The 57,671-nt window shown below is 59.9% G+C and carries 47 protein-coding genes and 2 pseudogenes (1 of these 49 running past the window's edge); 30 read left to right on the top strand and 19 right to left on the bottom strand.

The genetic code is table 11. The features are described from left to right. Window positions 1-2,253, top strand: the 3' portion of a protein-coding gene (locus ACN6NG_RS11025) for a TonB-dependent siderophore receptor (RefSeq protein WP_063426856.1). The gene continues 231 nt to the left of window position 1, outside the view; only the last 2,253 of its 2,484 coding nucleotides appear in the window; its start codon lies beyond the left edge, outside the window; the stop codon is at window positions 2,251-2,253. Between the two features lie 169 nt (window positions 2,254-2,422). Here the strand turns inward: ACN6NG_RS11025 and ACN6NG_RS11020 are convergent, their stop codons facing one another. Next, window positions 2,423-3,598: an MFS transporter gene (locus tag ACN6NG_RS11020; RefSeq protein WP_049276467.1), complete on the bottom strand. Its 1,176-nt coding sequence runs from the start codon at window positions 3,596-3,598 to the stop codon at window positions 2,423-2,425. Window positions 3,599-3,692: 94 nt separating this feature from the next. Here ACN6NG_RS11020 and ACN6NG_RS11015 point away from each other — a divergent pair, with 94 nt between their 5' ends. The 3 genes from ACN6NG_RS11015 to ACN6NG_RS11005 all read left to right on the top strand — a co-directional run bounded on the left by ACN6NG_RS11015 (window position 3,693) and on the right by ACN6NG_RS11005 (window position 6,349). Next, on the top strand, window positions 3,693-4,604 hold the full coding sequence (locus tag ACN6NG_RS11015) for a LysR family transcriptional regulator (RefSeq protein ID WP_049276468.1): 912 nt from the start codon (window positions 3,693-3,695) through the stop codon (window positions 4,602-4,604). 214 nt (window positions 4,605-4,818) lie between these two features. Then, entirely contained in the window at window positions 4,819-5,310 is a 492-nt protein-coding gene (locus ACN6NG_RS11010; RefSeq protein ID WP_063426858.1) for a DUF1543 domain-containing protein, read from the top strand. A 61-nt stretch (window positions 5,311-5,371) separates the two neighbouring features. Then, window positions 5,372-6,349, top strand: a complete 978-nt coding sequence (locus ACN6NG_RS11005; protein WP_474313976.1) for a D-2-hydroxyacid dehydrogenase family protein — start codon at window positions 5,372-5,374, stop codon at window positions 6,347-6,349. Window positions 6,350-6,523: 174 nt separating this feature from the next. On the opposite strand, the gene ACN6NG_RS11000 is transcribed toward ACN6NG_RS11005, so the two are convergent. After that, window positions 6,524-6,910 carry a hypothetical protein gene (locus tag ACN6NG_RS11000; protein ID WP_115283627.1) on the bottom strand — a complete coding sequence of 129 codons (387 nt, stop codon included), beginning with the start codon at window positions 6,908-6,910 and terminating at the stop codon, window positions 6,524-6,526. Window positions 6,911-7,415: 505 nt separating this feature from the next. On the opposite strand from ACN6NG_RS11000, the gene ACN6NG_RS10995 reads away from it, so the two are divergent. The 8 genes and pseudogenes from ACN6NG_RS10995 (at window position 7,416) to ACN6NG_RS10960 (ending at window position 17,594) form a co-directional block, all read left to right on the top strand. Then, window positions 7,416-7,661 carry a hypothetical protein gene (locus ACN6NG_RS10995; protein WP_063426862.1) on the top strand — a complete coding sequence of 82 codons (246 nt, stop codon included), beginning with the start codon at window positions 7,416-7,418 and terminating at the stop codon, window positions 7,659-7,661. 59 nt (window positions 7,662-7,720) lie between these two features. Next, window positions 7,721-8,719: a 5'-nucleotidase gene (locus ACN6NG_RS10990; protein ID WP_474313974.1), complete on the top strand. Its 999-nt coding sequence runs from the start codon at window positions 7,721-7,723 to the stop codon at window positions 8,717-8,719. Beyond that, window positions 8,700-8,978: pseudogene (locus ACN6NG_RS10985) on the top strand (MarR family winged helix-turn-helix transcriptional regulator); the annotation flags it as partial. The gene ACN6NG_RS10990 and the pseudogene ACN6NG_RS10985, both read left to right, overlap by 20 nt. Before the next feature lie 422 nt (window positions 8,979-9,400). Further along, window positions 9,401-11,560 carry a TonB-dependent receptor gene (locus ACN6NG_RS10980; RefSeq protein ID WP_474313972.1) on the top strand — a complete coding sequence of 720 codons (2,160 nt, stop codon included), beginning with the start codon at window positions 9,401-9,403 and terminating at the stop codon, window positions 11,558-11,560. Between the two features lie 46 nt (window positions 11,561-11,606). Next, complete coding sequence (locus tag ACN6NG_RS10975) at window positions 11,607-13,187, top strand: flavin monoamine oxidase family protein (protein ID WP_474313971.1); 1,581 nt, start codon at window positions 11,607-11,609, stop codon at window positions 13,185-13,187. 16 nt (window positions 13,188-13,203) lie between these two features. Next, the gene (locus ACN6NG_RS10970; RefSeq protein ID WP_063426870.1) at window positions 13,204-13,701 is read left to right on the top strand and encodes a RidA family protein; all 498 of its coding nucleotides are present in this window, start codon (window positions 13,204-13,206) and stop codon (window positions 13,699-13,701) included. Between the two features lie 98 nt (window positions 13,702-13,799). After that, window positions 13,800-16,244 (top strand): TonB-dependent receptor plug domain-containing protein, encoded by a 2,445-nt coding sequence (locus ACN6NG_RS10965; RefSeq protein ID WP_474313969.1) that lies wholly within the window; start codon window positions 13,800-13,802, stop codon window positions 16,242-16,244. Between the two features lie 579 nt (window positions 16,245-16,823). Next, window positions 16,824-17,594, top strand: a complete 771-nt coding sequence (locus tag ACN6NG_RS10960) for an SDR family NAD(P)-dependent oxidoreductase (RefSeq protein ID WP_474313968.1) — start codon at window positions 16,824-16,826, stop codon at window positions 17,592-17,594. A gap of 43 nt (window positions 17,595-17,637) precedes the next feature. Here the strand turns inward: ACN6NG_RS10960 and ACN6NG_RS10955 are convergent, their stop codons facing one another. The 3 genes from ACN6NG_RS10955 to ACN6NG_RS10945 form a co-directional block, all read right to left on the bottom strand. After that, on the bottom strand, window positions 17,638-18,591 hold the full coding sequence (locus ACN6NG_RS10955; RefSeq protein ID WP_474313966.1) for a hypothetical protein: 954 nt from the start codon (window positions 18,589-18,591) through the stop codon (window positions 17,638-17,640). Between the two features lie 317 nt (window positions 18,592-18,908). Continuing rightward, window positions 18,909-19,070: a hypothetical protein gene (locus tag ACN6NG_RS10950; protein ID WP_474313965.1), complete on the bottom strand. Its 162-nt coding sequence runs from the start codon at window positions 19,068-19,070 to the stop codon at window positions 18,909-18,911. 169 nt (window positions 19,071-19,239) lie between these two features. Further along, complete coding sequence (locus tag ACN6NG_RS10945; protein WP_232251926.1) at window positions 19,240-20,058, bottom strand: hypothetical protein; 819 nt, start codon at window positions 20,056-20,058, stop codon at window positions 19,240-19,242. 209 nt (window positions 20,059-20,267) lie between these two features. On the opposite strand from ACN6NG_RS10945, the gene ACN6NG_RS10940 reads away from it, so the two are divergent. The 3 genes from ACN6NG_RS10940 to ACN6NG_RS10930 all read left to right on the top strand — a co-directional run bounded on the left by ACN6NG_RS10940 (window position 20,268) and on the right by ACN6NG_RS10930 (window position 23,038). Next, entirely contained in the window at window positions 20,268-21,545 is a 1,278-nt protein-coding gene (locus ACN6NG_RS10940; RefSeq protein WP_474313963.1) for a bifunctional O-acetylhomoserine aminocarboxypropyltransferase/cysteine synthase, read from the top strand. Between the two features lie 64 nt (window positions 21,546-21,609). Continuing rightward, entirely contained in the window at window positions 21,610-22,374 is a 765-nt protein-coding gene (locus tag ACN6NG_RS10935; RefSeq protein ID WP_063426876.1) for a hypothetical protein, read from the top strand. Window positions 22,375-22,579: 205 nt separating this feature from the next. After that, entirely contained in the window at window positions 22,580-23,038 is a 459-nt protein-coding gene (locus tag ACN6NG_RS10930) for a GNAT family N-acetyltransferase (protein ID WP_474313962.1), read from the top strand. Window positions 23,039-23,095: 57 nt separating this feature from the next. Here ACN6NG_RS10930 and ACN6NG_RS10925 read toward each other — a convergent pair whose 3' ends face one another. The 3 genes from ACN6NG_RS10925 to ACN6NG_RS10915 form a co-directional block, all read right to left on the bottom strand. Further along, window positions 23,096-23,458, bottom strand: a complete 363-nt coding sequence (locus tag ACN6NG_RS10925; RefSeq protein WP_063426880.1) for a hypothetical protein — start codon at window positions 23,456-23,458, stop codon at window positions 23,096-23,098. Between the two features lie 151 nt (window positions 23,459-23,609). After that, a complete protein-coding gene (locus tag ACN6NG_RS10920) occupies window positions 23,610-23,834 on the bottom strand; it encodes a hypothetical protein (RefSeq protein WP_132841491.1) in 225 nt (74 codons plus the stop codon). Between the two features lie 126 nt (window positions 23,835-23,960). Further along, complete coding sequence (locus ACN6NG_RS10915; RefSeq protein ID WP_474313960.1) at window positions 23,961-24,428, bottom strand: anti-virulence regulator CigR family protein; 468 nt, start codon at window positions 24,426-24,428, stop codon at window positions 23,961-23,963. A gap of 173 nt (window positions 24,429-24,601) precedes the next feature. Between ACN6NG_RS10915 and ACN6NG_RS10910 the strand changes: the two genes are divergently transcribed. From ACN6NG_RS10910 to ACN6NG_RS10890, 5 genes are all read left to right on the top strand, one after another. After that, window positions 24,602-26,302 (top strand): FAD-dependent monooxygenase, encoded by a 1,701-nt coding sequence (locus ACN6NG_RS10910; protein WP_063426885.1) that lies wholly within the window; start codon window positions 24,602-24,604, stop codon window positions 26,300-26,302. Window positions 26,303-26,313: 11 nt separating this feature from the next. After that, window positions 26,314-26,496: a hypothetical protein gene (locus tag ACN6NG_RS10905; protein WP_063426887.1), complete on the top strand. Its 183-nt coding sequence runs from the start codon at window positions 26,314-26,316 to the stop codon at window positions 26,494-26,496. A 63-nt stretch (window positions 26,497-26,559) separates the two neighbouring features. Further along, window positions 26,560-27,912, top strand: coding sequence for an MFS transporter (locus tag ACN6NG_RS10900; RefSeq protein WP_474313959.1), 1,353 nt, complete (start codon window positions 26,560-26,562; stop codon window positions 27,910-27,912). Between the two features lie 533 nt (window positions 27,913-28,445). Continuing rightward, complete coding sequence (locus ACN6NG_RS10895) at window positions 28,446-31,658, top strand: T6SS effector BTH_I2691 family protein (RefSeq protein ID WP_474313958.1); 3,213 nt, start codon at window positions 28,446-28,448, stop codon at window positions 31,656-31,658. Continuing rightward, entirely contained in the window at window positions 31,655-32,470 is an 816-nt protein-coding gene (locus ACN6NG_RS10890; RefSeq protein ID WP_474313957.1) for a DUF6708 domain-containing protein, read from the top strand. The genes ACN6NG_RS10895 and ACN6NG_RS10890 overlap by 4 nt, the downstream gene beginning before the upstream one ends. Before the next feature lie 259 nt (window positions 32,471-32,729). Here the strand turns inward: ACN6NG_RS10890 and ACN6NG_RS10885 are convergent, their stop codons facing one another. Further along, window positions 32,730-34,121 carry an amino acid permease gene (locus ACN6NG_RS10885; protein WP_049277737.1) on the bottom strand — a complete coding sequence of 464 codons (1,392 nt, stop codon included), beginning with the start codon at window positions 34,119-34,121 and terminating at the stop codon, window positions 32,730-32,732. Window positions 34,122-34,201: 80 nt separating this feature from the next. Beyond that, window positions 34,202-35,026: a phytanoyl-CoA dioxygenase family protein gene (locus ACN6NG_RS10880; RefSeq protein WP_474313955.1), complete on the bottom strand. Its 825-nt coding sequence runs from the start codon at window positions 35,024-35,026 to the stop codon at window positions 34,202-34,204. A gap of 138 nt (window positions 35,027-35,164) precedes the next feature. On the opposite strand from ACN6NG_RS10880, the gene ACN6NG_RS10875 reads away from it, so the two are divergent. Then, window positions 35,165-36,088 (top strand): LysR substrate-binding domain-containing protein, encoded by a 924-nt coding sequence (locus tag ACN6NG_RS10875; RefSeq protein ID WP_474313954.1) that lies wholly within the window; start codon window positions 35,165-35,167, stop codon window positions 36,086-36,088. Here the strand turns inward: ACN6NG_RS10875 and glsB are convergent, their stop codons facing one another. Then, window positions 36,089-36,997, bottom strand: coding sequence for a glutaminase B (glsB, locus tag ACN6NG_RS10870; RefSeq protein ID WP_016499031.1), 909 nt, complete (start codon window positions 36,995-36,997; stop codon window positions 36,089-36,091). It abuts the gene before it with no gap. A gap of 283 nt (window positions 36,998-37,280) precedes the next feature. Between glsB and ACN6NG_RS10865 the strand changes: the two genes are divergently transcribed. Continuing rightward, the gene (locus ACN6NG_RS10865; RefSeq protein WP_474313953.1) at window positions 37,281-40,340 is read left to right on the top strand and encodes an autotransporter domain-containing protein; all 3,060 of its coding nucleotides are present in this window, start codon (window positions 37,281-37,283) and stop codon (window positions 40,338-40,340) included. A gap of 305 nt (window positions 40,341-40,645) precedes the next feature. On the opposite strand, the gene ACN6NG_RS10860 is transcribed toward ACN6NG_RS10865, so the two are convergent. Then, window positions 40,646-41,515, bottom strand: a complete 870-nt coding sequence (locus ACN6NG_RS10860) for a DMT family transporter (RefSeq protein WP_132841513.1) — start codon at window positions 41,513-41,515, stop codon at window positions 40,646-40,648. 121 nt (window positions 41,516-41,636) lie between these two features. Between ACN6NG_RS10860 and ACN6NG_RS10855 the strand changes: the two genes are divergently transcribed. Next, window positions 41,637-43,019, top strand: a complete 1,383-nt coding sequence (locus ACN6NG_RS10855) for an aminotransferase-like domain-containing protein (RefSeq protein WP_474313951.1) — start codon at window positions 41,637-41,639, stop codon at window positions 43,017-43,019. Here ACN6NG_RS10855 and ACN6NG_RS10850 read toward each other — a convergent pair. After that, complete coding sequence (locus ACN6NG_RS10850; protein WP_063426897.1) at window positions 43,016-43,216, bottom strand: DUF1737 domain-containing protein; 201 nt, start codon at window positions 43,214-43,216, stop codon at window positions 43,016-43,018. The two genes, ACN6NG_RS10855 and ACN6NG_RS10850, sit on opposite strands and share 4 nt — an antisense overlap. 429 nt (window positions 43,217-43,645) lie before the next feature. Here ACN6NG_RS10850 and ACN6NG_RS10845 point away from each other — a divergent pair, with 429 nt between their 5' ends. Both ACN6NG_RS10845 and ACN6NG_RS10840 read left to right on the top strand, forming a co-directional pair. Beyond that, complete coding sequence (locus ACN6NG_RS10845; protein ID WP_474313949.1) at window positions 43,646-44,473, top strand: helix-turn-helix transcriptional regulator; 828 nt, start codon at window positions 43,646-43,648, stop codon at window positions 44,471-44,473. A gap of 107 nt (window positions 44,474-44,580) precedes the next feature. Beyond that, window positions 44,581-45,744, top strand: coding sequence for an AAA family ATPase (locus ACN6NG_RS10840; protein WP_138736239.1), 1,164 nt, complete (start codon window positions 44,581-44,583; stop codon window positions 45,742-45,744). A 151-nt stretch (window positions 45,745-45,895) separates the two neighbouring features. On the opposite strand, the gene ACN6NG_RS10835 is transcribed toward ACN6NG_RS10840, so the two are convergent. Further along, window positions 45,896-46,612, bottom strand: a complete 717-nt coding sequence (locus ACN6NG_RS10835; protein ID WP_063426903.1) for a hypothetical protein — start codon at window positions 46,610-46,612, stop codon at window positions 45,896-45,898. A 215-nt stretch (window positions 46,613-46,827) separates the two neighbouring features. Here ACN6NG_RS10835 and ACN6NG_RS10830 point away from each other — a divergent pair, with 215 nt between their 5' ends. The 3 genes from ACN6NG_RS10830 to ACN6NG_RS10820 all read left to right on the top strand — a co-directional run bounded on the left by ACN6NG_RS10830 (window position 46,828) and on the right by ACN6NG_RS10820 (window position 48,157). Further along, window positions 46,828-47,007, top strand: coding sequence for a hypothetical protein (locus ACN6NG_RS10830; RefSeq protein ID WP_019471428.1), 180 nt, complete (start codon window positions 46,828-46,830; stop codon window positions 47,005-47,007). 481 nt (window positions 47,008-47,488) lie between these two features. Beyond that, window positions 47,489-47,731 carry a hypothetical protein gene (locus ACN6NG_RS10825; protein WP_474313948.1) on the top strand — a complete coding sequence of 81 codons (243 nt, stop codon included), beginning with the start codon at window positions 47,489-47,491 and terminating at the stop codon, window positions 47,729-47,731. A 162-nt stretch (window positions 47,732-47,893) separates the two neighbouring features. Further along, window positions 47,894-48,157, top strand: coding sequence for a DUF3077 domain-containing protein (locus ACN6NG_RS10820; RefSeq protein ID WP_003250694.1), 264 nt, complete (start codon window positions 47,894-47,896; stop codon window positions 48,155-48,157). A 340-nt stretch (window positions 48,158-48,497) separates the two neighbouring features. Here the strand turns inward: ACN6NG_RS10820 and ACN6NG_RS10815 are convergent. Next, a pseudogene (locus ACN6NG_RS10815) lies at window positions 48,498-49,480 on the bottom strand (IS5 family transposase). Window positions 49,481-49,755: 275 nt separating this feature from the next. Between ACN6NG_RS10815 and ACN6NG_RS10810 the strand changes: the two are divergent. Further along, on the top strand, window positions 49,756-50,655 hold the full coding sequence (locus ACN6NG_RS10810) for an HNH endonuclease (protein WP_063426908.1): 900 nt from the start codon (window positions 49,756-49,758) through the stop codon (window positions 50,653-50,655). A 428-nt stretch (window positions 50,656-51,083) separates the two neighbouring features. After that, window positions 51,084-52,490: a tyrosine-type recombinase/integrase gene (locus tag ACN6NG_RS10805; RefSeq protein WP_474313946.1), complete on the top strand. Its 1,407-nt coding sequence runs from the start codon at window positions 51,084-51,086 to the stop codon at window positions 52,488-52,490. Between the two features lie 416 nt (window positions 52,491-52,906). Here the strand turns inward: ACN6NG_RS10805 and gspD are convergent, their stop codons facing one another. Genes gspD through ACN6NG_RS10785 form a run of 4 tightly spaced genes read right to left on the bottom strand, consistent with a single transcriptional unit; the run spans window position 52,907 to window position 57,237 of the window. After that, a complete protein-coding gene (gspD, locus tag ACN6NG_RS10800; protein WP_474313945.1) occupies window positions 52,907-55,204 on the bottom strand; it encodes a type II secretion system secretin GspD in 2,298 nt (765 codons plus the stop codon). Then, on the bottom strand, window positions 55,201-55,713 hold the full coding sequence (locus tag ACN6NG_RS10795) for a type II secretion system protein N (protein WP_474313944.1): 513 nt from the start codon (window positions 55,711-55,713) through the stop codon (window positions 55,201-55,203). Before ACN6NG_RS10795 ends, gspD begins: the two co-directional genes overlap by 4 nt. Next, window positions 55,710-56,306 (bottom strand): type II secretion system protein GspM, encoded by a 597-nt coding sequence (gspM, locus tag ACN6NG_RS10790; protein ID WP_474313942.1) that lies wholly within the window; start codon window positions 56,304-56,306, stop codon window positions 55,710-55,712. The genes ACN6NG_RS10795 and gspM overlap by 4 nt, the downstream gene beginning before the upstream one ends. Further along, window positions 56,293-57,237, bottom strand: coding sequence for a PilN domain-containing protein (locus tag ACN6NG_RS10785; RefSeq protein WP_474313940.1), 945 nt, complete (start codon window positions 57,235-57,237; stop codon window positions 56,293-56,295). Before ACN6NG_RS10785 ends, gspM begins: the two co-directional genes overlap by 14 nt. Between the last annotated feature and the right edge of the window lie 434 nt (window positions 57,238-57,671).

The following is a 57,671-nucleotide window of genomic DNA, read 5'->3' as shown; positions in this document are numbered from 1 at the left end:
GGGCTGCGGGGCAGCTTCAGCAGCCAGCAAGCCCTGCACCAGCTACTGGTCGGCAGCGGCCTGCAAGCGATGCCGCAGGACGGTGGTTACCGCCTGATCCCCGCCAGCGAACCGCTGCCATTGGGTGCTGTGGCACTGGACCCGACCAACGTGACCGGCACTGCCAACCTCGGCGAGCAGACCGAGAACACCGGTTCCTACACCACAGGTGCGATCACCACCGGCGGCAAGACACCTCGCAGCCTGCGCGAAACCCCGCAGTCGGTGAGTGTTATGACCCGCCAGCGCATGGATGACCAGCACCTCACCAGCCTGACCCAGGTGCTGGACCAGACCACCGGCATCACCGTGGTCGGCGGCAACGACACGAAAAACCAGATCTACTCGCGTGGCTTCGTCATCCGCAGTATCCAGACCGACGGCGGCGCACCGATGCTGCGCAACGAAGCCTTCGACACCCTGCCCGACATGACCGCGTACGACCACGTCGAGGTTTTACGTGGCTCCGACGGTTTGTTCGGCGGCACTGGCGACCCGGGCGGCAGCATCAACCTGGTGCGCAAGCGCGCCTTGCCTTTCAACCAGCTGAGCATCAGCCAGTCGGCCGGCAGCTGGGACAACTACCGCTCCGAAGTCGACCTGACTGGCCCGCTGGGGTTCGACGGTGCACTTCGCGGCCGCGTGGCGATGTCGTTCGAGGACAAAAAATACTTCTACGACAATGCAGACAGCGAAAAGCACGTGATCTTCGGCACCCTGGAGGCAGACCTGAGCCCGGCCACCCTGGTGAGCATCGGCGGCACCTATGAATGGCGAGACATGGACGGTTACTGGGACCGGGGGCTGGTGCGCTACAAGGACGGCACCGAGATCGGCACCTCGCGCAGCCGCTCGCTGGCCGCCGACTGGTCCGCGAACAACTACAAGCGCACCGAGTACTTCGCCAAGGTCGAGCACGCGCTGGACGACAGTTGGAAGCTAAAGGCCAGCTACACCAAAAGCAAGTTCGATTCGACCCAGGACATTGGCGAAGTGAGCGCCGCCGTCGACCCGAACACCAACCAGACCACTTTCAAGCGTTTCATCCGCGGTTACAACAACCAGCAGGACTTGTTCGATGCCAACCTGTCCGGCACCTTTGAAGCCTTTGGCCTGACCCACGAACTGCTGGTCGGCGCCGACTATGAAGAAGTGATGCGCAGCTACTCCGACGACAGCGACCTGTCGCAAGTAAGCGACATCAACGTGCCCTTCGACATCACCACAGGTGACGCCGGCGCCATGCCCAAGCCGCGCACACCCCCCAGCTACTACTACAACCCCGACTGGAACCAGCGCAAATCCGGTGCATATGCCACCTTCAAGGCGCAGCTTGCCGAGCCACTGCACCTGACCTTGGGCGCACGCTACTCCGACTACCGTGACAACACCCGCACCGTGGTCCCGGTGTTCAACAATGCCGACACCCGGGTCAAGGAAAGCAACCGCGGCGTCATCACCCCGTTTGGCGCGCTGGTGCTCGACCTGAACCGGCAGTGGTCGCTGTACACCAGCTATGCCGAGATCTTCCAGCCGCAAACCGCCTTCAAGTCCCCCAGCAGCCAGCCACTGGACCCGATCGAGGGCGAAACCTACGAGTTCGGTACCAAAGGCGAGTTGCTCGATGGGCGCCTCAACCTGTCCAGCGCGCTTTACTACACCAAGCGTCTGAACGAAGCGGTGAGCACTGGCCAAGGCTTCTACAGCGCCTCTGGCGAGGTGATCAGCAAGGGTATCGACAGCGAAATTTCCGGTGAGCTGGCCCCCGGTTGGCAAGCCATGGCCGGCTACACCTTCAACATCAACAGGCAACGTGTTGCCGGCAATGCTGCCAACAACGGCACGCCGATGAGCACGCAAACACCCAAGCACCTGTTCAAGTTCTTTACCACCTACCAACTGCCCGGCGAGTTCGAGCGGTGGAAGGTCGGCCTGGGGGCCACCATCCAGAGCGACAGCTACAAGAGTGGCTTCATCCAGCGCCGCCTGCCCGACGGTGGGCTCAGCCAGCAAGACCCGTATGCGTTCCGCCAGGCCGGTTATGCGGTGTGGAACGGCTTGATCGAGTACCGCATCGATGAACACTGGACGGCCACGCTCAATGGCAACAACCTGTTCGACAAGACGTACTACCAGACCGTGGATGCCAGCGACACCGGCAACTGGTACGGCGCGCCACGCAACTACATGCTGACCTTGCGCGGCAAGTTCTGAGGTGTGTTGAGGGGGCCCACCTGCAATATCCTGGGGCTGCTTTACAGCCTTATCGCGACACAAGGCCGCTCCCACAAAGACCGCGCAGCACCTGAGGCGTGCGCTGTACTTGTGGGAGCGGCCTTGTGCCGCGATAGGGGCGCACAGCGCCCCCGGCGATCTCAGCTAATTACACCGCAACCTGCCGCCCCGCTGCCACCACCCGCCCACGCCAGGCAAACAGCAACACCATCACCAACCCCAGCGCCGCCATCGCCGCGCCCGCCAGGGAAATCGCCGGGTAGCCCAAACCTGCGTTGATCACTGCGCCACCCAGCGCCGCGCCAATCGCATTGCCCAGGTTGAATGCACCAATGTTCACCGCCGATGCCAGGTTGGGCGCATCCTTGGCTGCCTCCATCACCCGCATCTGCAGTGGCGGCACCAGTGCAAAGCTGGCCGCGCCCCACACCAGGATCGCCAAGGCCGTCGGCAGCGGCCAGTCCAGCACCAGCGGGAACACCAGCAGCACGCCAATCAACAACGCCAACGACACGATCAGCGTGCGGTCGATCGAGCGGTCTGCCGCCTTGCCGCCCCACACGTTGCCCAAGGTCAGGCCCACACCGAACAACACCAGCATGGCTGTCACGAAGGTGGTGGACGCCGCCGCCTCGCTCTGCAGGATCGGCGCAATGTAGGTGAACACCGTGAACATCGCACTGGAACCCACCACCGTCAGCAGCAAAGCCGCCAGTACCGGGCCGCGGCCCAGCACCCGGATTTCGGCCATGGCCCCGTCACCTTTGGGCGACGGCACATTGGGCAGCGCGTACCAGAGCGTGGTCATCGCCACCAGGCCAAGCCCGGCAATACCCCAGAATGCTGTGCGCCAACCCAGCATTTCACCAAACCAGGTCGCCAGCGGCACGCCGCCGATGGTGGCCAGGGTCAAGCCCATGAACATTGCCGCCACCGCCCCGGCGCGCTTCTCGGGCGGTACCACGCTGGCCGCGACAATCGAGCCGATGCCAAAGAAGGCACCGTGGTTGAGCGAGGTGACCACACGGGCCACCAGCAGGCTGGTGTAATCGCTGGCCAGGGCCGACATCAGGTTACCCAGTGTGAAAATGGCCATCAGCCCGATCAGCAAGTAACGCCGCGGGATCTTCACCGTGGCCAGGGTCATCAGCGGTGCGCCGATGAGCACGCCAATGGCATAGGCGCTGACCAGCAGCCCGGCGGCAGGGATGGAAACGCCAAGGTCAGTGGCGATGCTGGGCAACATGCCCATGGGTGCGAACTCGGTGACACCGATGCCAAAGGCCCCGATGGCGAGTGCGACAAGAGGTGGATTGATACGCATGGCAAGCTCCTTATCTATGCCGCAAATGCTACGATCCATTTCAAAATCGCACTAGACTGCTTTTTTGCTAACCACCTTTGCGTACGAGGCACAAATGGACTTCAGTGGAAGATCCGGCGAGATGGAGATATTTGCCAGGGTGGCGCAGGAAGGCAGCCTGTCGGCCGCCGCACGGGCACTGAACCTGACGCCTTCTGCGGTCAGCCGCATCATCGCCCGTACCGAACAGCGCCTGGGCACCCGCCTGCTGCTGCGCACCACCCGGGCGATCACCCTCACCCCCGAGGGTGAGGCGTACCTGCGCGGTGCACGGCGGGTGCTGGCCGACATGCTCGAAGTGGAGGAAGCCATCACCGACCAGGGCGTGCCGCGCGGGCGCTTGCGGGTAAGCGCTGCGCTGGGCCATGCCCGGCTGACCGTGGTACCACTGCTGGCGGCCTTCAGCGCACGTTACCCGCAAGTGCTGGTTGACCTTACCCTCAGTGACGAAGTGGCCGACATTCTCGGTGGCCAGGCCGACGTGGCATTGCGTTTCGGGCACCTGCCGGACAGTTCATTGAGCGCCCGCGCCATTGGTGAAACCGGCCAGGTGGTGGTTGCCTCGCCCGAGTACCTGCAACGCTGCGGCACCCCGCTTGAGCCTGAAGACCTGGCCCGGCATAACTGCCTGCGCTTCAACTTCCGCCGTGCCGCGCCCGACTGGCCGTTTCGCCGCGACGGGCAGGTATTCTCGTTGAAGGTGACGGGCAATATCGAATGCAGCAGCGGCGAAGCCTTGGCGCAACTGGCCAGGATCGGTGCCGGCGTGGCACGCATCGGTACCTTCACGGTGGTCGACGACCTGGCCAGCGGGCGGCTGGTGCCATTGCTGGAGGCGTACAACCCTGACGACCGCGAGCCGATCCATGCGGTGTTCGTCGGTGGCCAGGCGATGCCGGCGCGGGTGCGGGTGTTCGTGGATTTTCTGGTAGAGCACCTGTCTGGCGGCCTGCGCAATCCCTTGTAATCGGTGGACTCGTCCCCGGCGCGGCATCACAGTGCCACGGTGGCATTCGAGGAAGCCAACGGCAGCGCGGGCGAGACGGGCGAAGCCCTTGCCATCCACCGCACGGCCTGCTTCGCGGGCATGCCCGCTCCAACAATGCTCAGGCATCGCTTCATCGAACTGGCTGTGGCTGGGTACAATGCACTTTCACTCAATGCCACGCAAAGGACCGCCCATGCTTTACGTCGTCATGCTCGGAGGCCGCCACCCCGGCGCCAAGATCGAAGTCCACGACGTGGTATTCGCCCAGGCCGACACCTTCGAACAGGCTTACCCGCAGCTGCGCCAGGCCTGGTTCGGTAGCGCGAAAGGCTTGCACATCGATTCGTGGCTGGAAGTGCACGGCGTGGACGGCCAACGGATCGAACTGCGCCCGGACGCCCCTGCCCGCGGCGCACTGCACCTGTACTTCATCAACCTCGGCGGTTACGAGCGCGATGTGTTCGGCGAGGCGCACCGCTACCTGCTGGTTGCCGCCCACAACAAGACCGAAGCCAAGGCCCTGGGCAAGCAGCGCATGCAGGCACACTGGCTGAAGCCGCACACCGACGCCTTGCTCGATGTCGACGACTGCCTGGCAATCGACCAGGTGGGCGGGCAGTTCGTGCACCTGGTCGAAGGGGCGCATGAGCCGGTGGTGGTGCGCAGCGACTACATCCTGATCTGACGTTGATGCGCGCAGTTGGGTTATCTTCGACGCTTCACTGTACCGCCAAGGCCAGACCACCATGCGCATTGTCATTCCCGACGACTACCAGGATGTGATCCGCACGCTCGATTGCTTCGGCAAGCTGAGCGGGTACGCTGTCAGTGTGCTTCATGAGCGCCAGCCGGCCACGCTGGAGCAACTTGCAGCACGCTTTGCCGATGCCGACGCACTGGTACTCACCCGCGAACGTACCCGCATCGACGCCGCCTTGCTCGACCGCCTGCCCAACCTCAAGCTGATCAGCCAGACCGGCAAGGTGTCCAGCCACCTGGATCTGGCTGCCTGCACCGCACGCGGCATTGCGGTGACCGAGGGGCGCGGCTCGCCGGTGGCGCCTGCAGAACTTGCCTGGGCGCTGATCCTCAATGCCCGCCGGCAACTGGTGCCGGCCATCGATGCTTTCCGCCAAGGCCAATGGCAGGTCAATCTGGGCCAGGCGCTGGCCGGCCAGCTGCTGGGGATTTGGGGCTACGGCAAGATCGGCCAGCGTCTGGCGCGTTATGCTCAGGCGTTCGACATGCCTGTGCTGGTGTGGGGCAGCGACAGCAGCCGCGCCGCAGCCCAAGCCGATGGCCATCGCGCTGCTGCCTCGCGTGAGGCATTCTTTGCCGAAGCGGATATTGTCAGCCTGAACCTGCGCCTGTCCGACCAGACACGCCACGGGGTGACCTTCGACGACCTGTCCAACATGAAGCCCGACGCCTTGCTGGTGAACGTCAGCCGCGCAGAACTGATTGCCCCGGGGGCATTGCTACAGGCACTGGATGCTGGGCGACCGGGTTTCGCGGCGGTGGATGTGTACGAGGAGGAGCCGCTGCTCGACCCGGCCCATCCGCTGCTGCGCCACCCACGCGTACTCAGTACGCCGCACCTGGGGTACGTGGAGAAGAACGGCTACGAGCTGTACTTTGGCGATGCCTTCGACAATGTGCTGGCGTTTTTCGAAGGAAAGCCAAAGAACGTTGCCAACCCTGAGGCCCTGGCAGCTCGACGCTGAGCCCTGCGGGAGCCACTGTCGTGTTAAAAATGTCAGAGTTTGCGCGATCACTGTGGGCGCGGGCATGCCCGCGAACACCGGCGAAGCCGGTGCCATCCACCGCGCTGGATTCTTCGCGGGCACGCAGGCTGCCCCAGGCACCGTGCAGGCCTGAGGTCTGCCTGTAAGTTGCGTTCAACCGAACAGGTTCAGCCCCAGCGCAAACACAGCCACCGCCAACGCCACCAGCGGCACTGCATTGCGCTCCAGATACACCGCCCAGCCCGTCCCGCACACCTGCTGCAATTGCAGCTCGCATTCACGCTGGCGCTCCACCAGGCTGGCCAAATGCGTCTCGACGCTATCAACGCGCTGAGCCTGGGTGCTGGTCGCCAGCGCAAGCCTCTTCAAAGCCGTCGTCACCGTGGTAGACAGCGCTTCCCGTGCCAGGTTGCTGGCGGCCAGCTGCTCCTGGTACTGCTCAAGGCTCTTGCGGATTGCCCCTTCCTTTTGCACGCGGGCCAAGGTACTTGCCACCAGCTTGCGGTTCTGCACCTCGGCACTGGCCTGCAGCGCGGCCATTTCGATTTCATGCTGGCCTTGCACACTTGCCAGGCGCTCCACCGCTTGCCTGCACAAGGCATGACCATCGGCCAGCGCCAGCAGTTCGTCGAGCTGTTGCCTGAGTTCTCGCAACACCCTCAGTGGCCCCTGCAGGTCGCCATCCGGGGTCGCGACGTCTGCGTTCAAACGTTCTATTTCGCCCGCCAACGCATCGTTGAGGCCACGCAGTACCTTGTTATCGGAAGTAGCGTCCAGACTGCCAAGGGCGGTCTCGATCACCCTGTCCACAATCGGCTTCGCGACCGGGGTCAGAGTGCCGTGTTCGTATAGCTGGTTCATCAATTCCTATCCGGATACAGCGGTAAGGGGCGGAAAGCTATCAAATTGGCATCACTGGATCCACTGATGAACGAGAGATTTGAGTGGTTGATCAGTAACGGGGAGGTCTGCAATGCGACATGTAGCCTTTATGGACATATCGTTTCGCTTACCGGCAAACTGCCACTACCCAAGGAAGCGTCACATGGAAGCTATCGAAATCTCTCTGCTGGGCGTCTGCGGTATCACCCTGCTGCTGGTGTGTCTGCAAAACGCTCGCCAAGGCGAGATGTGGGACCTGCTGCAAGGCGACCGCGAGCTGGAGCGCTCCGCTCGCATCCATAAACAGGAAAACCGCGAGCTGCAGTCCGCGCTGCGTGCAGAGCGCGAGCATGTGAGCCAGTTGCAGCGCCAGGTTCAGGTGCTGCTCGGACTGGTACCGGAGGCTTGAGGGCTTTCGTCACCGCGCAGGCGTACACTTGCCCTCAGCACAGGCTCAGGAGTTGCTCAATGCCTTACCCCATCGAACAGAAACTGGTCATTGGCGTTGCCTCAAGTGCGCTGTTCGACCTCACGGTCTCGGACGACATCTACAAGACCCAAGGCGTCGAGGCGTACCGCCATCACCAGCAGCAGAACCTGGACGAGCCATTCCCCAAAGGCGTGGCGTTCCCGTTCATTCGCCGCTTCCTGAGTATCAACCAGGCCTTCCCCGAGCAACTGCCGGTAGAGGTGGTGCTGCTCTCGCGCAACTCCCCGGAAACCGGCCTGCGGGTATTTCGTTCGATCAACCATTATCAGTTGGACATCACCCGCGCGGCGTTCATGTCGGGCCGCTCGCCCTACGAGTACATCCCGGCATTCAACGCCTCGCTGTTCCTCAGTGCCAATGAGGAAGACGTGCAGAAAGCCATCGACGCCAACTACCCGGCCGGGCGGGTGCTGCCGACGCGCATCTACGATGACGAGATCGACACCGAATTGCGCGTAGCCTTCGACTTCGATGGAGTGATTGCCGACGACGAGGCGGAGAGTGTGTACAAGCGCAACGACAACCTGGATGACTTTCAGGAGCACGAGCGCGTGCACAAGGGCATACCCCATTCGCCAGGGCCGCTGGCGGACCTGTACCGCAAGCTTTCGCTGATACGCATGCTAGAGGACCGCAAGCTGGCCGAGAACCCGGACTACAAGCGGATCTTGCGGATTGCCATTGTCACGGCGCGCAATGCGCCTTCACATGAGCGGGTGGTGACGACGTTGAAGGACTGGGGCGTATCGCCGGACGAGTGCTTCTTTCTCGGCGGCATGGAGAAGCCCAGGGTGTTGTCGATTCTGAAGCCGCATGTGTTCTTCGACGACCAGCGCAGCCACTTGCAGTCGCCGGCGGGGGAATTGCCGATGGTGCATGTGCCGTTCGGGGTGGCGAACAGGGGGCGTTCAACGATGCTCTCCCCGCACGACACGCCTGTGCGGGTGCAGGACGACACCGGCATTGCTGCAGGCTGACCTGGCGCGCTCGCTGGCGATCGAGCCACCGCAGGTGGTGCCCCTGCTGAACAAGCTGGAAGAACGAGCCTTGGCCGTGCGCGTGCGGTGCAAGCCGGACAAGCGGTCTTACGGAATCTTCTTGAGCAAGGCGGGAGAAGCGCTGCTCAAGGAACTGAAGCAGATCGCCAAGGACAGCGACCGCGAGGCGACCTCGGCGCTGGATGATGAGGAGCGGGACCAGTTGTTGCGGTTGTTGACCAAGATTTACCTGGAGTGACGCTCAGGCGCAGGGGTGCGAACCGGAGACAGCTAGCCCCTGCGTTAGCCAAAGAGGTTTGCTTTTCATCCTTGAGGCTTACGAACCTTGGCCCGCAGCGATTCGAAGTAACCCACCAGCTTCGTGGATGTGGAGGTTTAGTCCTGACTGACCACTCGGCGCCTGAAAAACCACCTCTACATCAACCATAAAATGCATTTATTGAATTTTAAGAATTTTTATTAATTCATATTAATAATATTAGCTTAGACGCAAAAAGTATTTCAAAACGTTTTTTCATAGAGATATGTTCTCACCAGACCGACCCCTGACTGGCGGAGGCAAAGGAACCTAATACCTCCTTGCGCCTCGGTCATCACACCCGGCTGCGGTATCCAGGTATCCGAAATCCCACTCGATGCTGGTTATCTGGAAGCTGCAGCATGAAGCCTTTGCCCTACCCTGTACGCCCTCACCTGTCCGCCGCCGTTGCTTTTGCCCTCTTCACGCCCACGGCCTTCGCCGAGCCTGCCCAAACGCCAGGCGACAAGCTGCCAACAGTCACCGTCACAGCGGAGCACCGTGCCGAGAACCTGCAGAAAACCCCGCTGGCGATCAGCGCTTTCGACGAGCGCACCCTGCAGGATGCGCAGATCAACAACATCCGCGACCTGTCCGGTCGGGTGCCCAACCTCACCCTGAACCGCCAGTCCATTTCCTACAGCGCACAAACCTACGGCATACGCGGTATTGGCGAGACCGACCCGATTCAGGAAGCGGCCGTTGCGGTATACGCCGACGACCTGTACATCCCGCGGGCGATTTCTTCGATGCTGGACTTCAACGACGTGGAGCGCGTTGAAGTGCTGCGCGGCCCACAAGGCACCCTGTACGGGCGCAACAGTGCAGCCGGCGCGATACGGGTAATCACCCGCGATCCGACCCAGCAGGCCCGCGCCTTCGTCGAGCTGGGTGCCGGCAACTACAACGCACAGAACGGCCGCCTGCTGGTCAGCGGGCCACTGGTAGACAACACCCTGTACGGCAGTTTCTCGGCCATACGCCTGACCCGCGACGGCACCGTGTACAACCGCACCCGTGACAAGGACGTCAACAACATCGACATCCAGTCCTACCGCGGCAAGCTGCGCCTGGCCCCGCAGGATTCGCCCTGGGACGTGCAACTGACCCTGGCCGGCACTTTCGACCGCGGCGATACCACCAGCTATACCCCCTTCAACCCGGCCAACGGCCATTTCGACAAGTTCAAGACCTACAGCAGCCTCGACCCGAAGAACAAGCTGGACCAGGGCAGTGCGGTGCTGCGTGCGCTCTACAACATCGATGACCACCTGAACTTCAAATCGGTCACGGCCTGGTCCGAGTTCGACCAGCCGGTGGACTACGACAACTCCGGCCAGGCCAACAACGGCACCGCGTCGCCGATCCAGAACAACCTGATCACCTACAAGCAGCGCTACGCCACCCAGGAGTTCCAGCTCAACGGCGAATACGACAGGTTCAGCTACACCCTCGGTGTGTATCTGTACAAGGAACGCTTCCGCGCCGAGCGCGACAGCCTGACCTTTTCGGTGGCGCAAAACCGGGTCAATGCCAGCGGCCAATACAGCACCACCGATACCGAAAGCTACGCGTTGTACGGCCAGAGCAATTACAAGCTCACCCCTCGCCTGTCGCTGACCACCGGCCTGCGCTTCACCCACGAGCACAAGAACTTCGATTACACCAACTACGCCATCACCACCGACCGGGCAATCACCGGCACCAATTTCGCTGCCGAAACCAGCGATTCCTGGGCATCCCTCAGCCCCAAGATCGGCCTGGAGTACGCCTGGAGCGACAACCTGGTGCAATACGGCTATGTGGCCCGGGGCTTCAAGGCTGGCGGCTTCGACAACCGCGCGCCAACCCGCGCCGCTGCCGAGCAGGGCTTTGATCCGGAAAACGTCACCACCTATGAGGTGGGCTTGAAGGGCGACTTTGCCGATGGCCGCCTGCGCAGCAACATCGCCTTCTTCTACAACGACTACGACGACCTGCAGACCAATGCCTGGGACCCGGCCATCAGCGCCAACCTGCGCACCAACGTTGGCAGTGCCCACACCTACGGCGTGGAGCTGGAAAATACCGTGCTGCTGGCGCGCGACCTGCGCCTGACCGCCAACCTGGGCTACCTGAAAAGCCAGTACGACGACTTCCAGAACGCCAGTGGCCCAGGCGTGAGTGCCGACGGCAAGGAAATGATCTTTGCACCGGAATGGAACGCCAGCCTTGGCCTGAACTGGACGGTGCCCGTCAGCCTGCCGGGTGAGCTGGTGGCCAACACCGACTACCAGTACCAGACCCGCTCCTACGCCAACCCGCTGAACGCCGATATCTACGAAGTACCTGCCCAGGGCTTCTGGAATGCCAGCACCAGCTATGCCAGCGCGGACGGCCACTGGACCACCACCTTGTCGGTCAAGAACCTGCTCGACCGCGCGTACCCGCAAAGCATTGCCTACTCGGCCGCCAGCCGCACCGCCTATTACTCGGTCAACGACCCCCGCACCGTGCTGCTGAGCGTGCGCTACGAGCTGTAGCGCCGCGCTGAACGGACTCACTTTCCACTTGCAAGGAGAACACACCATGGGCTTGACCCGTAGAGACCTTATTGCCCACCTGATGGCCGCTGGCAGCTATGGCGCCGCGCTTGGCAGCCTGTCCGCCCTGGGCCTGTTGCCCACTGCAGCCACGGCCAGCACCTTCCAGCCGCTGGGCCTGCCAGCCACGTCCGGCAATGGCAAGCGCGTGCTGGTAGTGGGGGCTGGCATCAGTGGCCTGGTGGCAGCCTATGAACTTGGCAAAGCCGGTTTTGAGGTGCGCGTGCTGGAAGCCCGCGAGCGAATCGGCGGGCGCGCCTGGACGCTGCGCAACGGCGACGAGGTACTGCACAATGACGGCAGCCGCCAGCAGGTGCGTTTCGACAACGGCCACTACTTCAATGCAGGACCCGCACGGCTGCCCAGCCACCACCTGACCATCCTCGGCTACTGCCGCGAGCTGGGCGTGCCGCTGGAAGTGCTGGTCAACAGCAGCCGCAACGCCCTCGCCCAACCAGACCTTGCGCAGCCACCGTTGCTGCTGCGCCAGGCGGTGAATGACACCCGTGGGCACCTCAGCGAACTGCTGTCGCGCAGCATCAGCGGCAAAGCGCTGGACAAGGAACTGGACACCGGCGACCAGAAGGCCCTGCTGGACTTTCTAAAGGTATACGGCGACCTCGACGAGCAGCGCCATTACAAGGGCTCGGTCCGCGCCGGCTATACCCGCTTCGCCGGGGCGGGCGACCAGACCCCGATCCAGCGCCAGCCAGTCGCACTCAAGCAACTGCTAAACCCTAACCTGATGCTGCCGCTGGTGTTTGACGAGATCCCGGAGTTTTCCGCCACCATGTTCCAGCCGGTCGGCGGCATGGACCAGATTGCCAAAGCCCTGTACGCCAAGGTGCAGGACAAGGTGCAACTGCACGCCGAAGTGCAGGCGATCCGCACCGGCGACAACGCAAGCCAGGTTACCTGGCGTGACCGTCGCAGCGGCAAGACCCAGGTGGAAACCGCCGACTACGCCATCGTCACCATCCCCCTGCCACTGCTGGCCCGGGTTGACCACAATTTTGGCAAGACCACCCAGGCGGCCATCGCCCAGGCCAAGCCGGACCTGGCCAACAAGGTGGCGTGGCAGGCACCGCGCTTCTGGGAAAGCGAGTTCCAGATCTACGGCGGGCTCTCCTACATCAACCACGAAGCGCGGCTGCTGTGGTACCCCAGCGACCACCTGAACAGTGCCCAGGGCATCCTGGTGGGCACCTACAACACCGGCGAAGTGGCGCGCACATTCGCCACGCGTTCGACAGAGCAGCAACTGGCGTCGTCGCGCCAGGCCGTGGAGTCGCTGCACCCGGGCCATGCCGGCAAGTTGCAGCGCGGGGTGGCGGTGAACTGGTCCAAGGTGCCGTTCAGCGAAAGCCCGTGGATTGTCCATGACGTGCTGGCCGAACCCGGCTACTCGCACCTCAACCAGCCCCAGGGCCGCACCTGGCTGGCCAGCGATGCACTGGCCCATGGCGGGGTGGGCATCTGGCAGAACAGCGCTGCGGATTCGGCACGCCATGTAGTCGGGCAGATCGCCCGGCACGCCCTGCAACAGCAACGCGGCGTCGCCGCCTGAACAAGGAAGCCTTCTGATGAACACAACTGCCCTGCTGCTTGGAGCCTTCATGTCACTGTCCGCACTTACCGCCCAGGCCGACACCATCAAGCGTGTCGACCCGCCAGGTTCGAAGTTCCCCATTTCGCAACTGGTCACCGTACCCGCCGGTACCTCGCTGACCTTCATCAGCGGGACGCTGCCCGACGTCGCCGACCCCAAGGCGCCACCGCAGACCATTGCCGCCTATGGCAACACCGAAACCCAGGCCCGCTCGGTACTGAAAAAGATCCAGGCAGCCCTGCAAAGCCAGGGCCTGGGCCTGAGTGACGTGGTACAGCTGAGGGTGTTTCTGGTAGGCGACCCCGCCACCGAAGGCAAGCTGGATTTTGCCGGGCTGCAAGCCGCCTACACCGAATTTTTCGCCACTGCCGAGCAACCGAAAAAGCCAACTCGCACCGCCTTGCAGGTGGTGGCCCTGCCCCTGCCGGGCGCCCTGGTCGAGATCGAAGCGGTCGCTGCAAAAGCGCCCTGATACGCCGCTAACCCACCCCCTTGTTGCTTGCCTGCCGGGGCCACCCGGCGGGCGGCCCCTGTGCACCCGCTGTTCGACAGCGCTCATGGAGAGCGAACATGCTTCACGCCTTGAAACTGCCCAGCCCGCGCCTGCAACCCGCACTGCTGACCATGGCCCTTGGTACCACCGGCCTGGCCGCGCCTGACGCATTTGCCGAAAGCGCTACCCAGGCCACGGCCGCGTCACAGCTGGGCACCGTGATCGTCACCGGCAACCGCGGCTCGGAAAAACGCACCGTCACCACCAGCCCGGTGCCGATTGATGTGATCAGCGCCAAGCAACTGCAGCAAACCGGCAAGCCCGGCCTGATGGAAGCCCTCAGCGCCACCGTGCCATCCTTCACCCTGCCGGAAAAGACCGGCTGGGACGCCAGCGGCATGGCCCGTGCGCCCAGCCTGCGCGGGCTGAATGCGGCCCAGGTGCTGGTACTGGTGAACGGCAAGCGCCGCCATACCAGCGCCACCCTTAACATCAGCGGCATCCATGCGGGCGCAGCGCCCACCGACCTTGACCTGATCCCCATCAGCCTCATCGACCACGTCGAGGTGCTGCGCGATGGCGCAGCCGCCCAGTACGGCTCCGACGCCATTGCCGGGGTAATCAACGTGATCCTCAAAGCCGACGCTTCCGGCACCTCGGTGACCAATGCAGGCCAGGGTTACGACGGCAAGAAGCAGACCGTGCAACAAGGCTTGAACAAGGGCTTCGAGATCGGTGACAGCGGCATCGTGCAGCTGGCCCTGGATGCACGCAGCCAGAACGACGACAACAAGGCCAGCGCCAACGGCTATAGCTACGCCGAAGCCTTCGACAAGGCCGGCAAGTCGACCTACGGCGGCTACGGCACGCCGAAGATCAACCTGCTGACCCTGGGCTACAACGCCGAACTGCCGCTAAGCGACGATCTGACCCTGTACTCCTTCACCACCTATTCGCACCGCAAGGCCGAGCAGGGCCAGAACTTCCGCCTGCCGACCATCACCAACACCATCACCACCGGCCCCAACGGCTACCCCAGTGGCTACACGCCCACCTGGTACATCGAGGAAGATGATGTGCAGGGCGCCTTCGGCGCCAAGGGCAATGCCGGCGAGTGGGCCTGGGACCTGTCCAGCACCTACGGGCGCAACGAGGCGCTGCAGGGCACCACGCACAACCAGAACGCCTCGCTGGGCGAGGCCACGCCCAACCATTTCGAATCGGGCACCTGGATTGCCACACAGCTGACCAGCAACCTGGACCTGCAACGCAGCTTCGACATCGGCCTGGACAAGCCGCTTGACCTGTCCTGGGGCCTGGAGCACCGCCGTGACACCTATCAGGTGCGCGATGGCGACTGGGCCTCGTGGGCCAACGGCGGCTACTGCCGTGCGCCCGGCGACTGCGCCGCCTCCGGTGCACAGGTCACCAACGGAATCTCGCCGGACGAAGCCACCAGCACCAGCCGCAACAGCGTGGCCAGCTACATCGACGTCGGCTTCAACCCGCTGCCGCAGTGGTACCTGGGCAGCGCATTGCGCTACGAACACTACAACCGCGGAGTGGGCGCCACCCGCAGCGGCAAGCTGACCACGCGCTACGAGTTCACCCCCGAGCTAGCCGTGCGCGCCACGGTCAGCAACGGCTTTCGTGCACCGTCGCTGGCCAACAGCCTGTTCAGCGCCCGCTCGACTACCTACGGCGTGGTCAATGGTGTGTACCAATCGATCAACTACGGCGTACTGCCGGTGGACTCGGCGGCAGCCAAGGCATTGGGCGCCACCGCACTCAAGCCCGAGCGTTCGACCAACTACAGCCTGGGCCTGACCTACCAGCCTGCCCCGCAGCTGTCGTTTACTGCGGATGCGTACGTGATCAATGTGCGCGACCGCATCACGCTCACCGGTACCCTGCTGGGCGACGAAGTGACCCAGGCGCTGCTGGACAACGGCATCGACTCCACCTCTGGCGGGCGCTATTTCACCAACGGCGCAAACACCCGCACCAAGGGCCTGGACCTGGTCGGCAATTTCGACCAGAACCTGGGCAACTGGGGGCAACTGAAATGGACAGCTGCCTTCAACTGGAACCAGACGCAGATCCTCAGCTACAAGGAGAACGTCACTATCCAGGGCACGGACTACAGCCTGATGGACCGCCAGGCGCGCAACTTTTTGACGGAGGTGCAGCCGCACACCAAGTTGATTCTGGGCGCCAACTGGCAACGCGAGCGCTGGACCAGCAACCTCACCCTGACCCGCTATGGTTCATGGCGTGAAGTGAACTCGGCGACCGACCGCAGCCTGGACCGGGAGTACAAGGCGCGCTGGATCACCGATATCGACGTGGGGTATCAGCTGACCAAAGACCTCAACCTGGCCGTGGGGGCGCAGAACCTGTTTGATGTTTACCCCGAACGGCAGAACCCCAGCAGCAAGACCATGACCAAGGGGTATGGGGCGTATTCGCCGTATGGTTTTACCGGGGGTTATTACTTCACCCGGCTGACCTACAACTTCTGATAGGCACCGTTTGCAGACTGGGGCTGCTGCGCAGCCCATCGCGACACAAGGCCGCTCAAGGAAATGGTAAGCCTGACCGATTGAGCCATTGCCGGCAAAATTACCATGGGGGATATCCGCACCGGTGAGCAGACCATCCTCGATTACCTGATCTAGCCGCTGAACCGGGCCAAGCAGGCACTGGTTTCAAGCCATGCAAAGTACCTGTAGGAGCAGCCTTGTGCTGCGAAGTGGCCATAGCTGGCGAAGATGATCTTTTGCCTTGCCGGCCTCTTCGCAGCACAAGGCTGCTCCTACAAGGGCATGGCAAGCCTGAGCTATTGGGCCATTGCCAGCAAAATTGCCATGGGCGATATACGCACCGGTGAACCATTTGATACGGCCAAGCTTTTCAGCTCTGAGTACCTTAGAAAAGCTTGACCGCCAACAGAGTATCTACAGGAATCGCGATCGCCTGCAGGAGCGGCCTTGTGTCGCGATGGGCCGCAAAGCGGCCCCAAAAACACAAGCTAGAACGCATATTTACAACAAAAGACCATGCCGGTGGGCTAGATTCATTCGAAACATGAGGCGCACCCAATGAGCCTGATCCCCGGATTATCTGACAATGCCCGCGTGCTGATATGTGGCGCCAGCCGAGGTATCGGCCTGGCACTGTGTACGGCGTTGCTGGCCCGCGATGATGTAAGCCGGGTCTGGGCTGTGTCGCGGCATGCCAGCACCGCTGACGGGTTGCTTGCCCTTGCCCGGGCACATGGCGAACGTGTGGTACTGCTGGATTGCGATGCGCGCGACGAGCTGGCGCTGGCTGCGGTTGCAAATGAGGTGGGCCTTGCCTGCCCGCACCTTCACCTGGTTATCAGCACACTCGGTATCCTCCACCAGGAGGGCACCAAAGCCGAGAAATCGCTGGCCCAACTGGACCTCAACAGCCTACAGGCCAGCTTCGCCACCAATGCATTCGCACCGATTCTGTTGCTCAAGTACCTGATGCCACTGCTGCGCAACCAGCCCGCCACCTTTGCAGCTCTGTCGGCCAGGGTTGGTTCGATCGGCGACAATCGACTGGGCGGCTGGTACAGCTATCGTGCGAGCAAGGCGGCGCTGAACCAGCTGCTGCACACGGCAAGCATCGAACTGAAACGCCTGAACCCGAACGCCACGGTCCTGGCGCTGCATCCGGGGACTACCGATACCGAACTCTCACGGCCGTTTCAAGGGAATGTGCCGGAGGGGCAGCTGTTTGAACCGGCGTTTGCTGCACGGTGTGTGATTGAGCAGGTGGGACGGCTTGGGCCGTCGGAGAGTGGCAGTTTTTGGGGGTGGGATGGCGAGAGGATAGCGTGGTGAGCTATCAGGCCAACCCCACGCTGAGGACCGCCAAGCCCTTTCATCAATCTCGGGAAGGCTCGCCTTCATCAAGGTCATCCGGAACCTCAACCAAAACCGGCCTGATGGTGCGGCCATCCATGATGAGGGACGTGATCAGATCGGGAAATGGTCCACATAAAGGATAGCGTGCTTGAGCGATGGAACTTATGTGATGGACGCGGCGCATGACAGTAAATAGCTGATCACTAAACTGAGGCGCCCAAACCTGCAGATCGGCATCCCTGTCCGGCGAAGTACCAATGAAGCCTGCGTTCAACGCGTACTCCAACCGGTCAAAATAATGCCGCTCGAATGAAGCCTGGACATTCACAGCCCTTGATAGCGCGTGGGACTCCTCCTGTTCTTCGAATGCAGCAAAGACGGCAGTCATAACCAGCATTGTGTGGTTGAACACACGCACGAGGGTTTTATTGGCTTCATCAACCCATTCACGATCGGTTTCCAATTCGCGAGCATAGACCTGCCCACTCTTCAAGCAATCAACCAACTCTGAGACTTGCTGGTGCATTCGCTGGCGATGCTGCTGACCATCCGTGTTCTCTACGACAAGCGCTTCCAGCCTCTTTTCTTGCCCCTCAATAAAAGCGGCGCATTCTTCGCCGTACGCCCTTAACCGATCGCTATAACCCTGCAGCTCAGCATTTTCTGAGGTCAATGTATCGACCTGCGCGTCCTGCGCTTCCAGCAGCGCTTTCAGCTCATCGATATAAGCTTCTTGCTGCAGAACCTGTTTTTCCAGTTCATAGGCATGTGCGTGCATCTGCTGCGTTACAGCCGTTTGATAATTCACTTGCAGGCGCAATTCATCAATCATCCCACCCGCTTCATACCACGCTTGGTCATAGCCGATCTGCTCACCTTTTTTGCGCCCGTCGCTGTGACCTTCGTCATAGCCCACCTGATGACCTTGCTGTCGGCCAGCGATGAGCCCATCGGTATAGTTTCCGTAGTACATGAATGTGCCTGAACGCCTGGAGAGCCACTGTAGGGAATTGAGCCAGGAATACTGAAGGAAGCCTGAACGACATCATTTTGTCATCATCGGAACGACAGCGTCCAACGGCTGCTCGAATCGGCGACCACCACATCGCGAAGGGTTACGCGGGAGGTAGAACTTGGGCAGCCGGGGGGAGCGGCTTCTAGGGGCAGGATGGCAAGCGGCTAGCTGGAGGGGCGAACGAGCGGTCGGCCCTGTAAGTGCTGAGGCATGCTCTCGCGCCGGGTGCCCAGCTGCATCCCGGCCGAGGCAGTGCGTTCCATCGCGAGGTCAGCTCAGCGAGGGCCACCGCCCTGATGGCCACCGAAGCCACCGCTACCGCCGTGGCCACCACCGTGACCGCCGCCACCGCCCGGCGGCATGAACATCCAGCAACCCGACAGGCTAGATACCAGGACTGCAACCAGGGCTGCACGGAAAAGATGTTTCGACTTCATTGGAACGCTCCACAGGGTTAGATCTGCTGCCTGCCAGTAGCCGGTTCGGCAGCGGGCGGATTCTAGAGCTGTGGGGTGATGGCACAGGGAAACTTTGCATAACTTTACAGTTGGCGCAGTCACCAGGGCTTAGTGAAGAATTCGTACCAGCGCTTGGGGCGGCGGGCGGTCAGCATGTGCCGGTGTCGCGCTCCTGCAGCAACTTGCGGGCTTCACGGGCCAGCTTGTCGAGGCGGTCGACCAACTCGACCATCACGTCCAGCGTGTCTGCTTCTTCATCCCGCTCGTGATTCTTCCTGACCGCAGCGATGCATTCACGCATGGCCGGCGACCAGCGTTCCTCGGCTTCCTCGCCCAGGGCAATAAGGGTGTTGATGCCTCGCCGCGCCCCCGAGGTAATGTCCTGCGCTTCGGCGGCGAGCTCAGTGGGTGCGGCCAGCCGCACTTCGGGCTCATAGGCGCTGTCTTCCTCTACGCCCGCCACTTCTGCCTCATCAGCCGGGCAGGCAGCCTTGACCAACGCGTCGGTTAGCTCGCGGATGTCATCACTGAGGAACTGCACGGTGGCCAAGTGCGTATTACGGCGCGGGGCCTGCGGCAGAAAGAACTGCACCTGCTCGCCTTCGCCCAGTACCGCGTCGCTCCACTCGCGCAAGGTCTGCCCATAGCTGAAGCGCGGGTAATTGACCCGCGGGTAGAGGCGCTCGATTACTTCATCGCTGAGTGAGCTTGGGTCCACCATGACCCCGTACTTGTGCAGGAGGTCGAAGGCGACTTTGTAGCGCGGGGTCAGCAGCTTGCGGTTGATGCCCTGATGAAATGGCGCCGACAAGGTGCGCATTGCGTCGTTCAGGGTTCGGTTATCCAGCACCCCGACCAGCTCGCCCAAGGTGTCTGCGTCACTGGCGCCTTCGGGCACGACCCAATCGGCCATCAAGACACGTGCTTCATCCAGCGCCTGGGTGATCGTTTTTACAGCGTGCGGCATGGGAAATCCCTTTTGTATAAGCGTCCATGCACAGGGCCTGGAACATTGCATGATATCTTTTTGATATTGCGGCGGAGATTGCCAATTTATGCCGGCTTCGGCAAGCCGCGCCCTAGGGCTGCGGTATGGCGCCACCACGACGTCCTTGACCCACTCCCCCCACCGCCGCATGCTCAAACGCTTCCACCCCACGCTCAAGGACCGATTGCATGAAGCTGGAAACTCTCGCCATCCACGCGGGCTTCAGCCCCGACCCGACCACCAAGGCAGTGGCTGTACCGATCTACCAAACCACCTCCTTCGCCTTCGACGACACCCAGCACGGCGCCGACCTGTTCGACCTGAAAGTGGCCGGCAACATCTACTCGCGCATCATGAACCCTACCAACGATATACTCGAAAAGCGCATGGCAGCCCTCGAAGGCGGGGTTGGCGCGCTGGCGGTGGCGTCGGGCATGGCGGCCATCACCTACGCCATCCAGACCGTCGCCGAGGCTGGTGACAACATTGTCTCGGTGGCCAAGCTGTACGGCGGCACCTACAACCTGCTGGCCCACACCCTGCCGCGCATGGGCATCCAAACCCGCTTCGCCGCCCATGACGACATTGCCGCCCTCGAAGCCTTGATCGACGCGCGCACCAAGGCGGTGTTCTGCGAATCCATCGGCAACCCCGCCGGCAATATCGTCGATATCGCCGCACTGGCCGAAGCCGCCCACCGCCACGGTGTGCCGCTGATCGTCGACAACACCGTGGCTACCCCGGTGCTGTGCCGACCGTTCGAACATGGCGCGGACATTGTCGTGCACTCGCTGACCAAGTACATCGGCGGCCACGGGACCAGCATCGGCGGCATCGTCATCGACTCCGGCACGTTCCCTTGGGCCGATAACAAGGAACGTTTCGCCCTGCTCAACACCCCCGACCCGTCCTACCACGGCGTCACCTACACCGAAGCCTTCGGCCCCGCCGCCTTCATTGGCCGCTGCCGCGTGGTGCCGTTGCGCAACATGGGCGCCGCGCTGTCGCCGTTCAACGCCTTCCTGATTCTGCAAGGCCTGGAAACCCTGGCCCTGCGCATGGAGCGCCACACCGAGAACGCGCTGAAAGTCGCCCATTACCTGCAAGCTCACGAGCAGGTAGCCTGGGTGAAGTACGCCGGGCTGCCCGACCACCCCGAGCATGAACTGGCCCAGCGCTACACCAGCGGCAAGCCGGCGTCGATCCTGTCGTTCGGCATCAAGGGCGGCCAGGCTGCCGGTGCGCGTTTCATCGATGCGTTGCAACTGGTGGTGCGCCTGGTAAACATCGGCGATGCCAAGTCACTGGCTTGCCACCCCGCCTCCACCACCCACCGCCAGCTCAACGACGAGGAGCTGGAAAAGGCCGGCGTGCCGCGGGACATGGTGCGCCTGTCGATAGGCATCGAGCACAGTGACGACATCATCGCCGACCTGGCCCAGGCCCTGGAGGCCAGCCGCGGGTGAATCATCCGCGCCCTACCCAATGCCGACGGCGGGCGCACCGTCATCTAGCCTGGATACACCCGCAATGACCTTGTTCTACCTGAAACTTATCGTCACCCCCCTGCTGATGTGGGCCATCTCTCTCGCCTCGCGGCGCTGGGGCGGTTTGCTGGGTGGGTTGCTGTCCGGCCTGCCGATCACCTCGGCCCTGGTAATGACCTTCCTGTGCCTGGAACAGGGCAATGCCTTCGCCTTGGGCGCGATACCCGGCGCACTGGGCGGCCTGGCGGCGGTGCAGGCCACCTACACCTTCTACCTGTTGGCCACGCGCAGGCTCGGCACCGCCGTGGCCGTGCTGCTGGCGTTGCTGTGCTATGGCGTGGCCGCCTATGCGTTTACCCACTGGGGCACCCTGCCCCTGTCGATTGCCGTGGCACTGGTGCTGATCGGCGTGCTGATACGCGCCAGCGGCCGTGAGCCCAAGCCCGAGACTTTGAGCCGCGCCCGTCAGCGATTTTGGGAGATCCCCCTGCGCATGGTGTCTGCTACTTGCCTGCTGATGATCATCACCAGCCTGGCCAGTTGGTTGGGCCCGGCGACCAGCGGGATGCTCGCCCCGATACCGGTGATTGCCTGGCCACTGGTGGTGTTCGCCCATGTACAAGGCGGGCGGGCCGGGATGGTAGCGATGGTGCGGGGCAATGCGATCGGTGCGGTGGGGGTGATCGCGTTTTATCTTGTGCTGGCGGCGCTGCTCGAAGTGTGGGGCGTTGGCCTGACCATCGGGCTGGCCATGCTTTGCGCCGTAGTGCTGACCGTTGGGCTGGCTACCGTATTACGGCGGCGTTGATGCGCCAGAGGGGCTGCTACGCAGCCCATCGCAGGCAAGCCAGCTCCCACAGGGGCGGTGCAACGTTTGAGCCTGGCGCCATACCTGTGGGAGCGGGCTTGCCCGCGAACACCGGCGCAGCCGGTGCCATACTCCGCGCAGGCTGCTTCGCGGGTAAACCCGTTCCCACAGTGGCCGTGCCAGATCAATGAATTGAGGTAACCCCATGAAGTATCAGATTCGCAGGGCGCGACCAGAAGATGCTGCGGATATTAGCCGAGTAATCATCGCCGCCCTGCGCCAGACAAACGCAGCGGACTACGACGCCGCGACCATTGCCAGGGTCGAAAAATCGTTCAGCGAAGCGCGCATTGCAGGCCTGCTTGAGAAACGCCTGATCTTCGTTGCGGCTAATCACGATGAGGTCGTGGCTACTGCCAGCCTTGAAGATGATGTAGTCAGAAGCGTATTCGTCGCCCCCGAATATCAGCGGTCGGGTATCGGCGAGCAGTTGATGTTGGCAGTCGAAAACGAGGCGCTGATGCGTGGCTCGCAGCGGTTGCGAGTGCCCTCTTCGATTACGGCGCAGGGTTTCTACAACTGCTTGGGGTACAGCAAAGTACGTGATGAATACCACGGCGATGAACGCACGATCATCATGGAGAAGCGGCTGATCGAACCATGATGGCAGGGCCTGGACGCCTTTAGGTTGTTGGCATCAGGCCCTGTAAGGCAAACGCCATCAACGCGGTTGAGGATGCTCGGCGGAAACCGAGTTATTGGCCTCCACGTCTTTCATTTCCTCTTCGATCGGGCCGTCATCATCTGCGGGTAATGGAACCTCTCCATCACCTGCCCCCGCCTGCTCATCGTTGGTTCTTGCGGTACCGTTGTCCCGGTCGAGCTGCCCGTCCTGGTCCGAACCGGGATTGCCGGGAGGTGGGTCCCAGTCTACCGGGCGCTTTTCGGACCAGGCTTCACCGACGCCTTGCTTGGGCTCGGACTCAGCCTCTTCAAGGCCCGAGCCGTGGGCCGCCTCTGCGTCGGTGGTATTTTCCGTTGGCCCCGGGTAGGGCGAGTCGGGGCCATTGTGGTCGATTGCCATGGGCGTTCTCCTGGTTGCAGCGCGGCGAAGGTGCGCTTGTTATTCAGAGAGAAATCGGCTGGTGAGAGTGCCTTGTGTTCGACCGGTGGTGCAAAAGGCCGGGATCGCGGCTTTTGCTTGCCAGGGTGCAGGCGGCTTGAACTGGCAGCGGTCAAGCCAGCTGGATTTGCGATAAACCCAGTACCTCTGCCTGCGCAAGAATCTGCAGAGGGGTGGCGTCGGCGGGCGGCATGACCAGGCTGTTCTCGCCATCACCAAAGTGCAGCACCATCAGGTGAAGCGCCGCTTCGTGCAGGGCGAGTGCATTCTGTTTCAGCTCAAAGGTATGACTGGCAGGCTGGCCGTTGAGCAGGTAGCGAACGGTATACGTGTGCATGAGAACCTCAGAAGCAGATAAGGGACTCATTACCTGACCTGAAGGACAAGAAATAATTCAGCAATCGGCCGCTTGACTCATTCCAGCCCGCCTTGACGGCAGCGGTTGACACCCTTGCCTGCGGCCCTAGTCGAACGCCCCGTTCAACACCTCATAGATGATCCCGGTCGCCACAGCGACCAGAATCAGGTCCGCGCCCGCCTGCATCCACTCATAGCCGTCATAGTGCGGCAGCTGCCCCACCAGGCGGCCATCCAGTTTTTTGGCGATTCCGGGCGGCAAGGGCTTGCCGCGCGCCAGGTTCTTCTGAATACCTGGAGGCAATGCGGGGCCTGGGCTCCAGTAACTGCGGTGGCCACCGAGAATGCCCAGCACATCACCACGGTCGATGGACGGGCCGCCGTGCCAGTCCTTGCCGCCAGCGCTCTGCTTGTGGCCGCCCGCATTACCCTGGCCTTGGGAGTGTTGAGCCTGGCCCTTGCCGTGCCCCTGACCTTGGCCCTGGCCTTTGCCGTTACCCGGGTCAGCGAGCGCCGGGCCAAAGGCCAAGGCCAATGAGGTGAGAACAGCTGTAAGGACTGTTGATCTGGCCATGTGAGCATCCGTCGCGCGAAGAGTTGCCCACATTATAGACAGTGGGCAGCGCCTGCTTCGCTCTGCAGGCCGTGGAAATTGCAGTTGTCCCCTCAAGGGGACATCGCTGGCTGTCGCCTCGAGTACAGTCACTTGCACACCTGAAAAGCTACAAAAATAAGGATGTGCACCACATGCATCAGCCCCATAGCGAGTCGCGTCGCTCCCTCTATTTCAACTATCAAGTCTTCCCCGCCCATACGGCCAGCGTCGGGGCCGCCCGCGTTGAACGCAAACCTGTAGTGGTGGTAGGCGCCGGCCCGATCGGCCTGACCACTGCCCTGGACCTTGCCCGTCATGGTATAGCCTGCGTGGTACTGGCGGCGGAACGGCAAGTGAGCGAGGGCAGCCGGGCGATCGTGTTCACCCGTCGCTCGATGGAAATCCTGCAGCAGGTAGGTGTCGCCGAGCGGGTCTGCGAGCTTGGCTTGCCGTGGAGCTGTGGCAATTCGTTCTACCGCAACCAGCTGGTGTTTCGAATGGAAAACCCACACGACCCTGACGACCGCTACGCGCCCATGACCAACCTGCAACAACCCTGCCTGGAGCAGTTGCTGGTCGAGGCCGCCGAGGCTGATCCGTTGGTAGACCTGCGCTGGGGAAACCGCGTAACCGGCCTGGCACAGTATGACGACTTCGCCCGGCTGAGCATCGATACCCCAGCCGGTAGCTATGAACTGGACGCTGATTGGGTAGTAGCGGCGGACGGTGCCCGCTCAACCTTGCGCACCCTGCTGGCGCTGAAACTGGAGGGTACCGCGTACAAAGGGCGCTTCGTGATTGCTGATATCAAGATCGACCTAGGCCTGCCCACCGAGCGCCTGGCCTATTTCGACCCGGACTGGAACCCGGGCAACACCGTATTGATGCACCGCGAACCGGGTGATATCTGGCGCATCGACTACCAACTGCCCGAAAACGAAACCCCGGAACAGGCGTTGCAACCGGAATCACTGCGCACACGCATCAATGCCCAGCTGCGCATGCTTGGCGTTGAAGACCCACAGTGGGAAATGGACTGGAGCTCGGTCTATTCCACCCGGGCGCTGACCCTGCCGAATTACATCCACAAGCGCGTGATATTTGCCGGGGACGCGGCACACCTGTTGCCGATTTTCGGCGTGCGTGGCGCCAATACCGGGTTCCAGGACTGCCATGGCCTGGTGTGGAAACTGGCCCTCACCCACAAGGGTTTGGCAGGCCCCAAGCTGCTGCCGTCCTATTCCACCGAACGCGTCAGTGCGGCGCGGGAAATCATCGGCGAGGCCGGCAAGAGCACCCGGTTCATGGCGCCACCCACTGCGGGTTACCGCCTGGTACGCGATGCGGTGTTGTCGCTGTCGCTGACCCAGGCATTCGTCCGCCCGTTGTACCACTGGCGGACCTCGCGGCCACACGACTACGCGGACTCGGTGCTCAACTGTGCAACTGACGACAATGAGCATTTCACTGCCGGCCCGCGCAACGGCGCCCCGCTGCTGAACATCAGGCTGGCCGAAGACGACTACCTGTTCGACCACTTGGGTGCCTGCTTCTACCTGCTCTATTTCACCGACAGTGACTGCATCCCAAGTGACGTGATCGAGCAGGCGACTGCCATTCGCAGCAGCGGCGTGCCCTTGCAGATCATCGCGATTGCGCAAAACGCCCAGGCCATCATCACCGGGGCAGACCAACTGATCGACGACACCACCGGCCGCATCGCCGCCAAGTATGGCATCCCCCGCAATGGCGCTTACTTGGTGCGCCCAGACCAGCACATCTGCGCCCGCTGGCTGCAGGTATCGGCCGCACAACTGCAATCCGCCATCGACACTGCCTTGGGCAAGCACTGAGAGGAAGCGCCATGAACACCCTGACCGCAACAGACCTGGAAGTGGTTTACGACGTACTGGCAGACGCTTTGGACCAGGCCACACCGGCCAAGGCCGAGCTGTTCCTGACCAAGCTGGCGCTGCTCAGCGCCCATGCGCTTGGCGATGCCCAGGCCTTCACCGAACTTGCCCAGTGCGCGCTTCAAGACCTGTAGTACCTGCCCTTGCCAATGCACCGGAGCCGGTGCCGCTGAAACCAATAATAATCAGGCGCCCACATGCATCAGACCATTGCCCCCATTCCAACGACAGAAACCGCCAACAACCCCCAGCAAGCCGTGATGCGCAAAGTGTCCAGGCGCCTGCTCGGCTTTCTGTTCCTGTGCTTTGTGCTGTCGTTTCTCGACCGGATCAACATCGGCTTTGCCGGCCTGACCATGATGGGTGACCTAGGCCTGAGCAGCACCCAGTTCGGCATGGCAACCACGCTGTTCTACATCGCCTATATCGCCTGTGGTATCCCCAGCAACATGGCCTTGGCCAGGGTGGGTGCGCGCAAATGGATCGGGAGCCTGATGATCGCCTGGGGGCTGGCCTCGACCGCGACACTTTTCGCGACCGATGCCAGCAGCCTGTACCTGCTGCGGATTCTGGTCGGTATCACGGAGGCAGGCTTTCTGCCCGGTGTGCTGCTGTACCTGACGTTCTGGTTTCCGGCGGCCTACCGGGCACGGGCCAACGCCCTGTTCATGATCGCGATGCCGTTTACCGCAGGCTTCGGGTCGGCGATCTCGGGGCTGATACTGGGGCTGGATGGCGTGTGGGGCTTGCACGGGTGGCAGTGGCTGTTTCTGCTGGAGGGCCTGCCTTCGGTGATCATGGGCTTTGTGGTGTTCGGCTACCTGAACGACACGCCGCAGCAGGCCCGCTGGCTGAGCCGCGAAGACAAGCAACATCTGCAGCATGCCCTGGCCGCAGACAACTCCCCTTCCAACCACACAACAGGAGACGGCCCCGGCAGCCTGCTGCGCGAAATGCTCTCACCCACGGTGCTGATGTTCAGCCTGGTGTATTTCTGCCTGGTCAACACGCTGGCCATGATCGCCGTATGGACGCCGCTGATCATCAAGAGCATCAGTGTCGCCGACAGCAGCAACAGCACCATTGGCTTTCTGGCGATGATTCCGCAGGTGTGCACCATCATCGGCATGGTGGTGTGGGGCCTGCATTCCGACCGCAGCCAGGAACGCAAATGGCACCTGGTGCTGCCTATGCTGATGGCCGCTGCCGGCTGCATGTTTGCCGCTTATGCCGGTAACCCGATGGTGCAACTGTGCGGCATCTGCATGGCCGCCACCGGGTCGTACACCGCCATGTCGATATTCTGGACTACCCCGGACCAGGCGCTTACGTTCAAGGCGCGCGCCACTGGCATTGCGGTGATCAACGCATTCGGCAACACAGGTTCGGCGCTGAACCCGCTGGTGGTTGGCTGGTTGAAAGACCTGACCCAAAATTTCACGGCCGGGATTGTCTATGCCGCAGTGCTGTTGGTGATAGGCGCGTTGCTGACCTTCATGCTGCCCCTGCCCTCGCCCGCATCGGTCCCAAAGCATGCACAAAAGCTGTAGCCGGCGGTTGGCCGCCTCGATAAACCCGAGCCTTACGGAAAAACCTGTGGGAACGGGCATGCCCGCGAAGAGTCCGACGCGGTGGATGGCACCGGCGTTGCCGGTGTTCGCGGGCCCGCCCGCTCCCACAGGTATCACGCAAGCCTGAAGCCTGCACAGTACCTGTGGGAGCGGGTTCACCCGCGAAGAATCCAACACGGTAGATGGCACCGGCTTTGCCGGTGTTCGCGGCTAAAGCCGCCCCCACTGGTATTCCGCAAGCCTGAAGCCTGCACAGTACCTGTGGGAGCGGGCATGCCCGCGAAGAATTCGACGCAGTGGATGGCACCGGCGCTGCCGGTGTTCGCGGGCGCGCCCGCTCCCACAAGCCTCGGCATGGCTCCCGAGCCTATGAGTGGACAGTTTTATGATTGTCCAATGGCTCATTTAGAGACGTTTCCTACAAGGTTTTAGGACACCCCAGGAACCTCCGGCAAGCGATTCCTCGTTAGTGTTCAGGGACCATCACGGTCCCTTTCAATGCGAGGTCGTTTTTGACAATCAGCCAACGTATCGCCATTGCGGCAGCCGAAGCCGGGCTGCCTTCTGACCAGTGCATGGCCTGCGAGCGGCAAGGTTTGCCGATCCTGCCGCTGCGCCGCGCCCTGGTGCCGGATACCCGACCGGAGTGCATCACGACTGTGGCGGGTAGCCTGCATATCTCGGCGAAGATGGGCCTGCGCACTTTGCGCATGGGTTACCTGTATGTGCTGCTCGATCAGCAGGTCTGGCATGCCTACGAAGTCAGCGAACAGGGCCACCTGCGCCGCTTCAACCCCTACGAACCGTCGGACGGCCTACCCGCATCGCTGCCCGAAAATTGCGCCAATGAAAACCACGACATTCCTTCATCCTTCCTGAACATCGATACCGACCGGTATGGCAGCGCTTGGCTGGCTCTCTCTAGCGACCCTTGGCCGGCGAGCGTGCTGAATGCCTACAAGAAGGGCCAGGCACCTGCACATCGCTTCGAGGGGGTTGACCTGACCCAGGCGCGTAACAACCCAGAATTACTGGGCATTGCCATGACGCCGGATAACCTGCAGGTCGACAAGGATGTGTTCGAGTACGCCCAGCATGGGGGCTCGCCGTTTGACAGTGCGCATGGCTTTCACACTCGCAAGCTGCGTAGGTTTGCCTTGAAGGGGTACCTGGTCAACGCGATGAACCGGCACAAGCTGGAGAACGGCGTGCTGGCGGTGGTGCTCGACGATACCGTTGGCCTGATTCAGGAATTCAACCATCAGCGGTTGAACTGGGTGGTGAAGCGCCAGGTCTGGCGTGAAGACCCCATGCGTGCCTACCAGTTGCAGACCTCGCAGATCCTGCAGGCCATTCGTGCCACGCACCGGGAGTGGGCGGCGCAGAAGGTGCCGTCGCTGGAACCGATGACCGGCGATGGGCCACCGGTGTTCGTCGACCCGGCAGTGGAACGTCAACGGTTGGTAGAACGAGCCCAGCTGGAAAGTGACGAGCGTCTTGAGGAGCGCTACCACGAACCGAAGCGAGCGGCGTTCCAGGCCGGGTATGACCAGCAGGAAGCCGAGTTTCAGCGCTACATCGACAAGGACGCCCATGCTTATACCGCGCTGTTCGACACGCCCATGTTCAAGGTGGCCGAGCAATACGACTACGACGGCGATCATCGTGAGTCTGGCGTGGCGTATGCCAAGACCATGGCCTTATGCCTAGGTGGCGGTATTACCGAGGCGGTGGCGTCCGATGTGAGTCCCGCTTCCGGCACCACCGAAACGCTCTGGCAGAAATGGCTACAGGATCCTGATAGCCCTCCCTATCGCGCGTTGTTGATGCGTGACCGTGCGTTGTTGGCCGGGCTGCTTCCCAGCTTTTCCGACGTCACCAACTGGAATGACAGCGACAAGCTCTACGGCATGCTGAGCAAGATCATTGCGAGCGACGACGCCGGCTTGCGCATGCGCAACACCCTCAAGCAAGCCATTGCCGAAATCCAGGGCGCGCTCAACGCCGCCAGCCAACGGTTGTCGCCCAATTTGCCACATGGGATCCAGAGCGCCGTGCGGCACCTGAACAGTGCAACCCAGTTCCTTTACAACGGCGTGCACCTCATCGAGCTGGAAGTGAAGATGAAGCTGGGCGAGTACTACGCCCTGCAGAGTGCTCATCTACGCGAATTGCAGCACAAAGCCAATGCCTCGATTGCCGAGGCACGGGACCGGATGCATCGCAACATCGATGACATCGACATCCATTCGACCAAGGCCTGGAACAAGGTGCGGCCGATCATTCAGCACGGGCTGATGAGCCTGGCAGTGCTCGACCCGCGGTTTACCCACACCATGATCAGCGTAACGGTGTGGGTCGAGGGCACCGCTGAAGACGTGCGAGGCCGGTTGATTGAGGAAGCCAGCATGAGGGTGACCCAGGCGAGCAGCGCGACGCAGATTGCCTTAATGGATATCTCGGTCGCGGCGGGAACCTTGGAGGCGAATGCACGAAAGGTGTTGCAGGACATGCGCATCACTTCGCAGCAGGCGGCACAGCTTGTGCGGACCGGCTTTAGCGGCTTGCGAGGTGTGGCAGGTAGCTGGGAGGTATTGCTCGCGATTGGAGGGTTGTACTTGCAATACGACAGTCTGAGCAGAAACCAGGATAAGGCGGAAGCAGAGATTGGGCCAAAGGCTTACGAGGCCAAACTGGCGTTGCAGGGTTCGCTATTGGGGATATTGGGCGGGCAGATTGAGTTAATCGGACTCATAACGCGGTCCGGCGCCGGCAACATACATAGGCCATGGGCTAAGGGAGTTGCTGTCACTGGACAGGCAATAATTAAAATCGGTGCGGCACTGAGTGCCATCGCAGGGATTTTCGACACGGCACAAGCAATATCGGCGAAGAAACGCACTAAGGCCGCCGGTGATAATACGGCTGATCGCCAATTTACATTTGCAGCCGTAGCGTCTGGCACGAGTACCGTGGCGTTTGCGTTTGCAGTTTTCAGGCCCTTCGTTTTTGGCCCCTTGGGCGTGGCAGTCACATTAGCTCTACTCGCCTATGAGTTGAGCAAGCGAGCGGAAAATAATGAATCAACTCCTCTCGAACGCTGGGCACGCCGATGCCATTTTGGGCTCGCCAATGAAACCCCTCCTATACACTGGAAAGCTCCGGAATTCTCAGATATAGCGTTCGCTGAATTGAATGCGGCGACGCTGGGCGTGCAGGCAAATCTCAATTTTGAGTCAAGCTTGGCTACGGACCCTACCCTCCCAAAAATAGGAGGTTTGGTCAGCTTGAGCATGGAGCAAAAACTCAAGTTTTTCATAATATTACCCAAATTCAGTGAGGCGAAATCTGCGTACCGCTGGAAACTGATGGCACATCGTGTCGGTGATGGAACGTTCCCGGATTACGTGGGCGGAGAAACCATTGGCTCGGGCGAATACTTAGCACTCCCAACAAAACCACTTTCTCCATCATCCTCTTTTTCTAAATTCGCACCACCCCGGCACCCAGATTATGCATATGACTTTTCTACAAATGAGCATCGAAGACCTTATTCCACTGAAGATGGCAATGATTTTCAGCTCGAAATTTCAGGGACCGTACCGCTAGCTCCTACGATTGGAAGACACACCTTCGGCGCAGCCACCCTGCTGCTCATGTATTGGCCCGACCGTAACTTACCGGACGCCTATATTGAAATTTGCTCTCGAGAGATAAATGAATGACAGTTAAACCTAAGGTGTTGAGTGAGCGCGCGATAGGCTGGAGCTACGATCTGCCTTCAGTGGGAGAAAAACCAGAAACCCACTATTGGATAGCGCATGTAAACCCTCCACCCAATCAATTTGATGACGTGCACCTTGAATTACCGAGAAAAACGGTAAGCCTCCGAGGGTTTTCAGCGCTAGTCGGTGTTCCTGGACTATTATTTTGCGCCGGCCTAGCACTTTCTTTGTACTGGGATTTATTTATCTACGGCTGGGGGCGCGACTGGTTAATGAATATTTTATTTATGCTCGGCCCGCCCGTAATGATGTGGGCACTTATCCCTTACATCAGGCTGGATCTTGTCATCCCCAGAGACGAACCTATTCGCTTCAATCGCCTACGTCGAAAAATCTACATTTACGAGTACAAGTTCGACCGCATCTTCATCTTCAGCCGTAAGCGCTGGGGTGTCCAACCCGTCGCCTACAACTGGGACGACGTCACCGCCGAGGTCTACCGAATCTACGCCCCTGGCCATGGTGGCCTGATCGAAAACGTCATGCTGTCAGTCCGTAATCCTGAGACTGACGAAGTCATTGATCGCGTCTTCTTCACTCATACCCTGCATGAGGGCAAGGCTTTCTGGGCCATCGCCCGGCTCTTCATGCAACAAGGCCCTGAAGCCCTGCCCAAGTTCGTGCACCTACCCCGCGACTGGAACGATGACGATGGCCTGAGCCACATGCATTGCCTGGCGCCGAAAGTACAGTGGCCAACGGAAATCGACCTTGAGTCTCGCACTGCGCCAGCAACGGATGAGGTCTGCTGAAAACTACCGCACCTGTTGCTGGCGATTCGGCCAAGATCTGGCCTGCAGGACGAGACAGCGCGCTGGATGGCACCGGCTTTGCCGGTGTTCGCGGGTGAACCCGCTCCCACAGGTAATGCACATGACTTGGAGATTTTGACGCCCCTGCAAGAGCAGCAGCCTGAGCAAAATCCAAAAGTCAGCGCGGTCCCTGTGGGAGCGGGTTTACCCGCGAAGGGGCCGGTCCCCTCGCAATGCGGAACGCGCTCAGTTCAATGCCTCATGCGCTGGCTGACACTGGTCGCGGTGTACGTACACCCCACAGCCAGTAGCCCAAAGACAGAAGGACCAACCAGCCAACCCCGACATACATGGCGGTGCGGCTGGCCGGGAACCAACCGAGCACGCCAAAGATGAACACCATGAACGCAATCGCGCAAGCTGGCCCTACCGGCCACAGCGGCACCCGATAATCCAGTGCCGCAGCCTCCTCCTTGCTCATGCCCCGCCGCATGGCCACTTGCGACAGCAGGATCATCAACCAGACCCAGACAATGGAGAAAGTGACCACCGCGGCAAGCACCAGGAACAAGTCTTCTGGCACCAGGTAATTCAATACCACGCCCAACAGCAGAGCGACGCCCATCACTGCAACCGTCATCCACGGCACACCGAAACGCGACAGCGATGCAAAGCCGGAAGGCGCTTGGCCGTTTTGAGCCATGCCGTACATCATTCGCCCGGCGCTGAATATGTCGCTATTGATGGCTGATACCGCAGCGGAAATTACCACGATGTTCAACACGGTTGCCGCTGAGCTGATGCCAAGGCCACTGAAGATCTGAACGAATGGGCTACCGTGGCTGCCAATGCTGGTCCAGGGATAAATGGCCATGAGCACGAACAGGGTAAGGATATAGAACAGCAGAATGCGCAGAGGCACCGAGTTGATGGCCTTAGGCAGCACGCGCTTCGGGTCCTTTGCCTCGCCTGCGGTAATGCCGATCATTTCGACCCCGCCAAAAGCGAACATCACAACGGTGAACGAAGCAATCATCCCTCCGATGCCATTAGGGAAGAACCCGCCGTGGCTCCACAGGTTCGAGATGCCGGCAACAGTGCCTGCCTCGTCATTCAACTGGATACCCAACAGCAGCACAGCCCCGCCTGCCACAATCATGGCAACGATAGCGGTCACCTTCAGCAACGACAGCCAGAACTCCATCTCGCCGAACACTTTCACGCTACACAGGTTCAGCGCCCCGATGAAGAACACTATTCCAAGCACCCAGATCCAGGCGGGTGTTTCCGGGAACCACAGCCCCATGTAGACGCCAAACGCCGTCACATCTGCCAGGCACACCACCAACATGGAGAACGCGTAGCTCCAACCAGTCAGAAAGCCAAAATAGCGGCCCAGGTATTGGCTGGCATAGTGGCCGAACGAGCCTGACACCGGGTTATGAACCGCCATTTCGCCAAGGGCACGCATCATCATGTAAATGGCTGCACCCCCTATCAAATAGGCGAGCAACACTGATGGCCCTGCCAGTTTTATTGCCGATGCCGAGCCATAGAACAGCCCCGTACCGATAGCAGAACCTAATGCCATGAAGCGAATATGCCGGGTAGAGAGACCCCGCTTCAGCTGTTGTGAAGATTGAGCGCTCATAGATACCTTCTTGATTTTATTATCAGGTCCGCACAACGCAGATGCTGTGCGTTTTAATCAGGCACGCATTTATTCAATCATCAAGCCCTTGGCCACAGCACCGGGAACAACTCATGGTTCATCTGGGCACCGCTGGCCAATTGTGTTTCGAGCCCGGGAAACTGTGGTGAAGTTTTCCACTGGCGCGGTGCGTGAGTAATGTCGTCGCCCAGGAAACGCACCGAGAAGGCACGGCGCCGGCGGTTGCCCCCGACACCTCCAGAAGCGTGCAAGGTCAGCATGTGGAAGAACACGGCGTCGCCTGGGGAAAGCTCCCAGCCGAGGATGTTCCAGGCGCTGCGGTCGGCCTCGATATCCGGCAAGTCGGCCAGGCTACCTTCCGGGAACCATTGCGCCTGGCTGTCGAGGAAGCTGCGCGGCATCAGCCACGGCCCCAGGTGCGAGCCCCCTACAAACTCCAGGGTGGACTCCCTTGCGACGGGGTCGATAGGCATCCACATGCTGCAGTTCTGGCGCCCATCGATGTTGTAGTACGGCTGGTCCTGGTGCCAAGGCGTGCGCTGGCGCGTGTTGGGCTCCTTGACCAGCAGATGATCGTGATAAAGCCGGACTGTTTCGCTGTTCATGAGTTGAGCGGCAACGCTACCCACCCGGCTCTCGAAGATGAACTGGCGATAGGCCGCGATATCGCCCCAGTTGCAGAAGTCTTCGAAGAACCAACCCGGGTCGTCGGGGCGGCTCGCCACTTTGGCGCGCTCGCTGGGGGTTTTCAGATTCTGTTCGATGCCGGTTTCGAGCAGTGCAACTTCCTCCGGCGTGAACAGATTACGTACGCAGACGGCACCATCACGCTGGAAAGCTTCGATGGTTTCTTCGCTGAGTTGAAATTCGGCGGACTGTTTCATAAAGCACCCTTTGGTCTTTTTATTGGGCAACAGCACCACTGCCAGAAGGTAAGCGGGACAAGCAGGGTGCACGGCGAGTATTGCTTTTCGGCACCAATAGGAAAAGAATATATTTCCTAATCCGGAGTATAGGAAAAAATGATAGGTTTCTCGTTCCGGCAGTTAGAGTACTTCGTCGCCGTGGCCGAACACGGCAGCATCAGCGCTGCGGCGAGAGCCCGCCACGTTTCACAGCCGTCGGTATCGGTTGCTATTGCCCAACTTGAAGAGGCGCTGAATGAGCGGCTATTCCGGCGCCAAGTCAGCCGAGGGCTGGAGTTGACGTCAGCGGGCACGCGTTTGCTGGCCCAGGCCCGCGATATCATTGGCATGGCCATCGCCATGAATCAGAACGCCGATACGGCGCAAGGCTCGCTGCGCGGCAACCTGTCGCTTATCTGCTTTCAGGACCTGGGCCCTTATTACGCGCCGCGGCTGCTATCGAGCTTTCGCAAGCAGTACCCCGAAGTCGAGGTAACGCTGTTCGAAACGGACCTGGCAGGCGTGCACCGCCACCTGAGTGCCGGCAAAGCGGAGCTCGCGCTTACTTACGACATAGGCCTTGATCCCTCGCTGCCGCGCCAGGTGTTGGCCGAGTTGAAACCTTATGCGCTCATCGCCACAGACCATCGCCTGGCCCACTTGGCAGCCATACCGCTGCATGAACTGGCCCAGGAATGCCTGATTCTTGAGGACATCGCACAAACGCGTGAGTATTTCCTTTCACTGTTTTGGGCGCACAACCTGCAACCGCGCACCCAGCAATACACCCAGACCTTCGAGATGCAACGCGGCCTGGTCGCGCATGGCTACGGGGTTGCCCTGTCGTGCACCCGCCCCGCCGGCGACCACTGCTATGACGGTACACCGCTGCTGTGCCTGCCATTACTGGAAGAGGTGTCACCACAAAAAGTGGTGCTGGCTCAGTCAGGCGCCATGCACCCGTCGCCGGTAGCGGAGGCGTTCAAGGGCTGGGTGACTCAGCAGATAGCAGGCTCCGTTACCGGCAAGCCCGCCCACTGATCAAAACACCGACCACCCGATCCGCGAACTCAGCAACTCCAGCGCCGCCATGCCCGCGAGGGAGTTGCCCGCAGCATTCAACTCGGGGGACCAGACGCATACGGTAAATTGCCCCGGCACGATTGCCACGATGCCGCCCCCCACGCCACTCTTGCCTGGTAACCCCACTCGGTAGGCGAAATTACCGGCTTCGTCATACAGCCCGCTGGTGGCCATGATCGAGTTCACCTGCTGGGCCTGGCGCCGGGTGAGGATTTGCTCTTCGCTGTGCTTGCAAAACCCGTCGTTGGCCAGGAAGCAGAATGCCCGGGCCAGGTCCAGGCAGTTCATTTGCAGCGCGCAGTAACTGAAGTAACTGCGCAGCACCGGCTCGACTTCGTTATGGAAGTTACCAAAAGACTGCATCAGGTAAGCCATGGCAGCGTTGCGCGCGCGGAACTGATATTCCGAATCGGCGACACGGGCATCGATCGAAATGTGAGGGTTGCCCGAAAGACGTCGAACAAAATCACGCATCGACAACGTGGGTGCTGCGAAGCGTGACTGGTTGATATCGCAGATCACCAACGCCCCCGCATTGATAAACGGGTTGCGCGGGCGCCCGCGCTCGAACTCCAGCTGCACCAGCGAATTGAACGGCTGGCCTGAAGGCTCATGGCCAAGCCGCTCCCAAATGGCTTCACCTGAGTGGCCTATTGCCTGAACCAGGCTGAACACCTTGGAAATACTCTGCACCGAAAAAGGCACGCTTGCATCGCCTGCACAGTAATGGCTGCCATCGTTGCTATACACCGCAATGCCCAACTGCTGCGCCGGTACGTCGGCCAGCGCTGGGATGTAGTCAGCCACTTTGCCCTTGCCGATCAAGGGGCGTACTTCTTCAAGAATCTCGTTCAACAGCGTTTGCATGAAAGGCCCTGGCTCAATCCCCTTCAGACGTCGGTAAGGGGTCGCATGCTTGACGAAGACTGGGCGGCATAGATCACACATTCGGCAAGAAACGCATGTGCGCCACACAGCACACTGTGTGAGCAGCGTCACGTTCCGCAAGCCCCTAGCACATGCGTACTATTCTCAGCGCGGCAAGGGCTTGCCGATACTCCCAGCGTTAATCCGTTGCACATATGGAACGCCATTGCCCTGAGGGCTGGCAGCCACTTGCGTGGCATCTAATGGAGTATCTGGAGTCGCTATGAATCCCCTTTTCCGGCTATCCCCGCTGACGTTCGCGATCAGCCTCGCCCTGCTGCCGAGCGCTCAAGCAGCTGACTACAGCCTCGACAGTGGCGAGGACACCTTCAGCAGTGACCGCGCCTACGATGGCACGGTGTCGCTGCGCCCCGGCAACGGCGTGCCCGCCAGCCTGACCATCAACAACGGCGCCGAACTCACCAGCAAGGGTGGGCGGATCGGTGGCTCGCTCACCAACAACGAAGCCAGTACGGCCATGGCGACTGTCACGGTCCAGGGCCCTGGTACGCGCTGGGTGGTGCCCCGTACCACTGCCGTGCTGGGTAACACCATCGTGGTCGGCGGCGCCGGCCAGGGCACGCTCAACGTGCTCGACGGCGGCCAGGTATCGGTGCGCGACCTGCAGCTCAGCGACAACGGCAACGCCGGCAATGCCCTGTCCCGGGCGAACCTGCTGGTCAGTGGCCAGGGTGCGAAGGTGGATGCTGTCAACGTGACTTCTGGCGGCGTATTCCTTTACGACTCGCGCATTACCCTGCGCGATGGTGGGCAGCTTGCCAGCGAACGTGTGGCCATCAACTCGATCAGCGACTTGTCAGGCGCCAACACCCGCTGGGACAACACCGGCACCTTCCGCAACCGCAACGACCTCAGCCTGAGCAACGGTGCGGTGCTGACCAGTGACTCAATGGAGCTGGGCTCGGCCAACCTCAACCGCAACACCGTGGTGAGCGTGTCCGGCGAAGGCACGCGCCTGGCCACCCGCGCACTGACCTTGGGCACCACCACTTCGAGCACCAACCTGGTATTGGGCAATGGCGCCGAGCTGAGCAGTACCAAAGGCATCGACATCAGCGTGCTGACCAGCATCAACTCGGCCGCACGCGGTACCCTCAGCATCGGGGGCGGGGTTGTACGGGACGACAGCCGCACCGATATCGACGCCCTCACGGCCAGCGCCGCACAGGCCGCCGGCCGCCTGGACCCGCAAACGGCAATCCGCTTCGGCGCCGGTAGCGGAGCGCTGGCGTTCAACCACACAGACAGCAACTTGCAACTGAGCAACAGCATCAGCGGTGCGGGCCGCGTTTACGCCTTCAGCGGCAACACCACCCTGAGCGGCGACCTGACCGGGATGTCCGGCAGCACGGTGGTGCGCGGCGGGCGCCTTGTGCTGGCCGGCGATGTCGACCAGACCAACCCGCGCGGCACCTCGCTGCTGAGCGTCGGCAATGGCACCCTGGTGGTCAACGGCACCGTGGGCCACACCGACGCCTCGGGCAACTACAGCAACCGCGCCCAGGTGCTGGCCGGTGGCGTGCTGGCCGGTAACGGCCAGGTCGGCACCACCCATGTGGCCTCGGGCGGTACCCTCTCGCCGGGTGAAGGCGCGCTGGGCACCCTGTCGATCAAGGGCGACCTGGACATGGCCGACGGCTCGCGCTACGCCGCAGACATCGCCGGCAATGGCGGCGCCGACCGCGTAAACGTCAGCGGCACCGCGACCCTGCGTGGCACGCGGGTCGATGTCACCACACTCAACGACGCGCAAAGCTACCAGACCGGGCAAACCTACACGCTGCTGGCCGCCCAGGGCGGTGTCGTGGACGGTGCGGCTGCCGGCACGGCCTATGCCCAGGCCTTCACCAACTCGGCGTTTCTCAACGTCAGCCTGCAGCGCACGGCCAACGAACTGAACCTGACCATCGCGCAGAAGACCACTCCCCCTGTTGAGCCACCGGTTGAACCACCTGTTGAACCACCCGTGGAACCGCCCGTAGAACCACCGGTGACGCCTCCGGTGGAACCACCTGTCGAGCCGCCTGTACAACCACCGGTACAGCCCCCGGTCGAGCCGCCCGTACAGCCGCCCGTACAGCCGCCCGTACTCCCCCCGGTGCAGCAGCCAGAAACGGGCGGGCCTGGCACCCCCGGCATCTTCCAGACCGTGGCGCAAACCGAAAACCAGTGGCACACCGCAGGCGCACTGAGCGTGCTGCAGCAAAGCGGCGACCCGCTGCGCCTGTACAACAACCTGCTGGTGCTGGATGCCGACAGCGCGCGCAATGCCATCGACCAGCTCTCCGGTGACTACCACGCCAGCACCGGCACCGCGCTTATCGCCAACAGCCAGGTGGTTTCCGGCGTGCTGGGCACCCGCCTGCGCAGCCTGTTCGACAGCACGAGCGTGCGCATGCCGCTGGGTGCATCGAACCTCATGCCAACCACCCCTGAAGCGCAGGGCGGCGCCTGGGCGCAAACCTTCGGCAACTGGTCGAAGCTGGACGGCAACAACGGCGCTGGCGGCCTGCACCAGAGAACCGGCGGTGTGCTGATTGGCGCCGACGGCAGCATCAACCCGGACTGGCGCGCCGGTGTTTATGGTGGCTACAGCCGCACCAAGTTCGATGCCGACGACCGCGATGCCAAGGGCCACAGCGACAACTACCACCTGGGCCTGTACACCGGCGCCCAGCTCGATGCCCTGCGCCTGAGCGCAGACGTCGGCTACACCTGGCACAAGCTGGACAGCAAACGCAACGTGGCCTTTGCCGGGTTCGACGACCACCTGAAAGGCAAGCGCGACGCCAACACGTTGCAGGCCAGTGGCGAAGCGGCTTACCGCATCGGCCTGGGTGCGGTGGCGCTGGAGCCGTTCGTGGGCGTGGCCTACGTGAAGTACGACGCCGACAGCTTCCACGAAAAAGGCGGTGCGGCGGCCCTGGACGTGGCCAGTGAAAAGCAGGACACCTGGTTCTCGACCGTGGGCATGCGCGCTTCAACCCGCACCCGCGTGGCTGACCACGACACCCAGTTCTACGGCTCGCTGGGCTGGCGCCGCGCCTACGGCGACCTGGACCCGAGCAGCACCCAGGCCTTCGCCGGTGGCCCGGACTTCGCGGTGCAGGGCATCGCCCAGACGCGCAACGTGGCAATGACCGAAGTGGGTGCGAAAGTGCAGCTGAATCGCCAGACCGAGGTGGGGCTGTCGTATCAGGGGCAGTTTGGTTCGGACGCACGCTTCCACTCGGTGAATGCGGGGGTTACGGTTCGGTTCTGATGCGCATTGGTAGGGCTGTAGATTTGCAGCGCCTGTGAGACCGAGCGCCGCCCGCGCGGCGCATCGCGAGCTGCGCTCGCTCCTACGTTTGTTTCGGGCCAGTAACGCCTGAGGCAGGGGCGCGCGACCGCCTTGTTTGTACGACGCGATATCGCGCCATGCGCCGAGGCGTACGCGCGCAAATGCCCCAGGAAAAATTGGCTCGAAACAAACGTAGGAGCGAGCGCAGCTCGCGATGCGCCGCGCGGGCGGCGCTCGATCTCACAGGCGCTGCAACTACCAAGACGAACACCTGCAACCTTCATCTACCGGGCATATTTCTTGGCCCCGGCCACACAGATCACAGCCCCCAGCGTCACCACAAGCATCATCCAGCTGACGTGCTCATGCAAAAGCAACGCTGCCAGCCCAAGCCCCATGAACGGCTGAACCAGTTGCAATTGCCCCACCGCCGCAATGCCTCCCTGAACCAGCCCTCGATACCAGAACACAAACCCGATCAGCATGCTGAACAGTGAAACGTAGCCAAAGCTGAACCACGCAGGGGCGCTGACCTTGGCGAAGGCATCAGGCGCTGGGAAATTAGCGATCGTCAGCAGCAGCATGAACGGCAACGCCAGCAGCAATGCCCAACTGATCACCTGCCAACCACCCAACGTGCGCGACAGACGCGCCCCTTCCGCATACCCCAATCCACACACAACGACCGCAGCCATCATCAGCAGGTCGCCCACTGCCGACGCCTCTCCCCCATTTATCAACGCATAGCCAACCACCAGCCCCGCACCTGCCATCGAAAACAACCAGAACAGTGGCCGAGGCCGTTCACCGCCCCGCAGTACGGCAAACCCTGCGGTGCAGAGCGGCAGCAGCCCGACAAAAACAATGGAATGAGCAGAAGTGACATGTTGCAGGGCCAGTGCCGTCAGCAGCGGGAAGCCGATAACAACCCCAAGCGCTGTCAAAGCCAGTGACGACAAATCACCCCGTGATGGTCGAGGCTGGCGTAGCACGATCAAAAAAAGCGCACCCAACAGAGCGGCAATGGTAGCCCTGGCACAGGTCAGAAACGTAGGTTCGAAGGCCGCCACTGCCACACGGGTTGCCGGCAACGATCCCGCAAAGATCGCGACGCCTATGAAGCCGTTGATCCACCCGCTTGTTGATTTTTCCATCGGTACATCCTCGATAAGCCAAGGCTCAGTACATCACTGACAGGCTGCGCAAGGCCACGTACAATCCAATACAGTTAAACCGAACTGTTATGCATATGAATCCAGCACAGTTGAGGGTGCGATGACACGCAACGGCACGCGAATTCACACTGTCATGGCTGAAATCCAGTCCAGGATAGCCGCTCGAACGTACGCACCAGGCGCAAGAATTCCTTCCGTCCGCGCCATGGCGCAGACCATGAAAGTTTCGGTTTCTACCGTGCTTGAGGCCTATGAACGGTTAATGGCAGAAGGTGTGCTCAGCTCTCGCCCTGGCTCCGGCTTTTACGTAGCCGGGCCAGCGGCGCCACTGGCACTGACCGAACTCGGCCCCAAACTGGATCGTGTTGTCGACCCGCTGTGGATCTCCCGCCAGTCGCTTGAAACCGCCAGCGATGCGTTGAAACCAGGGTGCGGGTGGCTTCCTCCCTCCTGGATGTACGAAGCTGGCATGCGTAAAGCGCTTCGAATTGTTGCCCGTTCTGAAACAGAGAAACTGGCGGAGTACGCATCACCGCTTGGCAGCCCGCCCCTTCGGCAATTCTTGTCGCGGCGGCTGGCTGGCATTGGCACCGAAGCCGCTCTTGAACAGATCATGCTCACCGAATCCAGCACGCACGCCATCGACCTGATTTGCCGATTTCTGCTGGAACCGGGCGACACTGTGCTGGTGGACGACCCCTGCTATTTCAACTTTCACGCACTGTTGAAAGCACACAGGGTAAAGATTGTAGGCGTACCCTACACGGCGACGGGCCCGGATATCGATGCCTTCGGCACTGCCCTGCTCGAACATGCGCCCCGGTTGTACATAACAAATTCCGGCATCCACAACCCCACCGGGGCCACCCTGTCGCCGGTCACTGCGCACAGGCTGCTAAAACTGGCCGACGCTTCTAGCCTGGTGATCGTCGAGGACGACATCTTCGGGGATTTCGAGACTACGCCCGCGCCACGCCTATCTGCCTTTGATGGCCTCTCTCGCGTCATCCAGATTGGCAGCTTTTCCAAAACCATCTCAGCTTCGGTGCGATGCGGCTACATCGCTGCCCGTGGTGAATGGATCGAGAGCCTGGTAGACCTCAAGATTGCGACCACATTCGGGGGTGGGCACCTGGCTGCGGACATCATCCACCACGCTATTACCGACAGCGGCTACCGAAAGCACATGGAGAGTGTGCGGCTTCGGCTAGCCGAGGCAATGGACAAGACGGCAACCAAGCTTCGAGCCATCGGTATCAAGCCCTGGATAATGCCCCAGGCAGGCCTGTACCTCTGGTGCCAGCTGCCTCAAGGCAAGGATGCAGCAACGCTGGCCAGGGCCTGTTTGAATGAAGGTGTAGTACTGGCGCCCGGAAATGCGTTTAGCCAGTCGATGACGGCGGGCGATTTTCTCCGTTTCAACGTTGCGCAATCGGGTGACGCCAGAATCTACGAAGTGCTGAAACGCGCCCTGAGTGCTTAGTCGCGGGCCCCATTCTGCGCCCCTGGCCAGGTAACCGCCTGCGCAACGATCACATCTTTGCCATTGAACGTGAGCGCAGGTCCGCCATGGAGTTGATATCCCAGCTTCAAGGCGTCACTGACCTTATGACAAAACGAAGCGTCATCGGGGCCAGTCAGCACCCGGTAAATCGGCAGCCCATCCGGTGGTTGAGTCATCTGTTCGGTCCTTGAAGAAGTCGGTGAGTCCTCCAAGAGTACTGGTAACTGCCGGGCTACGGCTACACGCCCTTCCACTCCCAACCTGCTCAGACCTGATGCTGACAGCGCGGTGCATGGCACCGGCTTCGCCGGTGTTCGCGGCCAAGGCCGCTCCCATAGGTAAAGGGTAAACCCGAAGCCTGCACAATACCTGTGGGAGCGGGTTCACCCGCGAACACCGGCGAAGCCGGTGCCGTACACCGTGTCAGATTCTGGGCAGTGCATGACCGGAGACCCTTCACACCGTAAACCGGGGACATGGTTTACACATTTGAGCCCAGGACGCGCGCCCAAGCCAAGCGCCTCGCTCCCAATTTGGTTATCCTGCCCAACAGCCCCCAGCGGCCGCCTAACAATAAGTCATGCCTTGTCCCCAGGGAGTACAGCATGGAATTCTGGCCATTACGCCCCTCCACTACCGACTTCCGCCTCCCCATCGAGCAAATCGCCACCCTGCTCTCGCGCACAAGCGAAAGCCACGGCAAGCTGCTGGCCGCCGACATGCTGAAACTGGTCAGCGCCCAAGTCCCCTTGGCCCAATGCACCATCTTCGCCTACAGCCCCAACCGCAGCCCGCAAATCATTTCATTCGCCGACCGTGCGCGGATGATCGAGCTACCCAGAATTTCCAGCAACTACGCCGAACGCTTCTACAGCATGGATGGCAACCAACAGGCGATGACCGCGCGCCCTGCCCTGTCGACCGCCGACCGCATCATGGTGCAACGCCAGGGCATCGAAGACATCGCCCACCGCGACTACCGACGCATCTGCTACGAGCTGCCGCAGATTCCCGAACGCGTCGCACTGCTAACCCATTGCGAGGGCAACCGCTGGCTGTCAGTGAATTTTTATCGGGGTCGTGAACACGGCCGCTTTTCAACCACCGAAATCAACTTCCTCGAAACAGCCGCCCCGCTGATCGTACAAATCTCGCGCCTGCATTACCGGGCCTATCTCGAAGCCAATGAAATGCCGGCACTGCTCAGCGAGCGGGTTGTCAGCCTGTACCCGGAACTGACCCGGCGTGACCAGGAGTTGCTGCAACTGATGCTGGCCGGCTGTGAGGTAGAGGCCATCAGCGCAAGCATGGGCATTCAGTTGTCCAGTGCGGCCACGTATATCAAGCGGCTGTACCGCAAGCTGGGTATTTCGGGGCAGCGTGAGTTGTTGGCGCTGGCTACCCAGCGCAAGTGGCCTGGCCAGGTGCATTAACGCCAGCCAGCGACCTTGCAGGCACGCCGCGGAACACCTGATGAAGCTGGCAAGGCAGCCCCGCTTCGGCCACAATCGGTCGCTTGGTACACGCTGGAAAGCACTGCATGCTCACTACCCTCGCCATCGGCAACTACCGCTCGATCAACCACCTGGTACTGCCGCTGGGCCAACTCAACCTGGTGACCGGTGCCAACGGCAGCGGCAAATCCAACCTGTACAAGGCCCTGCGCCTGCTGGCCGAAACCGCCCAGGGCGGCGTGATCGAAGCCCTCGCCCGTGAAGGCGGGCTGGATTCGACTTGGTGGGCCGGCCCGGCAACCAGCGCACGGATGAAGCGCGGCGAAGTGCCCATCCAGGGCCAGCACCCGAGCGAAGCCAGGCGCCTGCGCCTGGGCTTTGCCACCCAGGACTTCGGTTTTGCCATCTCCCTCGGCCTGCCGATTCCCCTGCCGTATCCGACCGCGTTCATGCTCGACCCTGAGATAAAGTGCGAAGCCATTTGGGGCGCTGGCGCCTATCGGCCCGCCTCCTTGCTGGTCGAGCGCAAGAACGCCATGGTGCGGGCCCGCGAGGGCAACGGCTGGGCAGTGCTGGATCAGCATGCTGACAGCGGCGAGAGCTTCTTCAACATCGTCGGCCGGCCCCGCCAGGCGCCGGAGATTGGTGAGCTGCGCGCCTTCATCAACAGCTGGCGGTTCTACGACCACTTTCGCATCGACCGCGATGCGCCTTGTCGACAGCCACAGCTGGGTACCCGGTCGCCGGTGCTGCATCACGACGGCCGCAACCTCGCTTCGGCGTTGCAGACCATTATCGAGATAGGTGATGTCGAAGACCTGGTAGCGGCGCTGGACGACGCGTTTCCCGGCAGCCGCCTGGCGATTGATGCACCGCCGGGCGGGCTGTTCAGCGTGCGGCTACACCAGCATGGGCTGCTGCGCCCGTTAGGGGGTGCTGAATTGTCGGATGGCACCTTGAGGTACCTGTTGCTGATGGCAGCGCTGCTGACACCCCGCCCGCCGTCACTGATGGTGCTGAACGAACCGGAAACCAGCCTGCATGCCGACCTGCTACCTGCGCTGGCCCGCCTGATCATCCGCGCCTCGCAACGTAGCCAGGTGTGGGTGGTGTCGCACAGCAAGCCGCTGATCGACGCATTGACCGCGTGCGACGGGTGCAATGTGCTGGAGCTTGAGAAGCACCACGGGCAAACGCAGTTGCGAGGGGTCGGTTTGCTGGACGAGCCACTGTGGCGATGGGTTGACTGACCACGGCTGCCCAAGCCTGAGCCCCAACTGTCAAGGCATGCGCCGTACCTGTAGGAGCTGGCTTGCCTGCGATGGGCCGCAAAGCGGCCCCATTGGCCATAGCTGTCCGACCTCAGGCCCGGCCCCACCCCGGCCCACTTCGGAGATACCCTTAAGGCCTCATCAGCGGCTCAATCCCAATCCATTTCTTCACAGGGTGATAGCAGAGCTTCAGCGGCGGAATTTGCACCTTGCGGCCCTGCACATCCAGCGCCCCCAGATGAATCGTCCATTTGGAGTCCGCATCAAACTTGTCCGTCTGGAAAATCACATACGCCGAGCCATAGCGCTTGTTGTTGGTCATCTTGGGAATCATCCGGTGCACTTCATCGCTGTTGATGTCGTACGGCGATGGCCGAGCGGTCTTCTCATTCACCAACGGAAAGTCGTAAGTCTCGTTGACGCCCACGTACACCTGGGGCCGTGCATTCAGGCGCGAACCGTCTTCAAAGGTGATGTAAGCCTGGCGGCTGTCGTACAACACCGGTATCGGTGGCTCGCCACGCTTGGAATCAGTCGACGGGCGCTGACGGTCTTTGTTGTAGGCGACCAGTTGCACATAAAATTCCTGCTGCGAGTACTTCTCGCCCGGGTACTGCACGTACAGGGCTTGCTTGTAGGGCTTTTCGCCCCATAGAGCGGCGTGGTCGTAGAGGTAGGTTTCCAGGTAGAGCGTGGTCTCACCCTGCGGCCCTGGCACCTTGAACTGGAACTCGGACTCGCAAAGGTCCGCGTAGGCGGCGCGTTCGCGTTTCCAGGGGACGCAGGCGGTTAACGAGGCTACTGCCAGCAGTAGCATGAGAAAGGTGGTCCGTTTCAGGTTATTCATGACCTGCCCTGGTCGAGTTGAGAGTGGATCAGTTTCGAGGGCCGAATGGCGGAAGTCCATGCTGCCCCTTTGCCATTATCGCGCTACACACAGCAGACCGAGCAGCCGCTGCGGATGTGACCACAAAGCCGCAAACGGATTTGCTAAGATCGCGTCATTTCCGCTGGGTGAACTGCATCCTCACCCAAGCCATTTGTAGCCTGCTGGAAGACCCGATGAACAAATTGATCCTGCCTTTCGCCATCTTCGTTAGCGTCCTCCTCACTGGGAAAATCGCCGAGCATTACGGCCTGGAGGGCAGCTGGAAAATCGGTCTGCTGTGCCTCGTGGCAGCTGCCGTCCAAATCGCTGTTACCCGTTTTCAGCGCTACCAGCGGCAGAAAGCCCAGCTGTAAAGGGCGCGAGGCCCCGCTAACGTCACTGGTTGATCACATTCTGGGGACTTTTCTTTCACCCAATTTTCACAGTGGCTTAGGCAGTATCAAGCTATCCCTACGTGATAGTACTTAGCCCGCCTCGGCGGGCTTTCTTTTGCCCGCATGTTTCCTATCGACGTCTTGAGGAACGGCAGCGGGTCGAAAAATCAGAAATAACCCCTTCCTTGTAGGCCGTTTCCCAAAGATACTCCTCGCGCCTGTTTTTCGTTGCACATGGAAATAGTCAGCCCTAGTCTCGATCCGTCGCTGCCAATTCAGCGACCGGTTTTGACAGACCGTCGATTGTTGTCCGTGTGCAAACGCTTATGGCGGCTGTACGTGCGGGCACCCTCGTGTGCGCCGAGTGCCAACGATCTCGGTCTGTCAACCCGCGTACAGCTGCCACCCTCCCGTTTGACAGCGGGGCGGATAGCAGCTCAACCATTGTTGGAGCGTGAGCATGCTGAAGATAGTTCCTGATCCACCCCACAAGACTCTCTACCTCGAAAACACCCTCATCGAAGCCTCGGACTACGCGCTTTGCGCTGCGACTGTCGTGCATCAGGCAATGCTGCTACAGCCCAAGTCGCCAGCATCGATTTTGATGATGACCTCAATGCATGAGCTGGAGACCCTGCGGGCTTTACTGGAGTCCGCAATAGCCCAAGTGCAGATGCCCCCTGAGCCTGGGACTTCGCACTGAAGCCTCATTGATGTGTTGCCCAGGCACCCAAACGCCTGCAAGCCGAGCCTCCACATGGATCTGAGCCATGTCGCAGATCGTGAAGCCTATGCAGCACTTGTAGGAGCTGGCTTGCCGGCGAGAGGCCAGCCCAGGCACTAGAGATTTCGGGGAGATTGACCAATGTCCACAGAAGAAACCAAGTTCACCGTCGGCAAGACAACCTTCTACCAAGGTGAAAACCAGACCCATCCGCTGTTTCGCATTGAAGCCGGTATCCCTTGCCAGAGCGCGCGGGAACAGGCATCGGAGCTGATGGGGTATGCACGGGATATGACCTTGGATGGCTTGATGGAAGACAAACCACAACTGATCTGGGCATCCCACTACCTATGCGCCTTGGCCAAGGCACTGATGGATGATGCTGAGCTTGGAATGATGCGCTAAAGCGCCAAGACTCTCCCCAGAATTGCCTTCAGAAGCTGGAACGAAACCCACCCTTCTGAAGGCGCCACAAACGCTTAAAGCATCAGCAGTTGCGCCGTACTACCGGTAATTCGAAGCGTGTCGAGGCTGAGCGCCATCGCCTGGCACCGCGAGGCCGAACGTCCGTGCTAAGGCACCCTTCTGCCTATCGTCCGAGACAACACCATGGCCAGGCGGACACCTAGGGAAACTCCGAACAAGTTGCCCATCAGCCGGAAATAGGCGGCCTGGGGATGCCGAAACGCCCGATTTTCAGCCGCTGATTATTGGATAACCAAGGCAACGCCTTGGTTATCTGCTCTCACGGGCGCACCTCTCCCGCAACAGCCAATAAATGGCGGCGCACATCCACAGATTCGACAGCGCAAACAGCGTGGTCAGCTGTGCCGTGTTCTTGGCCAAGCCACGGAAGCGGGTTTTCACATAACCGAACTGACGCTTGATCACACGGAAGGGATGTTCGACTTTCGCCCGGGCCTGTGCCTTGACCTTCTCGATCTGACGTTTGGCTTTGTAGAGCACACTGCGTTTGCTCAGGTGCTTGTAGGTACTGCGGCGGGCTGCGATCTGCCAGATCACTTGCCGTCCCGCATGCTCTGGCCTTTTCTCCAGGCCGGTGTAGCCCGCATCGGCGCATACGATGTTTTCATCGCCATGCAACAACTGAGCGACTTTCGTCACGTCAGCCACATTTGCGGCAGTGCCGTGGACGTGATGCACCAGACCCGACTCCGCATCGGCGCCGATATGCGCCTTCATGCCGAAGAAGTACTGGTTGCCTTTCTTTGTCTGATGCATTTCTGGATCGCGCTTGCCTTCCTTGTTCTTGGTCGAGCTGGGCGCTTGGATGATGGTGGCGTCCACAATGGTGCCCTGACGCAACGACAGGCCTTTGTCTTGCAGGTAGTTGTTGATGATTTCCAGAATCCCTGCCGCCAACTGATGCTTCTCCAGCAGGTGCCGGAAATTCATGATCGTCGTGTCTTCGGGAATCGGCGCGCTGAGCGTCAGTCGAGCAAACTGGCGCTTTGAAGTGATTTCGTACAGTGCTTCTTCCATGGCCGGGTCGCTCAGCGAAAACCAGTTTTGCAGCAGGTGAATACGCAGCATGGTTTCCAGTGGATACGGCTTGCGACCGCCACCCGCCTTTGGGTAGTGCGGTTCAATCAGCGCCATTAAGCCACTCCACGGCACAACCTGTTCCATCTCGGCCAGGAAACGCTCACGGCGGGTTTGCTTGCGCTTACCGGCGTACTCGAAATCGGAAAAGCTCATCTGGCTCATAGGCAAGGCTTGTTGGGGTAGCTGAACGGAGGGTTATTTCAGCACAGGTCAGGCCGGCCTGTGCTGACTTAATCGGAGAATCCCTAGGCCACTATTATCCGATAGCACATTCTCCAAGAATGTTTCCCTATACACACCCCACACCGCGAGTGATCCCAAATCAATGGACTGCATAGAGCGACTACCATTTCTCCATTCGCTGTAGGAAATTTCCTTTCTCTCAATAGACACTCGCGCTAGAGTCACCGGCGACAGGCCAGGACTTAGGATGCGAGATGCAATTTTTCTGGGTAAACCTCGGAGCCACCCACAAGGAAGCCAAAAACGGTCAATTCCTATGGGCTCCACTTAGCTCACGATCAAAGCGTGGAATTGAGCAATTCCGGACTCACTGGGACAACGTCGCCAGAGTCCGAACCGGCGATCTAATTTTCTGCTACCACGACAATTACATTCGGGGTATTGCGATCGCGCAGTTCAATTCCTACGTAGCTGAACGCCCTCCTCGAGCGTCTTTCAAGGAATGGCAGAACGAAGGTCATCGTGTAGACATCAGCTACAGCGAGCTGAAACGCCCAATTCGCAGTGATGAGATTGCAGAGATCTACATAGCAAAATTTGACCCTCGGACTCAGCCTCGCCTGTTCAACAGTGTGAAAGGTATTAACCAGATCTACATGGCTTCACTGCCTGCCGATGCAGGTCAATTTTTGCTGGAGCAAGCTGGCATCCTAGTCGACTATGAGGACAGCCTGATCGATTCAGGCTCACCTCAAAAGGTCAGTAGTACAACCAGAACAGCGCTGATCGAAGCCAGGGTCGGTCAGGGGGCATTTCGCTCTGGGCTGCTAGGTCGCTGGGATGGGAAGTGTGCCCTCACCGGTCTGGGTAATCCAAATCTCCTGGTTGCCTCTCACATCCATGCATGGAGCCTAGCCAATAACGTTGAGCGCCTAGATACTGATAACGGCTTGCTTCTGGCTGCGCACATCGATCGCCTTTTTGATTCGGGGCTGATCTCATTTTCGCAAAATGGTGAACTACTTATTAGCGACAAACTGAAGAAAGCGGAACGTCATATTTTGCGGCTAGACGAATTCACAACAATCAACCGATTGAGTGATGGTAATCGGATGTATCTTGCGAAGCATCGAGAACGGTTTAGCTTCGGTTGAGTAAGGCTTCAGTTCAGGCAGAGGCCCAATGTTTTTTGACCAGGCTCCATGAAAAACCGCCGGTTTCCAGAGGATGAGAAAACCGCCAAGCGCTCTCTACGAGAGTTGAGGCCGCATGCGTTCTCCATAAAGCACAATGTGGCGCCAACAAAAAAGCCCAGTCGTTTCCGACTGGGCTTTTTCGTTTCAATAATGGTCGGGACGGAGTGATTCGAACACTCGACCCCTTGCACCCCATGCGCTTATCCAGTGTATTTCCATGGAATGCTGTGGCTCGTCACAGATCGCATACAAGCTAGTAAATTCGGGGCCTACGGACTATATTATGATCTATTCCTGTCCACCAGCTTCCACCCTTAGCCAGGCGATTCGGTGGGGCAAAAGTGGGGCAAAATTCCAAGGTGATCGATCTTGGCTAGGGGTAGACATTGGCAAAGATTACAGTGAAGCAACTCGAAGCACTCACCCCCGCCGACGATGGCAAAACGCTCCGCGAAGAGGGTGGTCTGACTGCCAAAGTTCGTGCGGGTGTGCGCGGCGTTACAGCCTTGTTCCGCTTTGAGTTCAAGATGGGTGGAGCCAAACGTGACCACCGACTTGGCAGTTGGCCAAAAAAATCGCTAGCGCAGATTCGAGTTGAGCGAGACGCAGTGAAAGCGAGTGTCCACAAAGGCATAGATCCCGCCACCGCCCGAAAGGCATCTAAGATTGAGGCTCAAGCTGCAGTTGCCGCAACCATTGCTGAGGCCGAACGTCAGGCCGCAGAAAACAAGACATTTGCCGATCTCTTTGAAGCGTGGCTGCGCGACGGAGTGTCTCGTCAGGACGGCAACGCAGAACTGCGCCGTAGCTTCTCCAAAGACGTGCTACCCGGTATTGGCGATAAGCCACTTCGAACCCTGACAGAAAAAGATCTGCTTACTCTACTGCGCTCGATCAAAGCCCGCGGCCTAAACCGAACGGTAGTGATTCGCAGCAAGGACATAAGTCAGATGCTGCGGTGGGCAGAGAAACGTAAACCGTGGCGCACCTTGATGGTCGACGGAAATCCTGCAGATCTGATTGACGTAAACAAATTACTCGATCATGACTATCAGGAGCAGCGCGATCGACTTCTATCTAGTGGTGAAATCCGAGAACTTCATCAGATTTTTTCTCGTCTAGCACAAGATTATAATGCCATCCCCGCTGGCCAAAAATATTCAGGCATCCGACCCGTGAACTCCCGAGTCCAATGTGCGGTCTGGATCTGCCTGAGCACGCTCTGCCGAATTGGCGAACTCTTGAAATCTGAATGGCGACATGTCGATCTGGTGAGAGGCACTTGGTTCGTCCCGGCTGAAGCCACTAAAGGCCATAAGGGTAAACGGCAGGATCACCATGTGTTCCTTTCAACATTCGCGCTGAACCAGTTCAAACTTCTTAGAGAACAAACCGGCCACACTCCCTTCTGCTTCCCCAGCAAGGACGAAAGGAGTCATGTGGACACCAAAACAGTGAGCAAGCTGATCGGGGACCGGCAATGCTGCTTCAAGAATCGCAGCAAGCCTCTATCTGGCCGCCATCACGACGATTCGCTGGTTCTAAGTCAAGGTAACAAGGGCGAATGGACCCCACACGATCTGCGTCGTACAGGAGCGACCATGATGCAGGAGCTAGGAGTGACACTGGACATCATTGATCGCTGCCAGAATCATGTGCTAGGAGGCTCAAAGGTACGCCGGCATTATCTTCATTATGACTATGCCAAGGAGAAAAAAGAGGCATGGCACAAACTGGGAGCGCATATAGAAGCGATTCTTCCAACTCCAGCAAATAAAATCAAATGTGCATAGTTAAAATCCAGACTTTTGCTTACGAACGCCAAAAACACGCAGGATTTGCACCAGCCGCCGAATACAAACCTGAACATACATTATGCGACTTACAGCTACACGACCCTGAATTAGTATGATTAAATTTTTCCCATGAGGTGAATCTAAGATTGCCAAAGAGCTAGGATTAGCGAAATAGACCGCGCAGCACTTCAGTGCCTAACCATCGGACTGATCAAAAGCCTAGCTCCAAGGACGAACATATCAATTCAGTTCGCTGACCCTATCTTACGTCAGAAACATTCACCCTCTCGCTAGTGCCGAAGATTTTTTCAAGCGTGGGACTGGTCAATCTCCCGAAATTCTTCCGCAGTGATCGGCAACCACTTCTCCGATAGACAAATTTGGATAGCAAACTGCCTGTCGGAGAAAGTCAGTCAAGGCGTCGCTCGGTCAGAGCAGTCCGGTTTCGAATTGCCGCATTGGGCATACTTGAGCAACTGCATCTGCTGGCGGTAGGCGGCGGTAACCTGGCGGGCTTGATCGGCGTTGACTACTACTCTTGGTGTGATAAGAACAATCAGCTCCGTTCGACCTCGGCTTTTCGACGTCGATCCGAAGAGCCATTTTAATCCAGGAATACGTGATAAGCCCGGCACGCTAGACGTCGATTCAGCATTATTCTGTTGAATCAAACCGCCCAAGAGCACCGTTTGACCATTCTGCACCGCCACTTGTGTTGAGACGGATCGGGTGGAAATACGCGGGTTAGGTTGAGCAGCGGTAACGCCCGTGACATCAGCATCGCTCACTTGCTGCTGGATATCCATATATACCAGACCGCCTGGATTAATTCTCGGAACCACATTCAAAATCACGCCTGTCTGAACGTATTCAACACTGCTCAGCGTGGTGTCCGCATTCGTTGTGTTGATAGTTGTCTGATTAACCGGAATATTATCGCCCACTTGAATCTGTGCTTTCTGGTTATTCATGACCACCAGCGAAGGCGCAGATAGCACCTGTGTTTTTCCATTTGTCTCAAGGGCTCTGAGCGCTACTTGAAGGTTGTTGCTAACAAACGAGTAAAATAAGGAGTCGGCAGCTCCCAGGCCTACTCCGCCGGCGCCCAGTGCGCCTTGTCCGCCTGGTGCATTGGCTACAGCAGGATCTCCTGAGTTCCCAGCCAACCGCCCCAAGTACCATTGAACACCGAGATCTAGATCACCGGTAAGCTTGACTTCAAGGATGCGCGTTTCAATTTGCACCTGCATTGGAAGATTGTCCAATCGCTTGATAGCGGACTCGATCTCCTTCCATTGAGCGGGTCGAGTTCTAACGAGGAGCTGGTTGGTGCTCTTCTGTGCGGTGATCCGCACGCTCTCTTCCAGTGATCGCCCATCCTGACCGTTCGCGGTAGCATCGGATGAGCTTTCATCTCCGCCCTCTTCTTCCATGGAAGGTTCTAGATCGTCACTTTCGCCTTGGTTTGCCCCCATCATCTCCCCGGTCGAGCTCCCCAAGGCTGTACCCGCTGCATTACCAATTCCGCTCGTCGTTCCGTTGAGCGTTGAAAGGTTGGTCGTACGTAATCCCGGCGCGACTTTGGCCGGGCCCTCATCACTGACCGCAGCAGTCCCATAAATCTGTCTAAGGTAGCGAGCCAGGTCAGTTGCCTTCATGTTTCGAACGTCGTAGACGTACAACTGAGGGACATTATCTCCCCCTTCATCGATGGCCTTGATCCAGTCCCCCACCTCCTGCAAATAAGCAGGCTGTGAAGAGAATGCTACGATGGAGTTGGTTCGCTCATTGGGAAGAAATTTCACCATACTAGACAGTGGCATTCCACTGTCAGGCCCAAAAATCTTCTGCAATTGCGGCATCAGCTCTTCGACGGATGCATGCTGGAGTGCGTAGACTCCGATTGACATACCTTTCAGCCAATCCACGTCAAACGTGTCAATGGTATCCTGGTAATTAGCAAGCTCGTCGGGAGTTCCAGCAAGACTCACCACATTCCGAGAGGGATCAACGAGCAGAAAAGCATTCTCTCGTACGAAAGGTTTTAGCAGCTTTTGCATTTCGGTTGCTGATATGTACTGGAGCGGGTAAAGCCGCGCTGACAGCCCGTTAGAGGGCTGGGCCACGGGCATTTCAGGCACCAGTTTTCCAGCGACTGCTTGAGCTGCGGGAAGAACGACGTATCGCCCCCCCTGATGGATCATTGCGTTATCCGTCCAGGAAAGAAGAGTCTCCAAGATCGACAACGCTTGCTTTTTATTTACCGGCTTAGACGTCGAGAAGCTCACGCTACCTTTTACGCCTTGGGCAATGCTGTAACTTTCATGTAGCAGATCACCCATAATCGAGTTGATGACCGCGTCGATGGGCTGACTTGTGAAGTTGAACATAAACTCCCCATCCTCAACCGCGGAAGCACTCCTACCCAATTTTTTAGGCCTCACGAACTGTTGAGTACCAACCTTGATTCTAGTAGTCGGCTTTACTGTCTGAGGCTCAGCCCTGACTGACTCCGTCAGCACAGCAGCTTCGACGCCAGCTTGGCGGTTATCAGTGCCTGTTAGCGCTTCCTGCATCAGCGCCTCGTCACTTTTTAGCTCATGGGGAATACCCGCACATCCAACGAGCGCGATGGCTACACCCAGTGATAGTAAGGAATTTTGCAACGGGATTGCGGTTGAAGCAGGGGCTAATCGTGAGGTTTTTTTCATCGTGTGGGTAGCAGTGGAAGTTTAAGAAGCGGCGACGGCGCAGGTAAGCGGCGAACCGGGATTGAGATCACTTGCGTCTGGCCATTACGCTTGAAAGTGGCGCTATTGGGAGTTACTTGGCTCAGTGTCCAGCCGCCTTGTAGTGAGTCGTTTACTTTTATCTTGATCGAACGATCATCTTTCAGACGCAAAAACGCCCACTGGTCTTCCCCATATGCTGCCGTGCCGGTCAAAGTTAAACCGACGAGTTGATCCGGTGCGGCTGAAGCACGAGCTGCATCTGGTGTGCGACTGGGACTGAAAAGGGGTCGCTGCCACACCACCTCTACTTGCTCCATGCTGGATTTCGGAGGCTGGAGCGGTTCTGGAGCTTTTTCCTTTGGCATTTCACGGATAGAACCCACGGGCCATTCGATTTCAGCGTTATCTCCTAATGACATCCAGACCAAGGCCAAGAGGAGCACAACATTGCCGATAAGAAGGGGTGATCTGGTGTGTGCGAGCTTCATTCCAGAGTCACCTCCTCACTCGCCGCCCCAGAAAGATAGCTGCGGAGCAGTACTTGTACCCTCAACTTCCCTGGGCCTTCAGAGGGCGACGACGAGGGTCGATTGATGCTGAGCGACTCGATAAATATTGCAGGTTGACCGTACTCAAGCGCTTGAAAGAATCGCGTTAGCGGTTCTGTCCCACAATCAAGCGTCAAGCTCACCTTCACCTGCCTGTAAGCCAAACCTTTCTCTTGCTCAGGAATGATTGGCATCCGCTGACTGACACTGCAGCCAGGCCCGTTAGAGGCCTGCGCGTTGACTCGATCGACCGCCAACTGCATTAGCTCGGCCGCAGCCGAACCAGGGTCAGGTGCAGACAGAAGGCTCTTTTGATTAATTGGATTTTTACGGGCCTGCTCAAGGGAGGCCATCAATGCAGGCGCCTGAGATATAGCCCGAGCATAATGTTGATGCTGCTGCTCCAAGGAGGCCGACTCCTCGATCAAGCTGAGAAACGGGGCGAGTATCCACGCTTGAACCACCGATCCGAGTGTCCAGATCAGCAGCATCAAAGCAATCAGCGAAGCAAGGCGCCGTTCACGTACGCTCATTGATCGACGCATTGTCCACCCCCGTCTTGATCTTGGCACTCAAGGAAAAGCGGTCATGTCCTGTCTTGGCATCAGGCTGAATAACTCCCCGAAACTCGACCTGCGAGAGTTGGCGACATGTGCGTGCACGGGAAATAAGCTCACTTGAGCGAGGGCTTTGGCCGCTCAACGTCAGCTCTCCGCTGGCCGTTAACTCGAGCTGCTCAAGCCAGGTGTCGTCGCCCAGACACGTTGTAAGCTCGGCCAGAAGATGGGTCACTGGGGGCTGGGCAATCCGCAAGCGCGCCAAGTAAGTCGCCGCGCCTTGCGTGTTGATCAGTTCTTGCCGTGCTTTGTTGAGTTCTTTCACACGCAGACGCTGTTTTGCCACCTCCTGCTGCATGCGCTCGACTTTGACACTGTGCTTATGAAGAGACATTGCCAACAGAGCCACTATCAGCAGCCCGGCTAAGGGAATGAGTGCCAGGTGCATGGCTTGATGGGAAGAGAGTCTTGGCCTTTGCTCATGTGGAAGAAGATCTACGTCCAGAACCGCACCGGATGGGTCAAGGGCGCGGATCGAACCGAGTGCGAATCCTTTCACCAGGCACTCTTCCGCGATCTCATTCAAACGGTCATTGCTGATTGCCACCAGTAACACTGCCGCCTGCTCCCCGTGCTGCCCCGTGATTCGGGCGCCGTACTGAACCTGGTCGAGGCTGAAGGGCGTGTAGCGGTCTATCTCAAACGACAAGACTTTGCTCAAGTTACGAGTTGCCGCAATCGGTAGCTTGAGTTGCTCGACGATGACATGGTCGGGTGGTAATCGCAGATGCACAGGCCGGCGAAGATCAAGGTTTTCTAACGCTGGCCAGACAGCTATCTGGTGCTTGGATCGGGACGCAAGCGTTTGTTGAACGCGAGCTGGAAGCATTCCATGCAACTCTCGCATCCACGCCCACATTAAGCGCCGAAGCAAGCTCCGCCGCCATCTATCCACTGCCAGCCTCCAACGAACAGCCGACAGTTCGATCCAATTCTTTAATGTTGTATTCATTCTTTCCAACGCAAAACGCGGTACGGTTTTGCCCCCACTGTTTCAGTCGTAAGCATTAGAGTGACCTGCAAGGAGGTATGCCCTCCACCGCGTAAGGTGGCCTCGCTCGTTATAGTGAAAACCCGCCCCTCATTCCCCGGGGCAGCGTCCATCGGCCTGATTCCCAGAGCTCGCAGTAGCACTGGATTCGCAAGACTGGCATCGGGTCTCGTTTCCCCTGACCACACTGTGATCAGTGGTGAAACGCACTCAAACAGGGAGTACGACAACCTTGAGAATTCGCGGAATTCTTCAAGCGTACGCAGTGGCGCATCCTCGCGCTTGCGAGT

This window comes from Pseudomonas sp. TSO6 (genome assembly GCF_056098905.1).
This window is presented reverse-complemented; position numbering and strand designations above follow the sequence as displayed.

What these genes read in the sequence shown, in the direction of transcription:
- ACN6NG_RS11020 (WP_049276467.1), bottom strand. Translation starts at nt 3,598, where the DNA reads ATGCGTATCAATCCACCTCTTGTCGCACTCGCCATCGGGGCCTTTGGC.
- ACN6NG_RS11015 (WP_049276468.1), top strand. Translation starts at nt 3,693, where the DNA reads ATGGACTTCAGTGGAAGATCCGGCGAGATGGAGATATTTGCCAGGGTG.
- ACN6NG_RS11010 (WP_063426858.1), top strand. Translation starts at nt 4,819, where the DNA reads ATGCTTTACGTCGTCATGCTCGGAGGCCGCCACCCCGGCGCCAAGATC.
- ACN6NG_RS11005 (WP_474313976.1), top strand. Translation starts at nt 5,372, where the DNA reads ATGCGCATTGTCATTCCCGACGACTACCAGGATGTGATCCGCACGCTC.
- ACN6NG_RS11000 (WP_115283627.1), bottom strand. Translation starts at nt 6,910, where the DNA reads ATGGCCGCGCTGCAGGCCAGTGCCGAGGTGCAGAACCGCAAGCTGGTG.
- ACN6NG_RS10995 (WP_063426862.1), top strand. Translation starts at nt 7,416, where the DNA reads ATGGAAGCTATCGAAATCTCTCTGCTGGGCGTCTGCGGTATCACCCTG.
- ACN6NG_RS10990 (WP_474313974.1), top strand. Translation starts at nt 7,721, where the DNA reads ATGCCTTACCCCATCGAACAGAAACTGGTCATTGGCGTTGCCTCAAGT.
- ACN6NG_RS10980 (WP_474313972.1), top strand. Translation starts at nt 9,401, where the DNA reads ATGAAGCCTTTGCCCTACCCTGTACGCCCTCACCTGTCCGCCGCCGTT.
- ACN6NG_RS10975 (WP_474313971.1), top strand. Translation starts at nt 11,607, where the DNA reads ATGGGCTTGACCCGTAGAGACCTTATTGCCCACCTGATGGCCGCTGGC.
- ACN6NG_RS10970 (WP_063426870.1), top strand. Translation starts at nt 13,204, where the DNA reads ATGAACACAACTGCCCTGCTGCTTGGAGCCTTCATGTCACTGTCCGCA.
- ACN6NG_RS10965 (WP_474313969.1), top strand. Translation starts at nt 13,800, where the DNA reads ATGCTTCACGCCTTGAAACTGCCCAGCCCGCGCCTGCAACCCGCACTG.
- ACN6NG_RS10960 (WP_474313968.1), top strand. Translation starts at nt 16,824, where the DNA reads ATGAGCCTGATCCCCGGATTATCTGACAATGCCCGCGTGCTGATATGT.
- ACN6NG_RS10955 (WP_474313966.1), bottom strand. Translation starts at nt 18,591, where the DNA reads ATGTACTACGGAAACTATACCGATGGGCTCATCGCTGGCCGACAGCAA.
- ACN6NG_RS10950 (WP_474313965.1), bottom strand. Translation starts at nt 19,070, where the DNA reads ATGAAGTCGAAACATCTTTTCCGTGCAGCCCTGGTTGCAGTCCTGGTA.
- ACN6NG_RS10945 (WP_232251926.1), bottom strand. Translation starts at nt 20,058, where the DNA reads ATGCCGCACGCTGTAAAAACGATCACCCAGGCGCTGGATGAAGCACGT.
- ACN6NG_RS10940 (WP_474313963.1), top strand. Translation starts at nt 20,268, where the DNA reads ATGAAGCTGGAAACTCTCGCCATCCACGCGGGCTTCAGCCCCGACCCG.
- ACN6NG_RS10935 (WP_063426876.1), top strand. Translation starts at nt 21,610, where the DNA reads ATGACCTTGTTCTACCTGAAACTTATCGTCACCCCCCTGCTGATGTGG.
- ACN6NG_RS10930 (WP_474313962.1), top strand. Translation starts at nt 22,580, where the DNA reads ATGAAGTATCAGATTCGCAGGGCGCGACCAGAAGATGCTGCGGATATT.
- ACN6NG_RS10925 (WP_063426880.1), bottom strand. Translation starts at nt 23,458, where the DNA reads ATGGCAATCGACCACAATGGCCCCGACTCGCCCTACCCGGGGCCAACG.
- ACN6NG_RS10920 (WP_132841491.1), bottom strand. Translation starts at nt 23,834, where the DNA reads ATGCACACGTATACCGTTCGCTACCTGCTCAACGGCCAGCCTGCCAGT.
- ACN6NG_RS10915 (WP_474313960.1), bottom strand. Translation starts at nt 24,428, where the DNA reads ATGGCCAGATCAACAGTCCTTACAGCTGTTCTCACCTCATTGGCCTTG.
- ACN6NG_RS10910 (WP_063426885.1), top strand. Translation starts at nt 24,602, where the DNA reads ATGCATCAGCCCCATAGCGAGTCGCGTCGCTCCCTCTATTTCAACTAT.
- ACN6NG_RS10905 (WP_063426887.1), top strand. Translation starts at nt 26,314, where the DNA reads ATGAACACCCTGACCGCAACAGACCTGGAAGTGGTTTACGACGTACTG.
- ACN6NG_RS10900 (WP_474313959.1), top strand. Translation starts at nt 26,560, where the DNA reads ATGCATCAGACCATTGCCCCCATTCCAACGACAGAAACCGCCAACAAC.
- ACN6NG_RS10890 (WP_474313957.1), top strand. Translation starts at nt 31,655, where the DNA reads ATGACAGTTAAACCTAAGGTGTTGAGTGAGCGCGCGATAGGCTGGAGC.
- ACN6NG_RS10885 (WP_049277737.1), bottom strand. Translation starts at nt 34,121, where the DNA reads ATGAGCGCTCAATCTTCACAACAGCTGAAGCGGGGTCTCTCTACCCGG.
- ACN6NG_RS10880 (WP_474313955.1), bottom strand. Translation starts at nt 35,026, where the DNA reads ATGAAACAGTCCGCCGAATTTCAACTCAGCGAAGAAACCATCGAAGCT.
- ACN6NG_RS10875 (WP_474313954.1), top strand. Translation starts at nt 35,165, where the DNA reads ATGATAGGTTTCTCGTTCCGGCAGTTAGAGTACTTCGTCGCCGTGGCC.
- glsB (WP_016499031.1), bottom strand. Translation starts at nt 36,997, where the DNA reads ATGCAAACGCTGTTGAACGAGATTCTTGAAGAAGTACGCCCCTTGATC.
- ACN6NG_RS10865 (WP_474313953.1), top strand. Translation starts at nt 37,281, where the DNA reads ATGAATCCCCTTTTCCGGCTATCCCCGCTGACGTTCGCGATCAGCCTC.
- ACN6NG_RS10860 (WP_132841513.1), bottom strand. Translation starts at nt 41,515, where the DNA reads ATGGAAAAATCAACAAGCGGGTGGATCAACGGCTTCATAGGCGTCGCG.
- ACN6NG_RS10855 (WP_474313951.1), top strand. Translation starts at nt 41,637, where the DNA reads ATGACACGCAACGGCACGCGAATTCACACTGTCATGGCTGAAATCCAG.
- ACN6NG_RS10850 (WP_063426897.1), bottom strand. Translation starts at nt 43,216, where the DNA reads ATGACTCAACCACCGGATGGGCTGCCGATTTACCGGGTGCTGACTGGC.
- ACN6NG_RS10845 (WP_474313949.1), top strand. Translation starts at nt 43,646, where the DNA reads ATGGAATTCTGGCCATTACGCCCCTCCACTACCGACTTCCGCCTCCCC.
- ACN6NG_RS10840 (WP_138736239.1), top strand. Translation starts at nt 44,581, where the DNA reads ATGCTCACTACCCTCGCCATCGGCAACTACCGCTCGATCAACCACCTG.
- ACN6NG_RS10835 (WP_063426903.1), bottom strand. Translation starts at nt 46,612, where the DNA reads ATGAATAACCTGAAACGGACCACCTTTCTCATGCTACTGCTGGCAGTA.
- ACN6NG_RS10830 (WP_019471428.1), top strand. Translation starts at nt 46,828, where the DNA reads ATGAACAAATTGATCCTGCCTTTCGCCATCTTCGTTAGCGTCCTCCTC.
- ACN6NG_RS10825 (WP_474313948.1), top strand. Translation starts at nt 47,489, where the DNA reads ATGCTGAAGATAGTTCCTGATCCACCCCACAAGACTCTCTACCTCGAA.
- ACN6NG_RS10820 (WP_003250694.1), top strand. Translation starts at nt 47,894, where the DNA reads ATGTCCACAGAAGAAACCAAGTTCACCGTCGGCAAGACAACCTTCTAC.
- ACN6NG_RS10810 (WP_063426908.1), top strand. Translation starts at nt 49,756, where the DNA reads ATGCAATTTTTCTGGGTAAACCTCGGAGCCACCCACAAGGAAGCCAAA.
- gspD (WP_474313945.1), bottom strand. Translation starts at nt 55,204, where the DNA reads ATGAAAAAAACCTCACGATTAGCCCCTGCTTCAACCGCAATCCCGTTG.
- ACN6NG_RS10795 (WP_474313944.1), bottom strand. Translation starts at nt 55,713, where the DNA reads ATGAAGCTCGCACACACCAGATCACCCCTTCTTATCGGCAATGTTGTG.
- gspM (WP_474313942.1), bottom strand. Translation starts at nt 56,306, where the DNA reads ATGAGCGTACGTGAACGGCGCCTTGCTTCGCTGATTGCTTTGATGCTG.
- ACN6NG_RS10785 (WP_474313940.1), bottom strand. Translation starts at nt 57,237, where the DNA reads ATGCGAGAGTTGCATGGAATGCTTCCAGCTCGCGTTCAACAAACGCTT.